Annotated in this window: 49 protein-coding genes and 1 riboswitch (1 of these 50 running past the window's edge); of the genes, 5 read left to right on the top strand and 44 right to left on the bottom strand. The window is 53.9% G+C overall.

Annotated features, from left to right (window positions below; all coding sequences use genetic code 11):
* The 31 genes from dxs to KGZ93_01540 all read right to left on the bottom strand — a co-directional run.
* Window positions 1-627 carry the 5' end (the start) of a 1-deoxy-D-xylulose-5-phosphate synthase gene (gene dxs, locus KGZ93_01390; protein MBS3908280.1) on the bottom strand. The gene continues 1,320 nt to the left of window position 1, outside the view, so the window shows 627 of its 1,947 coding nt (coding positions 1-627); its start codon is at window positions 625-627; its stop codon lies off the left edge, out of view.
* 134 nt (window positions 628-761) lie between these two features.
* The gene (locus KGZ93_01395; GenBank protein ID MBS3908281.1) at window positions 762-1,541 is read right to left on the bottom strand and encodes a polyprenyl synthetase family protein; all 780 of its coding nucleotides are present in this window, start codon (window positions 1,539-1,541) and stop codon (window positions 762-764) included.
* Window positions 1,542-1,629: 88 nt separating this feature from the next.
* Window positions 1,630-1,839, bottom strand: a complete 210-nt coding sequence (locus KGZ93_01400) for an exodeoxyribonuclease VII small subunit (protein ID MBS3908282.1) — start codon at window positions 1,837-1,839, stop codon at window positions 1,630-1,632.
* 23 nt (window positions 1,840-1,862) lie between these two features.
* Window positions 1,863-2,282: a transcription antitermination factor NusB gene (gene nusB, locus KGZ93_01405; protein ID MBS3908283.1), complete on the bottom strand. Its 420-nt coding sequence runs from the start codon at window positions 2,280-2,282 to the stop codon at window positions 1,863-1,865.
* Between the two features lie 80 nt (window positions 2,283-2,362).
* A complete protein-coding gene (gene accC / locus KGZ93_01410; GenBank protein MBS3908284.1) occupies window positions 2,363-3,712 on the bottom strand; it encodes an acetyl-CoA carboxylase biotin carboxylase subunit in 1,350 nt (449 codons plus the stop codon).
* A gap of 69 nt (window positions 3,713-3,781) precedes the next feature.
* On the bottom strand, window positions 3,782-5,626 hold the full coding sequence (accB, locus tag KGZ93_01415) for an acetyl-CoA carboxylase biotin carboxyl carrier protein (GenBank protein ID MBS3908285.1): 1,845 nt from the start codon (window positions 5,624-5,626) through the stop codon (window positions 3,782-3,784).
* Window positions 5,627-6,152: 526 nt separating this feature from the next.
* Entirely contained in the window at window positions 6,153-6,710 is a 558-nt protein-coding gene (gene efp, locus KGZ93_01420; protein MBS3908286.1) for an elongation factor P, read from the bottom strand.
* 48 nt (window positions 6,711-6,758) lie between these two features.
* Window positions 6,759-7,901 (bottom strand): aminopeptidase P family protein, encoded by a 1,143-nt coding sequence (locus tag KGZ93_01425; GenBank protein MBS3908287.1) that lies wholly within the window; start codon window positions 7,899-7,901, stop codon window positions 6,759-6,761.
* A gap of 33 nt (window positions 7,902-7,934) precedes the next feature.
* Window positions 7,935-8,372 carry a type II 3-dehydroquinate dehydratase gene (aroQ, locus tag KGZ93_01430; GenBank protein MBS3908288.1) on the bottom strand — a complete coding sequence of 146 codons (438 nt, stop codon included), beginning with the start codon at window positions 8,370-8,372 and terminating at the stop codon, window positions 7,935-7,937.
* 2 nt (window positions 8,373-8,374) lie between these two features.
* Entirely contained in the window at window positions 8,375-9,493 is a 1,119-nt protein-coding gene (gene aroB / locus KGZ93_01435) for a 3-dehydroquinate synthase (protein MBS3908289.1), read from the bottom strand.
* The gene (locus KGZ93_01440; GenBank protein ID MBS3908290.1) at window positions 9,459-9,986 is read right to left on the bottom strand and encodes a shikimate kinase; all 528 of its coding nucleotides are present in this window, start codon (window positions 9,984-9,986) and stop codon (window positions 9,459-9,461) included. The genes aroB and KGZ93_01440 overlap by 35 nt, the downstream gene beginning before the upstream one ends.
* Window positions 9,983-11,143: a chorismate synthase gene (gene aroC / locus KGZ93_01445; protein MBS3908291.1), complete on the bottom strand. Its 1,161-nt coding sequence runs from the start codon at window positions 11,141-11,143 to the stop codon at window positions 9,983-9,985. Before aroC ends, KGZ93_01440 begins: the two co-directional genes overlap by 4 nt.
* 155 nt (window positions 11,144-11,298) lie before the next feature.
* Window positions 11,299-11,874 carry a hypothetical protein gene (locus KGZ93_01450; protein ID MBS3908292.1) on the bottom strand — a complete coding sequence of 192 codons (576 nt, stop codon included), beginning with the start codon at window positions 11,872-11,874 and terminating at the stop codon, window positions 11,299-11,301.
* Window positions 11,875-11,888: 14 nt separating this feature from the next.
* Complete coding sequence (gene pilO / locus KGZ93_01455) at window positions 11,889-12,476, bottom strand: type 4a pilus biogenesis protein PilO (GenBank protein ID MBS3908293.1); 588 nt, start codon at window positions 12,474-12,476, stop codon at window positions 11,889-11,891.
* Window position 12,477: 1 nt separating this feature from the next.
* Window positions 12,478-13,071, bottom strand: a complete 594-nt coding sequence (locus KGZ93_01460) for a hypothetical protein (protein MBS3908294.1) — start codon at window positions 13,069-13,071, stop codon at window positions 12,478-12,480.
* The gene (pilM, locus tag KGZ93_01465; GenBank protein ID MBS3908295.1) at window positions 13,068-14,204 is read right to left on the bottom strand and encodes a type IV pilus assembly protein PilM; all 1,137 of its coding nucleotides are present in this window, start codon (window positions 14,202-14,204) and stop codon (window positions 13,068-13,070) included. Before pilM ends, KGZ93_01460 begins: the two co-directional genes overlap by 4 nt.
* Window positions 14,205-14,414: 210 nt before the next feature.
* Entirely contained in the window at window positions 14,415-15,845 is a 1,431-nt protein-coding gene (locus tag KGZ93_01470; GenBank protein MBS3908296.1) for a hypothetical protein, read from the bottom strand.
* Window positions 15,846-15,854: 9 nt separating this feature from the next.
* The gene (locus KGZ93_01475; GenBank protein ID MBS3908297.1) at window positions 15,855-16,415 is read right to left on the bottom strand and encodes a prepilin-type N-terminal cleavage/methylation domain-containing protein; all 561 of its coding nucleotides are present in this window, start codon (window positions 16,413-16,415) and stop codon (window positions 15,855-15,857) included.
* Between the two features lie 2 nt (window positions 16,416-16,417).
* The gene (locus KGZ93_01480) at window positions 16,418-17,845 is read right to left on the bottom strand and encodes a fibronectin type III domain-containing protein (GenBank protein MBS3908298.1); all 1,428 of its coding nucleotides are present in this window, start codon (window positions 17,843-17,845) and stop codon (window positions 16,418-16,420) included.
* 139 nt (window positions 17,846-17,984) lie between these two features.
* Entirely contained in the window at window positions 17,985-18,788 is an 804-nt protein-coding gene (locus KGZ93_01485; GenBank protein ID MBS3908299.1) for a prepilin peptidase, read from the bottom strand.
* Window positions 18,789-18,800: 12 nt separating this feature from the next.
* Window positions 18,801-19,394 (bottom strand): tetratricopeptide repeat protein, encoded by a 594-nt coding sequence (locus KGZ93_01490; GenBank protein MBS3908300.1) that lies wholly within the window; start codon window positions 19,392-19,394, stop codon window positions 18,801-18,803.
* Between the two features lie 37 nt (window positions 19,395-19,431).
* The gene (locus KGZ93_01495) at window positions 19,432-21,450 is read right to left on the bottom strand and encodes an O-antigen ligase family protein (GenBank protein MBS3908301.1); all 2,019 of its coding nucleotides are present in this window, start codon (window positions 21,448-21,450) and stop codon (window positions 19,432-19,434) included.
* Between the two features lie 105 nt (window positions 21,451-21,555).
* The gene (locus KGZ93_01500; GenBank protein ID MBS3908302.1) at window positions 21,556-21,915 is read right to left on the bottom strand and encodes a type II secretion system protein; all 360 of its coding nucleotides are present in this window, start codon (window positions 21,913-21,915) and stop codon (window positions 21,556-21,558) included.
* A 116-nt stretch (window positions 21,916-22,031) separates the two neighbouring features.
* Window positions 22,032-22,107: riboswitch (cyclic di-GMP riboswitch) on the bottom strand.
* Window positions 22,108-22,197: 90 nt separating this feature from the next.
* Window positions 22,198-23,409 carry a type II secretion system F family protein gene (locus KGZ93_01505; GenBank protein MBS3908303.1) on the bottom strand — a complete coding sequence of 404 codons (1,212 nt, stop codon included), beginning with the start codon at window positions 23,407-23,409 and terminating at the stop codon, window positions 22,198-22,200.
* A 16-nt stretch (window positions 23,410-23,425) separates the two neighbouring features.
* Window positions 23,426-24,490: a type IV pilus twitching motility protein PilT gene (locus tag KGZ93_01510; protein MBS3908304.1), complete on the bottom strand. Its 1,065-nt coding sequence runs from the start codon at window positions 24,488-24,490 to the stop codon at window positions 23,426-23,428.
* 84 nt (window positions 24,491-24,574) lie between these two features.
* The gene (locus KGZ93_01515; protein ID MBS3908305.1) at window positions 24,575-26,110 is read right to left on the bottom strand and encodes a type II/IV secretion system protein; all 1,536 of its coding nucleotides are present in this window, start codon (window positions 26,108-26,110) and stop codon (window positions 24,575-24,577) included.
* Window positions 26,111-26,133: 23 nt separating this feature from the next.
* Window positions 26,134-27,801, bottom strand: a complete 1,668-nt coding sequence (gene tadA / locus KGZ93_01520; GenBank protein ID MBS3908306.1) for a Flp pilus assembly complex ATPase component TadA — start codon at window positions 27,799-27,801, stop codon at window positions 26,134-26,136.
* The gene (locus KGZ93_01525; protein ID MBS3908307.1) at window positions 27,767-28,675 is read right to left on the bottom strand and encodes a shikimate dehydrogenase; all 909 of its coding nucleotides are present in this window, start codon (window positions 28,673-28,675) and stop codon (window positions 27,767-27,769) included. The genes tadA and KGZ93_01525 overlap by 35 nt, the downstream gene beginning before the upstream one ends.
* Window positions 28,676-28,767: 92 nt before the next feature.
* On the bottom strand, window positions 28,768-29,256 hold the full coding sequence (locus KGZ93_01530; GenBank protein MBS3908308.1) for a YqeG family HAD IIIA-type phosphatase: 489 nt from the start codon (window positions 29,254-29,256) through the stop codon (window positions 28,768-28,770).
* 310 nt (window positions 29,257-29,566) lie between these two features.
* Window positions 29,567-30,796: a U32 family peptidase gene (locus KGZ93_01535; GenBank protein ID MBS3908309.1), complete on the bottom strand. Its 1,230-nt coding sequence runs from the start codon at window positions 30,794-30,796 to the stop codon at window positions 29,567-29,569.
* Between the two features lie 309 nt (window positions 30,797-31,105).
* A complete protein-coding gene (locus tag KGZ93_01540; protein ID MBS3908310.1) occupies window positions 31,106-31,327 on the bottom strand; it encodes a NifU family protein in 222 nt (73 codons plus the stop codon).
* Window positions 31,328-31,719: 392 nt separating this feature from the next.
* Here KGZ93_01540 and KGZ93_01545 point away from each other — a divergent pair, with 392 nt between their 5' ends.
* Entirely contained in the window at window positions 31,720-34,332 is a 2,613-nt protein-coding gene (locus KGZ93_01545) for a PBP1A family penicillin-binding protein (GenBank protein ID MBS3908311.1), read from the top strand.
* Between the two features lie 286 nt (window positions 34,333-34,618).
* The gene (locus KGZ93_01550) at window positions 34,619-34,918 is read left to right on the top strand and encodes a hypothetical protein (GenBank protein ID MBS3908312.1); all 300 of its coding nucleotides are present in this window, start codon (window positions 34,619-34,621) and stop codon (window positions 34,916-34,918) included.
* 36 nt (window positions 34,919-34,954) lie between these two features.
* Here KGZ93_01550 and KGZ93_01555 read toward each other — a convergent pair whose 3' ends face one another.
* From KGZ93_01555 to uvrA, 5 genes are all read right to left on the bottom strand, one after another.
* On the bottom strand, window positions 34,955-35,776 hold the full coding sequence (locus KGZ93_01555; GenBank protein MBS3908313.1) for an aminotransferase class IV: 822 nt from the start codon (window positions 35,774-35,776) through the stop codon (window positions 34,955-34,957).
* A 96-nt stretch (window positions 35,777-35,872) separates the two neighbouring features.
* Window positions 35,873-37,312 (bottom strand): aminodeoxychorismate synthase component I, encoded by a 1,440-nt coding sequence (gene pabB, locus KGZ93_01560; GenBank protein MBS3908314.1) that lies wholly within the window; start codon window positions 37,310-37,312, stop codon window positions 35,873-35,875.
* A gap of 163 nt (window positions 37,313-37,475) precedes the next feature.
* Window positions 37,476-38,810 carry a hypothetical protein gene (locus tag KGZ93_01565; GenBank protein ID MBS3908315.1) on the bottom strand — a complete coding sequence of 445 codons (1,335 nt, stop codon included), beginning with the start codon at window positions 38,808-38,810 and terminating at the stop codon, window positions 37,476-37,478.
* A 94-nt stretch (window positions 38,811-38,904) separates the two neighbouring features.
* Complete coding sequence (locus KGZ93_01570; protein ID MBS3908316.1) at window positions 38,905-39,777, bottom strand: ATP phosphoribosyltransferase; 873 nt, start codon at window positions 39,775-39,777, stop codon at window positions 38,905-38,907.
* 92 nt (window positions 39,778-39,869) lie between these two features.
* Entirely contained in the window at window positions 39,870-42,707 is a 2,838-nt protein-coding gene (gene uvrA, locus KGZ93_01575; protein MBS3908317.1) for an excinuclease ABC subunit UvrA, read from the bottom strand.
* Window positions 42,708-43,113: 406 nt separating this feature from the next.
* On the opposite strand from uvrA, the gene KGZ93_01580 reads away from it, so the two are divergent.
* On the top strand, window positions 43,114-44,520 hold the full coding sequence (locus tag KGZ93_01580) for a replication-associated recombination protein A (protein MBS3908318.1): 1,407 nt from the start codon (window positions 43,114-43,116) through the stop codon (window positions 44,518-44,520).
* Between the two features lie 126 nt (window positions 44,521-44,646).
* Here the strand turns inward: KGZ93_01580 and KGZ93_01585 are convergent, their stop codons facing one another.
* From KGZ93_01585 to KGZ93_01595, 3 genes are all read right to left on the bottom strand, one after another.
* Complete coding sequence (locus KGZ93_01585) at window positions 44,647-45,162, bottom strand: hypothetical protein (protein MBS3908319.1); 516 nt, start codon at window positions 45,160-45,162, stop codon at window positions 44,647-44,649.
* 480 nt (window positions 45,163-45,642) lie between these two features.
* On the bottom strand, window positions 45,643-46,275 hold the full coding sequence (locus tag KGZ93_01590; GenBank protein ID MBS3908320.1) for a hypothetical protein: 633 nt from the start codon (window positions 46,273-46,275) through the stop codon (window positions 45,643-45,645).
* Between the two features lie 198 nt (window positions 46,276-46,473).
* Complete coding sequence (locus tag KGZ93_01595) at window positions 46,474-48,006, bottom strand: GGDEF domain-containing protein (GenBank protein ID MBS3908321.1); 1,533 nt, start codon at window positions 48,004-48,006, stop codon at window positions 46,474-46,476.
* 344 nt (window positions 48,007-48,350) lie between these two features.
* Here KGZ93_01595 and KGZ93_01600 point away from each other — a divergent pair, with 344 nt between their 5' ends.
* Both KGZ93_01600 and KGZ93_01605 read left to right on the top strand, forming a co-directional pair.
* A complete protein-coding gene (locus KGZ93_01600) occupies window positions 48,351-48,848 on the top strand; it encodes a rubrerythrin family protein (GenBank protein ID MBS3908322.1) in 498 nt (165 codons plus the stop codon).
* A gap of 197 nt (window positions 48,849-49,045) precedes the next feature.
* Window positions 49,046-50,230 carry a glycosyltransferase gene (locus KGZ93_01605; GenBank protein ID MBS3908323.1) on the top strand — a complete coding sequence of 395 codons (1,185 nt, stop codon included), beginning with the start codon at window positions 49,046-49,048 and terminating at the stop codon, window positions 50,228-50,230.
* A gap of 54 nt (window positions 50,231-50,284) precedes the next feature.
* Here KGZ93_01605 and KGZ93_01610 read toward each other — a convergent pair whose 3' ends face one another.
* The 5 genes from KGZ93_01610 to KGZ93_01630 all read right to left on the bottom strand — a co-directional run.
* Entirely contained in the window at window positions 50,285-51,028 is a 744-nt protein-coding gene (locus tag KGZ93_01610; GenBank protein ID MBS3908324.1) for a hypothetical protein, read from the bottom strand.
* A gap of 25 nt (window positions 51,029-51,053) precedes the next feature.
* The gene (locus KGZ93_01615; protein ID MBS3908325.1) at window positions 51,054-52,436 is read right to left on the bottom strand and encodes an SEC-C domain-containing protein; all 1,383 of its coding nucleotides are present in this window, start codon (window positions 52,434-52,436) and stop codon (window positions 51,054-51,056) included.
* A 69-nt stretch (window positions 52,437-52,505) separates the two neighbouring features.
* The gene (locus tag KGZ93_01620; protein MBS3908326.1) at window positions 52,506-53,354 is read right to left on the bottom strand and encodes an arsenite methyltransferase; all 849 of its coding nucleotides are present in this window, start codon (window positions 53,352-53,354) and stop codon (window positions 52,506-52,508) included.
* Window positions 53,355-53,837: 483 nt separating this feature from the next.
* Entirely contained in the window at window positions 53,838-55,037 is a 1,200-nt protein-coding gene (locus KGZ93_01625) for a hypothetical protein (protein ID MBS3908327.1), read from the bottom strand.
* 68 nt (window positions 55,038-55,105) lie between these two features.
* Window positions 55,106-55,804 (bottom strand): hypothetical protein (locus KGZ93_01630; protein MBS3908328.1); only part of this gene is annotated, 699 nt, incomplete at its 5' end.

Raw genomic sequence — 55,804 nt, forward strand, 5'->3', positions numbered from 1 at the left:
CGACTCTATCTCGCGGCGCAGCTTGGTGTGGCCCGGGTCGAGGCGGAGCTGTGTAAGATAGCTGCTCATCGCGCCGACATTCGGCGATATCGACATCTCATTGTCGTTGAGGACAACGATAAGGCTCGTCCCCAAATGCCCGGCCTGGTTGAGCGCTTCATAGGCCATGCCGCCGGTGAGCGACCCGTCGCCTATGACCGCTACGACATGCTCGTCTCCCCCCTTCATATCTCGCGCCTCGGCGATGCCGAGCGCCACGCTTATCGAGTTGCTCGCATGTCCCGTATCGAACACGTCGTGCGCGCTCTCCGCTCTCTTCGGAAAACCGGCCAACCCTCCGTACTGACGCAGGGTCGTAAAGGTCTCATTCCTGCCGGTTATAAGCTTGTGAACGTAGCTCTGGTGTCCCACATCCCATACGATCTTGTCTTTGGGACTATTGAGCGACCGGTGGAGAGCGAGTGTGAACTCGACCGCTCCCAGATTGGACCCGAGATGCCCGCCCGTTTCCGAGACAGCCTCGATCAGCCGCGTCCTCAACTCTTGCGCGAGCCGCGCCAGCTCGCCATGGGACATCCGCTTCAAGTCTTTTGGGCCGTCTATCGTACTTAAGATCTTGTAATCCATACTATCCTTCTTTTCCCGTAATGGACGGGCCTAACTCATTCATCCCCCATCATAGCCCAAACGACAACATCCATACAATCGCCATCGCATCGAACGCGACCTTGAAAACCGCCGCACCGGATCTTTCAGACAGACTAGAACTGTCGCTCATAAACAAAATCCGCCAAGTTTCTCAAGACCGTCGTATCGCCCGCCACTCCATCGAGCGCCTCTTTTGCGCGGCCGACAACCGACTCGGCCATCGCTTTGGCCTCCTCGAGCCCATAGACCGACGGATAGGTCGCCTTCCCTAATCTCGCGTCGCTCCCCGACATCTTACCCAAAACCTCGGTCTCCCCGACCACGTCGAGCACATCGTCGGTTATTTGAAACGCCAACCCCAGATATCCCGCATACGAACTCAATCCGGTCAGCTCGGACGGCGATGCCCCGGCTAAAATCGAGCCGGCCCTGACTGAGGCTTTTATCAACGCGCCCGTCTTGTTTTCGTGAATAAACTCGAGCGTCGACGCGTCTATATCCCGGCCCTGTGAGATAATATCCACGACCTGGCCGCCGACCATCCCGGCAACCCCGGCCGCCGAGGATAATTCGCGCATCACATCTACTATGCGGCCCCGGTCACCCGCTCTCTGCGCGCCCGCAATAAGGCTAAACGCCTCTGAAAAGAGCGCATCACCGGCGAGAATCGCCATGGCTTCTCCAAAGAGAATATGACAGGTAGGTTTGCCCCGGCGCAACTCATCGTCGTCGATCGCGGGAAGGTCGTCGTGGATCAGGGAGTAAGTGTGGATGTATTCGACGGCGCAAGCGGTGGGCATTACCTCATCGGCGGTCGCCCCGAACAACTTCGCGGCTTCGATGACGAGTATGGCCCTGAACCGCTTGCCGCCCGAGAAAAGGCTGTGGCTCATCGCCTCGTAGACAACTTCGGGGTTACGTTTCTTTGGAAAATACTCTCTCAGGCCGGCTTCGATTAAAAGCCTGGTATCATCCGGATATTTAGCGGTCAACTATATCTTCCCCCGGGGAATCTTCTTCGTTCTGAGGAATCCAGGCTGTATAGTCTATCTGCTGATTGCACAAGGTAGCAAGTTGGATACTCTCTTCGAGAAGGTCGAGTGAGGCTTCCAGGCTTATCTCTTTCTTTCTTACCTGCTCGGCAATGTCTTCGAGCCGTTCCAAAGCATGGTCGTAGTTTAATTTCTCCAATTGTCCCACCATCTTCTTCTGTTTTAGCTGCTTTGTTTTGATTGCTTCAACTCTGTCGCGATCCTGCCGAGAATGCCGTTGACGAACTTGCTCGATTCCTCCATCCCGTAGACTTTAGCCAATTCAACGACTTCGTTGATTGAAACGCTAACCGGTATATCTTCCTCGTACACCATCTCGTATAGGCCGATTCTGATGAGGTTGCGGTCGACTATCGGCATACGCTCAAGCGCCCAGTTATCGGTATGCGAAGTTATCGCTTCATCGATTGCCCGACGATTTTTATCGACACCATATATCAAGGTGATGGTAAAATCGCTTGGCGCTTCTTCCCTGGCAAGAATCCTATTTTTAATTATTTCGCCGAAAGGCTGCCCGGTAATCTCGTTCTCGTAGAGAATTTCCAATGCGTCTTTCCGCGCTTTTCGACGTTCAGACATCATATATCCAGATTTCCGCCTGTAATCTTGCCGGTCTTAGCCCGCACACGGCGTTACGGCCACATTCGCGCGGCTCGCTAACTTTATTGGTCGTTCAATATCCACTGGGCGATAAAATCCGTGTAGACCTCGCCCTTCCTGAAAATCGCGTTGTCGAGAACTTTTAAGTGAAACGGTATCGTTGTCGCTAAGCCCATGATAACACATTCTTCCAGCGCTCTTCTGCCCCTATCTATCGCCTCGTTCCTGTCGTTGCCCCAAACAACGAGCTTCGCCAGGAGCGAGTCGTAATAACTGGGCACTTCATAGCCTGTATACAGGTGGCTGTCGATGCGCACTCCGGGTCCTCCGGGTGGGTTATATAGCGATACTTTGCCGCCCGCCGGCATAAAATTCTTATCCGGGTCCTCCGCGTTAATTCTGAACTCGATGGCATGCCCGTTGGCTTTGATATCATCCTGCGTAAAACCGAGGGCTTCACCGGCCGCGACTCTGATTTGTTCTTTAATAAGATCCACGCCGGTCACCATCTCGGTAACCGGATGCTCGACCTGAATTCGCGTATTCATCTCCATGAAGTAATAGCTGCCGTCCGGTTCGACCAGAAACTCGATCGTACCGGCGTTGACGTAATCGACGGCTTTCGCGGCCCGCACCGCCACCTCGCCCATCTCGGCGCGCTGCGCGGCCGATATCGACGGCGACGGAGACTCCTCGACCAACTTCTGGTGCCGGCGCTGTATCGAGCAGTCACGCTCTCCGAGGTGGACTACGTTTCCAAAGGAATCGGCGATTATTTGAAACTCGATATGGCGCGGTTTTTCGACGAACTTCTCCATGTAGACTTCGTCGTTTCCGAATGCCGCTTTCGCTTCGGCTTGCGCCATTTGAAGAAACTTGACGACTTCTTTCTCGTTCTGGGCTACTCTCATTCCCCGGCCTCCGCCTCCGGCGGAGGCCTTTATCATTACCGGGTAACCTATCTCCTTAGCGGCGCTTACCGCTTCCTTCTCGCCCGAGACCGACCCCTGTGTTCCGGGCGTTACCGGTATTCCCGCCGCCGTCATGCGGCGTCTCGCTTCCGATTTATGCCCCATCGCCTCTATCGCCTCGGACGACGGCCCGATAAAAGTTATGTGGCACGATTTACATATATCGGCAAACTGGTGGTTCTCCGCTAGAAACCCGTAACCCGGATGAATCGCGTCCGCGCCCGTAACTTCGGCCGCGCTGATAATATTCGGGATACTAAGGTAGCTGCGGTGCGTTTGCGCCGGGCCGACACAGACCGCTTCGTCGGCCAATTTTGTATGTAACGCCTCCGCGTCCGCCTCCGAATAAATTGCTACGGTCGGGACCCCCAACTCTTTGCACGCCCTTATCACCCGTACCGCGATTTCACCCCTGTTTGCTATTAATACTTTACGAAACAATATATTCTCCCTTACGCCTTCAAACCCAACCTTGACCGCGACTTAGCCATTATCCTTATCGTCTGCTTCCTAAGCGCTAGGCTCGTACACAAACATGACTTGGCCGTACTCGACCGCATCGCCGTTTTCGACCGCTATCGCCCGGACTATACCCTTTTCTTCCGCTGCTATCTCGTTCATCAATTTCATCGCCTCGACGATGCAGAGCGTTTGGCCTTCCGATACCTCATCGCCCACATCGACGAACGGGTCCGCCCCCGGAGAGCCCGAACTGTAGAAAGTTCCGACCATCGGCGCTACTATCTTTTTCCAGTGCCCCGGGTAGTCGCCGTCTTTCTTCTCCTCTTTCGGAGCCGTCTTTTCTCCGCCGCCGATCGATACCGCGGGTGCTTCGACCGCCGCTGTCACGCCGCCCTTGCGTACCGCTATCTTTACCCCGTTTTCCTCGATGATCACTTCCGAGACGCCACTCTCGTCTACCAGCTTTATGAGTTCTTTGATCTGGTTTATATCCATAACCCCATCCTCCCCGGCGGACCCTATTTCTTCGCTCATCATGAATACCGCTTTTTCCGCACCGTCCACATGAGACTCGAGATATTTTCTCGCCTCGTTCGGGAATAATGCGTATGTCAATACGTCCTCTTCGCTCTTGGCCAAGTCTCCTATAGCCTTCGCGTAATCTTCGAATGTCTCGGTAATCAAATCGGCCGGCCTGCACGTCAAGACCTCGTCGTCACCGAGAATCCGCGAGGCTATATCCTTGTCCATAGGCCCCGGCGCACGACCGTAAAGCCCTCTGATGTACTGTTTCATCTCGTCCGGAATAATCGCCCAGCGTTTTCCGGTGAGAACATTTAGTACGGCTTGCGTACCGACGATCTGGCTCATCGGCGTCACCAGCGGCGGGTACCCCACCTCGGCGCGTACTTTAGGAATCTCCTCGAGCACCTCGTCGAGCCGGTCCGCCGATTTTTGTTGCTCAAGCTGGCTTTCGAGGTTCGATATCATGCCGCCGGGAACCTGGTGCGCAAAGACCTGCATATTCGCGAGCGACGTCACTCCTCTCTGGAAGCCCCGCTTAACTCTAATGTCCTCCCAGTATTTCGCGATATGGAAAAGCTCGTCCAGGTCAAAGCCGGTGTCATACGGCGTATCTTTGAGCGCGGCCACAATCATCTCGACCGCCGGCTGTGAGTTGCCGAATGCGAGAGGCACAGTCGCCGTATCGATTATATCCACACCGGCTTCGATTGCTTTCAGGTAATTCATCGGTGCCATACCGCCGATGTAATGGCAGTGTAAATCGATCGGCACCTCGACCTCCCTGCGCAGGCGCTCTATTAGTTTTTGCGTCCTGTAGGGGGTAAGCAGCGCCGCCATATCCTTGATACAAATCGAGTCGACACCCATCTCCACCAGCTCGATCGCGGTTTCTATGTAGTGCTCCAACGTGTGGACGGGGCTTATTGTGTAACAGACTGCGCCCTGAGCGTGGGCGCCCGCTTCTTTGACCGCTTCTATCGATACCTTCAGGTTCCTCGTATCGTTGAGCGCGTCGAAGCACCTAAAGATATCCATGCCGTTCTTGGCCGACGCATGGATGAACCGGCGCACGATATCGTCGGGATACTGACGATATCCGACGAGATTCTGCCCTCGCAACAACATCTGCAGCGGGGTGCGGGGGGCGTGCTTCTTGATGACCCTCAACCTGTCCCAGGGATTCTCATCTAGAAAACGGAGTGTCGCGTCGAACGTGGCGCCGCCCCAAACTTCCAGCGAATAATAGCCGATGCGGTCGTGATGTTCCAAAACCCTTAGCATATCGTCGGTACGCATACGAGTCGCCCAAAGTGACTGGTGCGCATCGCGTAATGTCGTATCGGTTATCTTGACCGGCCTATTCTTCATACAACACCCACTTCATCGTTGACAATTTTTACCTTCCATACTCCGCAATCAAGCACTATAGGAGGGTGCGCTCGATTGGCCGTTGCGGCGAAACGCTCGTTGAACAACCTTAAATAGCGCTTTGGTATGCTGCGGTTAGATCCAACCTCGAAACCGTTATCTCACTCGAATAACGGCCTTTAACATCATTAAATCGCTCGGTCTTCAGCATCCGAACCGTGTTGCGAAATAAGTTTTGCCGCCTCGCGCGCGTTCCGGCGCCGACACGGATTCCCCTTCGCACCCGGCTTCTCCGGAGACCGCAATCCCTTGTTCAGGTATTGTAACACACTCCGAGTTACAATATACCCCGTCCAGCTTTCAGAACGGGGTATCACCTGTATTTAATCTATGTTATTATACTCTATTTTCACCCAGCGGTGAAGATTTTGCTCAATTTATGTATACGCGTTCGCCTGATATCGAATGACGCTCCTCGTCACTCCGTTAAACCCGGCTAATAGGCACGCGTAACAGAACAGCCCGGCTAGGCTCTGGTGATGTAGTCGCCTGTTCTGGTGTCGACCTTGACTATGTCGCCTATCTTAATAAAAAGCGGTACCTGCACGAGCGCGCCCGTTTCGAGCGTGGCGGGCTTAGTGGCGCCGCTCGCGGTGTCACCCTTCAAGCCGGGATCGGTCTCCGTTACCTCAAGCTCCACGGTTATCGGCAACTCTATGGCTATCGCTTGCCCCTCATGCATTGCGATAAGAACATTCATGTTTTCTTTTAGAAAGTTCGTCTCACTACTTAGAAACGCCGCCGGCAGACCTATCTGCTCATAAGTTTCGGTGTCCATAAACATATATTCGCTGCCGTCGTTGTAGAGATATTGCATGGAGCGTCTGTTCACGACGGCTTGGTCAAATTTCTCGCCGGCCCTGAATGTTCTGTCCACCACAGCGCCGGTCTTGAAATTCTTTAGTTTCGTGCGAACGAACGCCCCGCCCTTACCCGGTTTGACATGTTGAAAATCAACAATCTGATAGAGAACACCGTCTACATAGATGGTCATCCCGTTCTTAAACTCATTCGTCGAAATCATTAAAACCTCCGTATCGCCTCCGCCCAAAATCCCTTTTTCCTAGTAATTCTACAACTCCAGCAGCTCTTTCGTCGAGTGCGTCAATATTTTATTGCCTGTCTCGGTCACGACGACAAGGTCTTCTATACGGACGCCTCCGAAGCCGCTTATATATATTCCCGGCTCCACCGTAACGACCATCTGCGGCTTCAACAAACTCTTGCTCCCCGCGCCCAGCACCGGCGACTCATGGACATTAAGTCCGACGCCATGACCTACGTTATGCGTAAAATACTCGCCGAGGCCGGCCTCGGCGATAATGCGCCTGCCCGCGGCGTCTATCTCTTCGCCGCTTTTGTCGGGGGCGACCGCCGCCAGCGCGGCGAGCTGGGCTTCTCTTACTTTTTCATATATCTCGCGTTTGCGGCTACTAGCCTCGCCCACAACGACCGTTCGCGTCATATCGGAGTGATAGCCCTCGATAACCGCGCCGAAATCGAGTTTTACGAAATCACCCGGCTCGATTCTTTTCTCTGAGGGCACGGCATGCGGTATCGCCGAATTCGCACCCGAAGCGACTATCGTCTCGAAACTCGGCTTCCGCGCACCGTTTCTCAACATAAAATAGTCTAGCTCGATCGCGATGTCTCGCTCGCTCGTGCCCGGTTTTATAAAATCGATGATATGGTCGAAGGCGCGATCCGCGAGAGCCGCGGCGGCGGCGATGTTAGCAATCTCATACTCGTCTTTTACTTCACGTAAAGGTTCGACCAGGTTAGAGAGACCGACCAATTGAACCTCTCCAAACTCCTCGACCAGCCGCTCGAATTGTCTAACAGTAACGTGCGTAGCCTCGAAGCCCGCCCTTTTCGCCCCGTTTTGTCGGGCAACCGCCACTATCTCTTCCATCGACGGTTTGGCCCAGGGCGCAATCTCATCGGCATTCGCCGACTTGAGCGCTTCGTCATAATAGCGGTGGTCTATGATGAGCGTTGATTTTTGACTGTCTACGATAAGGCGCACCCTCGCGCCGGTCATCCCGCCCGCGCAACCGCTTAGATAGAAAATATTATGCGGCTCACTGACGAGTAAGACGTCGATCTCAGCCGCTCTAATGCGTTCTCTAAGTTTGTTAAGACGTTCGCTGTAGTTTATCCCAAATCCCCCGTCATCCGCGATGCGACAGACCCTGTTCGGATAGAGTCTAACCATAAAGGGTCGCCCGCATGGGGCCGTCGCGACCTCTTACTCGACCAGCTCCGCCGCCGCCCTCACCGCCACGACATAGCTATGCGCGCCAAATCCGGAAATCTGGCCGACGACCACCGGCGCTATCACGGATTTATGCCTAAACTCTTCGCGCGTGTATATGTTGGTAATATGGACCTCTATGACCGGTATGGCGATACCCGCGATAGCATCCCTGATGGCGATGGAATAGTGCGTGAAGGCTCCCGGGTTTATGATGATACAATCGAACCCGCCGGCGTCCGCCTGCTGCACGCGGTCGATTATCGCGCCCTCATGGTTCGACTGGAAGAATTCCGCCTCCAGCCCTTCCTTGGCGGCCTCCGCCGCTATCATCCGATCTATCGCTTCAAGGGTGTTTTCCCCGTAGAGACCGGTCTCTCTGGTGCCCAACATATTAAGGTTGGGACCGTGAATCACCAGTATGCGACCCATTCTTACCCCTCCTTCAGAAATCCTTCGAGCGCCGCAATCAAATCATTATCGTCTACCCTGCGAACAACGGGATTGCCTACCCCGTCCAGCAGGATGAATACATGCCCGCCCATCGACCGCTTTTTGTCTCTCTCCATGACTTTCATAAACTCATCTATGCTCGACGCATGCATCGAGGTGGGAAGCGCGTACAGGTCGATGATCCGCCTGTGCAGCTCCACGTCTTTCTTTTCCAACAAGCCCAAGCGTTCGCTCAACTCGGCGGCGAAGACCATGCCGATAGCTACGGCCTCACCATGGTTGTACCGGTACCCACTGACCGATTCTATGGCGTGACCCAGCGTGTGACCGTAGTTCAAGACCGCCCGCATACCCAAATCCCGTTCGTCCGCTTCGACGATCTCCGCCTTAATCGAGCAGCTCATCATAACAATCTGTGATAACACATCGACTTCCCGCGCTTCAATCTCATCCTTTCGCGCCCGCAGCAAACTCAAGAGCGGTTCACCCTTTATGAACGCGTATTTGATTACTTCAGCCATTCCGCACGCGTAATCCCGCTCGGAGAGCGTGCCCAGTGTGGCAACGTCGATATAGACGAGAGAGGGCTGATAGAACGTGCCTATCATGTTCTTACCGAGCGGGTGGTTTACGGCAACCTTCCCACCCACACTACTATCTACCTGCGCTAAAAGCGTGGTCGGCACTTGAACATATGCAATCCCGCGCTCATACGTAGAAGCGACGAACCCCGCGAGGTCTCCGACGACGCCGCCGCCGAGCGCTATTATCGCGTCCTTGCGCTCGAACCCCTTCTCGATTAACTCGCCATATACCTTCTCGGCCACGCTCAAGGACTTGGCCTGTTCTCCATCGGGTACCAGAATAAGCTCATAACCGATGCCCTCGACATCGAGCGCCTCTACGACCTGTGAGCCGTAGAAATCCCAAACCTTAGCGTTGGTAACGAGCGCCGCCCTTACGGGCCCGCATCTCTCTTTTATCGTCTCGGCGATACCGTGCAATATCCGATCGCCGATATATATCTTATAACTTCTGTCGCCGAGAGTGACGTCGACCACGTTTTTAATCAATTGCCAATCCCCGCACCTCGAACTCATTTAGAATCTCGTCAACGACCGCGTCGATCTCCTTATCCGTTGTCTCAACGGTCACGTCCGCCACTTCCGTGTAGAACGGCTCCCGTCCGGCTAAGAGGCGTTCTATCTCGGTTAACGGGTCATCCGCTCTTAATAGCGGTCTCTTGTCCCCCGTATCACCGACCCGCTTCAATATCTCCGACGGTTCCGTCTTCAAATATACGACCGTCGCCGCGTTTTTCAGCCGTTTCCTATTCGCCTCGGATATGACGACGCCGCCGCCGCATGAGAGGACGACCCTGTCTTCACCCAAAAACTCCGCCAGCACCTCGGCTTCGCTTCCGCGAAATGCCGCTTCGCCTTCGGCCTCGAAGACCTCGGCGATGCTTCTACCAGCCCTGTCTTCTACAACGCTATCGATATCGACAAACCGGTAGCCGGTTCTTCTCGCTAAATTTCGCCCGATCGTGGTCTTTCCCGACCCCATAAAACCGACGAGCGCGATGGTCGTCAACTCTTCAACCTCTTCAAATAGTGTGTATAGGCCGCCTTGGTATCGATGAGCGCGTCTCCACCGAATTTCCGCAACAGCGCTTCGGCGATTTCGAACGCGACCACGGCTTCACCGATAACGGCCGCCGCCGGGACCGCGCAGACATCCGAGCGCTCCTTAACCGCGTCGACCGCCTCTTTCGAGACGATATCGACCGTCTTAAGCGGCTGCATCAGGGTTGGAATCGGCTTCATCGCCGCCCTGGCGATGACGACGCCGCCGTTGGTCATGCCGCCCTCGATACCGCCCGCGCGGTTGGTCTTCCTATAATAGCCGCGTTCAGGCTCATAAAATATTTCATCGTGGGCTTGGGAACCTCGCTTTTGCGCAAGCTCAAAACCCTCGCCAATCTCGACACCCTTTATCGCTTGGACGCCCATGAGCGCGCGCGCCAACCTCGCGTCCAGCCGCTCTTCCCAGGAGGCATATCCGCCCAATCCGGGAGGACAGCCGTATACGAGCACTTCAAAAACACCGCCAACGGTATCCTTGGTTCTCTTCGCGTCCTCGATGAGCGCGACCATCCGCGCCTCCGCGCCGGCGTCGACGCAACGCGCCGGCGATTCATCTATGCTCGCGAGATCCCCAGGCTCGGGCAGCTCGTTTATGGTCGCCGCCACCTCGCCAATCGAAACGACGTGGCTAAGAACGTCTATTCCGAATTCGCGCAAAAATATTTTGGCGATAGCCCCGGCGGCCACCCTCGCGGCCGTCTCTCGCGCGCTCGAACGCTCTAATATGTTGCGGATATCGCCCTGCCCGGTCTTAAGGACACCGCTCAAATCGGCATGCCCGGGACGAGGCTGAGTTACCCTTTCATCTTCGACATCCATATCGACCGGCCCTATCGACATCGTCGTCGTCCAGTTGGCCCGGTCGCGGTTGTCAATCTTGAGCGCTATCGGCGAGCCGAGCGACAAGCCGAACCGGACGCCGCTCAAAATCTCGGCCACGTCCTTTTCTATCGCCATCCGGCCGCCCCTGCCAAAACCTAATTGCCGGCGGGCCAACTCCGCATCGATAGATTCTTTTCTTATTTCAACACCCGCCGGAAGCCCTTCGACTATCGCGACAAGCGCCGGCCCATGTGATTCACCGGCGGTAACATATCTCAACACTTATGATTCCTCGCTCATCTTTTTAAATAAGTATAACTAATAGCCGTGAAGTAGTTAAGTGGCGGCGTTGCGATGCGGAGTAATCAATCGATAAGGCGAAGCCCCTTCCGGAGCGCCGTCAATAAAACCGCTTTACAGCTCTTTTAGTAAGACGATTACTTGACTATCTCTTGCCCGAGTTGGAGCGTAAACCTGTCATCACCGTAAAGAACCGTAATACTTCCCTCACCGATATCCTCGACCATGAAAGAAGAGCCTGCGACCCGCTCCCCGCTTCCAACAGTGTATTCCACGCCGTCAAACGTGACAATCGCAAAGCGTGCGCCGTCCTGCTCGACAACGTCGACGAGCGCAAGTGACGCAAGCGACACGCCTTCGCCGGTCCCGTCTTCGGTGCCGCTCGGCAATCCTATCGGCACCTCAATCTCCTCGACCAGCGGCTTAAAGGGGTCTTTATATTCAAATAGGTCATAGTTGGTGCTGACGGTTTCCTCTTCCGCTACCGTCTCGGTAGTCCGCTCGGACGGCGGGGGCGGGGGCGCCGGTTGCGGAACGGCGGCGTTTGGGGCCCGTACCGCGAGGTTGCCCGGTTTTGGAAGCGCAAAAGTTATGATGACCAAGACGACCATCGATAATACGACCAGCAGTAAGCCGAAGGCAATTCCCTTGCCCTTCGACGTACTAAGCGCATTCTTCATTTCAATCCCGGAAAACTTGTCTTTGATTCCCATTCAGTCCCAACCTTCTATTGCACCGGCGCATTTTGCGCCGGCGGCGGGGGCGGGGGCGCCGATATCCCTTCACCTACGGTAAATGCGCAGATCGACGCGGTCATATTTAAATCCGGATACCGCTCTGTTTTGATGTTTATATTGTCGACCCTGAAGGCACGCGGCGCTTTTTCCACGCGTCTCAAGAAATCAATCAACGCCACATAGCTGCCGTTCACAACAGCGGATATCTTCATCTCGTTATACTCACCGATAGACGATGGTTCACCGGGGCTAATCGAGACCAACTCGACGCCGGCGTCGTTCGAGATATTTTGCATCTCGACTATGAGCGAAGGCAATTCCGGGCTCGACGGCATTCGATTCGACATCTTGATGTACTCGATTTCAGCATTGGCCGCATTCCTTTTGACCTCTTCGAGCATCGAAAGAGTGTTCTTTGCGGCCTGCAACCTCTGCTCTTGCTCGGTCTTCTCCTTGCTGAGCTGGTCCAGCTTAGAAACCTGCGGGCTCCAGCCAAACATGTAGAAGAGCACGAACATAAGCGCTACGATTGCGGCCAGTATAATTATCTGCTTTTTCAACGCTAACTTATCCAACATATCACGTCCCGGAAGGATTGGGCGGGGCGGGCGCCATTGGCGCTTTCTTGAACTTCATAGTATTGCTAAAGAGTATCCTTTTCTCTTGTTTATCGGATGAACTCAACCATACGTCGGGTTGGAGTCTTAACTCACCGAGACGGATCAACCACTTCGCGACCGGCTTGTGGCCGGAATCAGGGGCGTCTAGCGGGTCTTGAATCTCTCCGGAGAAAGTCACGCCATCCTCGTTGCCCGAAAGAGTCGCCAAACTCAAATCGTTCGGCGTAAGTATCATAAGTTCTTCCAACAGTTTAGACCACAAAATCCTGTCGGCAAGCGCTTTTTCCACGATATCTTTCTTCCTCTGAACCTCGGTCAACCTCGCCTCGTACACGCGCAGATCCCGGATGGCGCTCTCCATCTTAACCACCTGGTCCGATATGAGCGCGAGGTCTTTCTCCGCGTTGCCTATTCGCCAAACGTTATACAAGAAGACACCGGCCAGGCAGGCCGCGAGAGCGACCATGCCGACCAAGCCCGCTAGAATAAACTTTTCAGCACGCCTCTTATCCCTTATCTCATCAGGTAAGAGGTTTATTCTGACAACCATCATCGATCTAAACCTCGCATTGCCAGCCCAAGGCATGTCGCCATCGAGAGTTCTTCCTCCTCGACCTTAGCGATAAGGCTGTTCTTGTTGATTTGAAAATACTGGAGCGGCCTGCCTAGCTCAACCTCGATTTGGAGGTTTTGCTTGAGGTATTCTAAAAAATTCTTGAGCTTGGCGCCGCCTCCGGTGACGATTATTTTGTCTATACTTTTGGCCCTGTTCGCTTGGACGAGATAATAATCGAGCGACCTGCGAATCTCCGCGATAAACTTGACCATCTCCTGCTCGAGGACGTTCTGGACCGCTTCCGCGTACTCCTTGATATCCGCGTCTATCGGTGCGGGAGCTTCGTCGGTATCCGCGGAGGGCAGACCTATGCGTACTCTAAGGTCCGCCGCTTCATCTAGGCTCATTCCGAGCTGTTCGACAAGCGCTTCCGTAAAGGTACTGCCGCCGATACTGCTTATCCTGGTAAAACGCGGCGCGTTATCTTCGACAACGACTATGTCGGACAAGGTGGCGCTCACATTGACCAAAGCGGTCGCGCCCGCCGGTTTATCATCTTCCAACAGTAATGGCTTGGCCGTATCACCCATCACCACCCGCGCAAACGCAAGCGACGAAACATCGACGACGACCGGCTTCAGTCCCGCTCCCTCGACCGCCGCCACTGTCGTTTCTATCATGTCTTTGCGCGCCGCGACCAGCAGCACATCCATTACCCGCTCGTGCGAGTCTTTGCTATATTCCGAGAGTATTTGAAAATCGATGATGGCCTCATCGGCCGGAATCGGTATATAATCGCTCACCTGGTACCGGATAGCGCTTCTCAACTCTGCTTCGGTCATTACCGGCATCTCTACGACGCGGACTACGACCTTTTGATTCGCAACGCCCACGACAACGCGTTTCTCGACAATTTTATGGAAACGCCAAAGTGAGGCAAGCTCCTTAGCGACACCCTCAACGTCGCTAATCTCACCCTCGGTTATCAATCCTTTTGGGGTCTTCGCATTCGCGTACTCGATGAGGATGGGTTTGTCCGCGGCCGCTTTTAATTGGGCCACACGAAAACTAGTGCTGCCAATATCCAGGCCGATAGGAGCGGCCCCATTACCAAGGCCAAAGAGTCCCAAAATATCCTCCTGCGTCTAAAGCTCATCACTTGCATATTCGGTTCAACAACCGGTGCGGGGCGAATAGACGCGAGCTATAAGCCCAACGCATCTATCTGTTATTACATCGGTTAGCGTCGATAATACTTTAGTGCTTGGAGAGTTCTTTATCGACTCTTATCAGGTGATTTGAGAGGGCGGGCGCCGACCGCTAGATTATGGGCGCAGGCGTTACTGCACTTCCCGCCAGGATGCGGTCATGGTAAGAAATCCCCCACTTCCCGGAAGTGACGGCGGCAAAAAGCTCGGCAAGGCCGCGTGGGTGTAAAGGTGGCTGTTATTGGTCCCGTCGGCGAAATCCAACATACCCGCTAACATACTCCCGACAAACGAGGTATTGTTCGAGGATATCTTAACCTTCTTGGTGGCGAAAAAGGCGCCGGTGATATCGGGAACACTCCGGGTCGGGGCTGCGTTGGAGCCTGAGATATCGATATATATGGTCTCGGCCGTTACTAAACCAAGCACATGTAAGCCGTCCATGTCATATGAGCCGTTATGGAACGGGGGCCTCAACATCCCTTTTACAAAAATCTCGCCATTGACAACTATGGTGCCCCGTCCGTAATACGATATCTCGGAGTTCGCCGAATCCCCGATCGTCAGATTGCCGTCGACAAAAATCGTGCCGTCGACATAGAGCCGTTTATTTGTTTTATCCCATGCGAATTCGCCGCCCGGCACGCCAAAGTCGTTTATCGTGCTATCGATATAGTACATCGGTCGGGAACTCAATGTCCCGCTCTCCAGATTTGTGTCGTTATCGAGCACTTTATACCCGCTGACGCTCGATTGCGTCGAGATAATCCCCGGATATGCTGTGCACGTCTCTTCAGACTCAGACGCCGCCCGCGTCCTGTAAGCGGTAAGGGACTCGAGCGGCGGTATCTTTATATCGGGGACCTGGTTCGAAAGCTGACTCACATTGACTTGCGGATGCCCGGGCTCGAGCGAATTGCCATGCCTGTCGACTATGTCCTCATTTCCGTCGGCCGGCTCGATGTATGCGGCAACCGGCTTGCTGAGCGTCCCAAGCGTGGAAGCGGCATTCATAAACCTCAGTGTACCTGTCTTGATAAATAATGGGCCGCCGGTAATCTCGGAACTGCCCGAAAGCTCAACGTTGCCGCGAACGTAAAACGGTCCGTCGATCGAGGTCGTGCCGAGAATTCCGTTGCCGCCCGAGGCCATCGAATTGGCTTCCCCTAGACCCATGTTCATGTTCCACAAAGAGAAATTAAAGACGCTGACCTTGATTTTTCGTTTCATCTGGCCGCTCGTGCCGGTGGATTCTATTGTCCAATACCACTGGTTTGTGCCGTCCTGAACTGCATTGACTTCAGCTACGCCACTTCCAACGTTAATCGCAAAAGTCCGAGGCTGCATTGTGCTTCCAAGCTGCTCGAGCTGCCACAGCGCCTTTTGTATGCCGGCTTCCGCGATATGGAGTGCTTCCGTATACTCCTCGTCGCGTTCCGACAGAACGAGGTCACTTTTAGCAATGGTAATAACCCCGAAACTCAATATGGTAACGATGAGCATAACGCCGATTACCGTAAGGAGCGCGATACCCCGTTCGTCTTCGAACAATCCCTTCGACATATGATTCCCCTACTCCTTGTTTCTTAAGGCGACCCTGGTTTGCAAGACATACGGCTCCGGCGGTCTATTCGGGTCCGCGTCGATTATCAGTCGTATCTCGACTTTGTGTGTCTTAGTAATGCGTGATGCCGTATCTGTCGACAGCGATGCCCCATTCATATCGAAATAGTTGAAGATAGGCATCGACAGCGCCTCATTCCTGAGCCCCTTCATAATCACGATCGGTGTTCCATCATTTATTCGGCGATACAAAGCATCATTGACCGCATAGTATTCGATTTTGTCCCAAAGATTATCGTCGTTGATGTCGGCTCTCAGGTTCACGGCATAATCTCCGGCCTGCTGGAAACTCTCGGTCATTCGCAGATGCTTTGCCAGCGATGTCTGCGCGATGCGACCCTTGCCCTGAGCTTCGGCCTGGCCGTTCGCGGTAATATATATATTCGCCGACGCGTCGTACATCATGTAGGCGCCGCTCAAAATGACCAACAGCAAAACCCCATAGACCATAAGCTCTATGAGGGTCAACCCGTCTTCGTTTCTTAGCGTATCCATAAACTCGAAAAACATAATCAATTACCGGTAACGACAGAGACCGAGATGCTCTGGTTGATTTCCTGGCCGCTATTATCGATAGCCCTGACCTTGTAGTCATACGGAGTCGTCCTCGCGAGTCCGGCTCCGTTATTATCGTCTTTATAGCTGGTCAAGTTACCTACCGCGTAACCTATCATCGTACCGTTTCTATAAATATCGTAACGGTGGACCGTGACGCCGGCCGGCGGCGGGTTCCAACTGATGTCCACTTTGTGTTTTCCCTGTTCCTTAACTGGATGGCCGGTAATCGAAAACCAGGTGGTCGCGGAGGCGATACTGCTCGTCGTCGTCGACTCACGACCGCCGACGCTAAGCGCGCTGATGTAATAAGAATAGGTTTTCCACTCCGACAACCCTTGGTCTTGATAACTTGGGGTTGAATTATTGTGGTTTGGAACGAGCACGGAAAAACTTCCTTCCCCGGGCGCTTTTCTATAGATTTTATAACGATTTACCTGCTCGTTGCCGTCCCAAGCCTTCCGCCAAGAGAGCTGTATGGCGCTCTGGCTGAGCGCTGTCGCCGCCAGGTTCGCGGGTTCTAGATCTTTCCAATATGGGCAAACCCGGTCTATATACCAGAATATGCTCTTCGCGTCCCTTCCACCCTGAGCATCCCAAACCTCGACAACTACCTCGTGCGCCCCCTCGGGCCAAAGGGCGGCATCCTCAATCCTGGGCCACCTGCACGTCGGGGAGTTCGTATAGCTCGCTACGGGGTCAAACCCGTAAAGGCCGCCCACGGGCGTGATACCGCTCACATAAAAGCGCATCGAGACGAGGTCCGCGTCGGGGTCGGTGCCCGTTGCTTTAAGTGGAATCGTTCCATTATTAAACCACTGCTCATACAGCGCATTGTATAAGGCATAACCCGCGTCAAGCCCAAATACCGTGCCGCTCGGCGGTGTAGCGTTGTAATCATTCTCGCCAATCACAAAGTTCACGGTCGGCGGCTGCGTCTTGTTCGGGGTACTCCTGACAAACGTTGCCGCGCTTATCGATTTAAGGCCGTCGCTCTCAAGCCAACTTACGGTTATGACTACCTGCTTATAATCATTGGGATTATTGTTGGTGTCGTTCGAGCCTGTCATGTCGGCGGCGTCATCCACCCAAGATATCTCCTTGCGCACCCCTAAATCGTAACCCAGTACCGTCCGGGTCTCCTCAGTCACACCGGGAACGACCGAATCATACGGAACCGACCTAATCTCTTCAATCGACTCGTTCAGCAACTGGTTAGCCAACGTCGATAGCTTGCTGCCGGAGACCGCCTTAACGCTAACGGTTAAAAGCCCGAGCAGCGCTACGAGCACTAATGACATGATTACTAAAGCCATCAGAGCTTCGATAATCCCAAAGGCTCGCTCTTCGCGCAGCTTATGAATCGAGCGGCTGTAAAAAAGCATACCTCTCCCCTTTTTCGATACTATGTGTATCGGTTTACCAGCGATTATTCTTAAGGTCTTTGTCCGGGGCATTTCTCCCAAGCAAAGCGAAATCTACACCCAAGCATTACCCTTGAAGAACGGCTGAGGCGAGTCGAGGCTACAGCAGTCCGGAAAATGACAGATAGGCATGCCAAATCCGCGGACCGAAAAAGAGCGTGATAACCGAGCCCCCCGCCAAGAACGGTCCAAACGGAATCATCTCCTGCGAGCGCTCCCTATTCCTTGAGATCAAAACAACACCGACGACCGCACCTAAAAAGAAACCGATAAACAGCGCGAGCATCACATACCCTCCCAGATACAAACCGATGAACGCGGCGAGCTTAATGTCTCCGCCGCCCATCGCCTCTTTCTTAAAGATAAGCGGCGCCAACATGGCCACAGCATAAAGAAAGCCGCCGCCGGCCAGAAATCCGATTGCCGCATCGGTCGCGTCCATCCCCGCGACTATCGGAGGGGTCGTTAGGCCTGTAAAATACGGCAACAGCAACAGAACGCTAAACGCCGTCGCCGGCAACAATATTTTGTTCGGTATCGTCTTCGTATCGAAATCAATAGCCGACAGCAATATGAGCGTAGTAATGAAAAAGAGCGCGTATGGCAATTCCATGCCCAAACCGAAGCGGTAATAGGAGGAAACCCACAACAAGCCTGTCAAAAGCTCAATTATAGGGTATTTCGGGCTTATTCTCTCCCGGCAGCTCCCGCAGCGCCCTCCGAGCAATATATAACTTAGCACCGGTATATTATCGATAGGCCTCACATCGCTACCACACGACGGGCAATGAGAAGGCGGGTACGCTATGGACTCGCTTTTAGGAATACGATAGGCGCATACGTTCAAGAAACTGCCGATGACAAGCCCGAATATGAAGAATACAAAGCCGTAAAGGTGTTCCATAAATCCAGCCTTTTAGTCGTTCTTGAAATAGTTCCGCGCGTCTTTATCGTCCGGGTTGATTTCCATGACATTATTCCAGCATGCCTTCGCCTGCTCCTCCATGCCTTTCGCATCATATAGAGCGGCCAGCTGTTTGTGCGCCATTGTCAGGTCCGGGTCGAGATTAATCGCTTTTTTATAAAAGTAAATCGCCTTGCTCAGGTCTCCCTCACCCTCACTGACTATCGCCAACATATAAGACGCCGAGTAATTACTCTTATCCAAAATGAACGCCCGCTCAAAATGGTTTCTCGCCTTATCTTTATCGCCGAGGTCATTGAAGTAAAGAAACCCGATTCCCAGGTGATAGTCGGGATTTTTGCCGTTCAAGGCAATGGCGCGCGACATATGCCCATGGGCGTCCTTTTTCTTATTCATCTTCTTGAATACCGTTGCCAGTTCGTAGTGGGCATCCGCGTGCCAAGGGTTGAGCCGAATAGCCTTCTCAAGACCTTCTTCAGCATCGGATAGATTCCCTTCTTCTAACTCATGTATCGCTTTAGCGTACATATCGGCAGCGCTTACATAACGGTAGCTTACATAAGATGCGACTGCGATGAGAAGCATCGACATTCCTAGAGCAACAAGCTTTCTAGCTGAAGTATTATTTTTCATCCCTAGTCAACCTTTCATGCGCGATTTTTGCCCTCTCGTGCCGGCTGTCGAGAATTAGCGCGGCTCGGTATTCGAGTATGGCCTTACCGGTACTGCCCGCTTCTTCATGATATCGTCCCATATAATAGTGGGCTTGAGGGTCGTTTGGATTGATGCTTAGGGCGATTTCCAAGCTATCCCTAGCCCGATCGTTTCTCCCCGTTTCGATATAGGCTACCGCGAGCATCGTATTGGCCGCATATGAAAAAGGTCGCAAGCCGACCGCCTTCTTTAAATATCGTTCGGCCGGATAGTAATGTCGAGCGTCGAAGGCCCGGGCCCCGTAGAGATAAGCCTGGCCCAAAAACATCTGGGCTTCGTGGTCGTTCGGCGACAGGCGTGACGCTTCGATTAAGAACGAGACTCCCTCAGACCAAGTTGCATGGTCTTTAGATAGATGGCCTGCGTCCGCCAATGCTATCCCCAGCTCACGATAGGCTTTCACGTCGTCGCTATTGTGCGTTATGGCCGATTTATATAATGCCTTTGCCTCATCGAAACCGCCCGCGCCCTCAGCCAGTCGTGCCTGCCCGAGGGCGATATCGCTCAAGAACGGCTTAACGGCGCTATTTAACCCCACAAAGAGAGAGAGTGCGATAACGGCGACGGCGGCAAAGCGTATGAGTACGGGTGGAGGCTTAATCGTGAGCCGCTCCTCCGACCACGAGGCGGAGAGCGCGCCCATGCCGAGCCATAGATAGGGCGAGGTCGCAATGCCGGTAATTCCGGTGGCGCTCTGGATGACAAATGCCGCGGTGCCGGCGAACAAGCCGGCCGGTATCGGCGAGACCTTCCCATCCGACCGTATTTTATTTAGCGTCTTAAGCGTAAATACTGTAAGTATAAGCGAGAACAATAGTAGAGCTGGAAGACCGAGTGTCACAGCGATCTGCAGGAAGGCGTTGTGAACGTTGGTTTGGATATCGATCGGCGCGATTCGAGCCAGCTCAGCTGTTTCGTAGCGAGGAAAGACCAGACCAACGGAATCCGGGCCGTAGCCGAGAAACGGTCGGTCGGCTATCATGGCAAGCGCGCTCCGCCACATCGACAACCGGCTACCTAAACTGCCGCCGGTTTCAGCCATCGACGCCACCCGAGAAGAGAAGACCGGTATGCCGACAATAAAAATCGCCGGAACCACGGTCGCCAGGGTCAAGACCGCCGGTCCTACCGCCGACCGCCATGTCACACAAGATTTCCTTAAGCCCTTCGAACGCAAGGTCGTGAATACCAAAAGTCCGACCAGTACCGCGACCCACAAGGCGCGGCCCATCGTCAGGACAACACACAGGGCCATTAACGCGGTCGCGAACGCGTACGCCGTCTTTTCAATGACTTGCTCGCTGCTATAGAGCAACCCGAGTGCGATAAAGAACGTTATGCTAAGATACGCGCCGAGCAGTACCGGATTACCGAACGTGGAAAAGCTCCTCGATGTGTCGAACGCGATGTATCCCCATGGCGTCGGGTCGATGCCGAACTGTTGGAGTATTCCGTAGAGCGACACGACGGACGCCGAAAAAACGAAGAGCGCAAGAAAAGTCTCGCGCCGCTCGTCCTCCGCCAGATACTGTACCGCTAGGAAGAATAAGGCAAAATATATGAGCTGGCTGTAAAGCCCGTCATATCGCTGGAACGCCCCCTCCAAGCTTGTAGGCAAGTGTATCGACGACCATGTAGATAACAGGATTAAAAATAAGAATAGAGCTAGCGGCCACTCAATCCCCGAAGCCCTAAGCTTAACCCCATAGAGAACTACACGGCACGCATAGAACGCGACGGCCAATAATGTGCCCGCTTTGAGGATGAGGTATTTTATGGCAAGTGATTGGTCCAGGGTCCAGGGAAATACCGCGAGCGGCACGAGAAAGACGGTTCCATATAAGAGAAACACGATTGCTCTGTCCAGAACCTCCGCCGATAGTTGCGATTTTGGCTTTTTCTCTTCGACATCTAAGTTGCCTATCAAGTCCGTCTCCTATAGCGAATGCTCTCTTTAATATCGGCGGGAACGCAAAAAAAATAAGGGCGGCTTTCGCCGCCCCACCTGCAGGCACGAGGCCTAACAGGATTTTTACGGATAAGTGTGACCATTCGGACAAGTGATAACGGGAGCTTGCGTTGACGTGGCACCTGCCGCGACACCATAAGCGCCGTTGTTTGTCGGACATGACGGCCATTTCTTCATGTAGTTAGGAACCAGAGCGGCCTGAATGGTAGCGCTATCCGTCGGATAAGCATTACCAGTGCTCGCCTTGTAGGTCTCGACGGCGCCGTCAATGGTCCTTAAGTTCGCCTGGCAAGTAGACTTGTAGGCACTCTCCCTGGCGGCGTTAAACACCGGGACGGCAATCGCTACTAGAATACCGATAATAAGGATTACGACCATCAACTCGATGAGGGTAAAACCTCTCTCATTGCGGAACATATTCATTCAATTCACCTCCCTGTTATGAGATTTAAAAGCGGCGATCTTTTTGAGCAAAGAAAAAGGCACAGCGTGTGCATGATTGCGCCACCGCCTGTACCTGATGATTAGAGTTCGATTTGTACGGCAACCCGGCCGACTCCTGAGAGCCCCGTGGCTTTGCGTCCCCGCCTCACGACGGGTTTGCCTTTTTCGTTGTAAAAGACCGTTATATAAGTTACTTATCGGTCTAAAGAGAACCTACTTTAGCTTAATTTGAAATAATCTACCAGATATTGACAACATTTTCTATTTGATAAGCGTTATGATTTGGAACATCGGCATATAGAGAGCGACGATGATGCCGCCGATGATAAGACCCATTACGATAATCATCAACGGCTCGATGATCGAAGTCAGCGCATCGACCATGTTCGATACCTCTTCGTCGTAAAAATCGGCTATCTTCGACAACATACTGTCGAGCGCGCCGGTCTCCTCGCCTATCGCGATCATCTGAACGACCATCGGTGGGAAGACTTTATCCGCGGCAAGCGGCTTGGCTATCGTCTCACCCTCTTTGATGCTCACCCGCGTCCTTTTGACCGCCGCGGATACAATCGCATTCCCGGAACTCTCAGCGACAATATCGAGCGCGACCAGAATAGGCACACCGCTCGATAGCAATGTGCCGAAGGTTCTAGTAAAGCGCGATATCGACATCTTGCGCACCAAAACACCCGCAATCGGCAGGCGAAGTTTTAAATTGTCGATATTCTCCCTCCCCTTTTCGGTCTTGCTGTAGACTCTCAAAAAATAGATCGCGGCGATTACGGCCGGGATCAATATGAACCAGGATGAGCGAATGAAATTACTCAGCGTGAGCAACACTTTCGTCGGCAAAGGCAAATTGCCCCCCATATCCTCGAACATCGCGACAAAAAGCGGGACGATGAAGGTTATCAAAACGAACGTTATCACCATCGAGAATGTAAACATCGCAGCCGGATATGCCATCGCGGATTTAATTTTCGACTTTATCGAAGCCTCTTTTTCAAAGTGGTCGGCAACCCTCAGGAGCACCTCGTCGAGGACACCGCCGGTTTCACCGGCGCGAACCAGATTGATAAATATCGGCGGAAAAGCCGAGGTGTGTTTCGCCATGGCGTCCGAGAGCGCCTTGCCTCGCTCGACATCCTCCAGCACACTCGCGATTACCTTCTTCAAGGCCTTGCTCTCGGTCTGCTCGGCCAGAATGTTGAGGCATCTCGTAAGGGATAAGCCCGCGTTTATCATCGTGGCGAACTGCCGGCTGAAGATGGTAAGGTCTTTCGGTTTGACCCGGTTTGAAAAAGGAAGGTTTATCTCTTTTTGAGCCAAGCCCTTCTCTTTGAGTTCGATTACGACATAACCCATCTGGCGCAACTTAGTCGCGACCATAGTCACGCCATCGCCGTCTATCTGGCCCTTCAGAAGATTTCCCTTACTATCTCTTACTTTGTACGCAAAAGTGTTCGCCATCTTTGCTTCCTTCTGTTTACGCGGCTTTGCCGAGAAGTTGTTTAAGCTCTGCCGGGTCGGTCGCTTTCACCATCGCCATCTCGAACGATATCTTGCCGCACCGGTAAAGGTCGGCTAGACAATAATCCATTGTCATCATGCCGTGTTGATGACCAGTCTGCATCGCATTGCAGATCTGATGCGTCTTCGCCTCCCTTATCATGTTGCGCACAGCCGGCGTCGGCACCAGGCATTCATAAGCTACGACCCTGGCTTGCCCGTCACGTGTCGGTAATAGTTGCTGGCACAGAATGCCTTGGAGCGTCCCGGCCAGCTGCACCCTGATCTGTTGCTGCTGGTGTGATGGAAAGACGTCGATGATTCGGTCGATGGTCTGCGGTGCGTCTTGCGTATGGAGTGTCGCAAAGACCAGGTGTCCGGTCTCGGCGGCGGTCAACGCGGCCGATATCGTCTCCATGTCCCGCATCTCGCCGATGAGAATAACGTCGGGGTCTTGGCGCAAGACATATTTGAGCGCGGTCGCAAACGATTTAGTGTCGGTTCCGACCTCACGCTGGTTTACCATTGATTTCTTATGTTTGTGGAGATACTCTATCGGGTCTTCGATGGTTATGATGTGAAACGAACGAGTTTCATTGACGATATTCACGAGCGCTGCCAGGGTCGTCGACTTACCGCTTCCCGTCGGACCGGTGACTAGAACCAACCCCCGAGGCTTGCGCACCAGATTCTCCAGCGACTGCGGCAGCCCCAGCTCATCCAAGGTCTTTATCTGCATCGGGATGATTCGAAACGCCGCGCCGACGCTGTTGCGCTGAAAGTAGGTGTTGACCCTAAACCGCGCATGCCCGGTCAAAGAATAAGAGAAGTCGTATTCCCAGTTTCGCTCAAGCTGCTCGCGCTGGTCCTGGGTGAGTATGCTATATATGAGTTCCTTTGCGTCTTGGGGGGTCAACTCGGGATAATCGAGCGCGACCAAATCGCCGTAAACCCTCACCATGGGCGAGGCGCCGACGGTTATGTGTAAATCGGATGCGTCCTTCTCCAGTACATGCGTCAAAAGGTCATTGATATCGAGCAATGCCGAACCTCCCGATCGAGTGTCTTCTATATCTTAGTCAATATCGGCGACGGGTCGGGTGTGCTTGAGTCGGGGAAAAACACACTAAACGATTACGCGGAGTATTTCTTCGAGAGACGTAGTGCCGAGCTTAACTTTGTCGAAACCATCATGGCGCAGGGTCTTCATCCCTTCGTCGATTGCGACGCGCCGTATGTCGTCGGCCGTTGCGCGCTCGACGCAGAGTCTCTTTAAATTGTCGCTAAGCGGCATGACCTCATAGATACCGATTCGGCCTTTGTAGCCGGTGTTATTGCATTTATGGCAGCCCTTCGGCCTATAAAGAACCGGCGAGTCGTCGCCATCGAGCGGAAACGCAACCCTTTTGAGAACGTCGACGGCGACCGTGTACTCCTCTTTACATTCGGCACACAAACGCCTCGCCAGACGTTGAGCTTGGACGCAATGTATGGCCGAAGCCGTAAGAAACGGGGCGATTCCCATCTCGTTCAGCCGGCTCACCGCACCGGGCGCGTCATTGGTGTGCAGCGTAGATAGTACCAGGTGACCGGTGAGAGCCGCCTCGATAGCTATTTGCGCTGTCTCTCTATCCCGGATCTCGCCGACCATCACGATATCCGGAGACGCCCGCAGTATCGCCCTGAGCCCTTTCGAAAATGTCATGCCGGTCTTGCCGCTGACCTGTATCTGGTTGATGCCGGGCAGGCGATATTCGACCGGGTCTTCTACCGTGATAATGTTCTTTGCGCTATCGTTGATGACGTTTAGCGCGCCATAAAGCGTCGTAGACTTGCCGCTTCCGGTCGGCCCGGTAACAAGAATGGCTCCATAGGGTTTGGAGAAAGCGGCCTTGAACTTGCCGAGGCTCTCCGGCAAGAAACCAAGGTCATCTAAGCTCAAAAGAATGCTGTCTTTTCTAAGAATCCTCAGTACAACACGCTCGCCGTAGATCGTCGGTAGCGTAGCGACACGAAAGTCGATGACCTTTCCTCCGACACTCAAATCGCAATGGCCGTCCTGCGGTACCCGATTTTCGGCGATATTGAGACCGGCCATGACCTTGACCCTTGAAATGAGTCCGGCTTGGACGTGCTTTGGCGAACGCATTACCTCGTGCAAAACACCGTCTACCCGGTAACGGATGCGCAAATCCCGCTCGTGCGGCTCGATGTGTATGTCGCTGGCCCGCTCATTGACCGCCTTATTTATTATCATGTTGACCAGCTTTATTATAGGCGCTTCTTCCGAGATCGCCCGCAGGTTGCCTATCCGGTCATCGACTTCGGCCGGCGCCCAATAGCTGGAAGCCTCGTTCTGAACCGCTTCGCTAGCCTTATATAGCCGATTGATAAGGGTTAAAATCTCTTTTTTCTCGGCGACGACCGCCTTAATCTGATAGCCTGTTATCATGTGCAAATCATCGAGGATAACGACGTTGGTCGCGTCTTCTACCGCCACGGTCAGCTCTTCGCCTTCGATATCGATAGGCACGACGTTATACCTCCGCGCGAACATCTCGGGCAAGGCCGCGGGCGCCGCTCCCTTGACCTTGTAATCGGCTAGGTCTACCCTATCCGTGTCTTCAATTGGAAACATCTCATCAGCGTGTTCAGCTAACATATAACGGCCTCCGCCGATAGTGACTATTTCATGGTAACGCGCTCGACCTCTTCGATCGAAGTCCAGCCTAATTTCACCTTGGCCAGGCCGTCCCGGTGTAAGGTGCTCATGCCCTCCATTTCGGCAACCTTCGCTATTTGCTCGGCGGTTACATCGCCTACCAGCAGGCGCTTTATCGTCTCCGACATTCGCATAACCTCATACAATCCGATGCGTCCGTGATAGCCGGTATCGCCGCACGACTTGCAGCCTTTTGCGCGAAACAGGGCTTTCGGCTCGTTCCCGTCTATAACGTAACCCGCGCCTTCCAGTTCGAGCGCGGTCGGGACAAATTGCTCCCGACACTTTGCGCAAAGCTTCCGGGCGAGCCGCTGCGCGACGATGCAGTCTACCGCGGACGAAACCAGAAACGGCTCTATCCCCATCTCCACAAGCCTGGTAAGCGCCGCCGGCGCGCTGTTTGTATGTAACGTCGATAGGACCAGGTGCCCCGTGAGAGCCGATTCCACCGCAATCATCGCCGTCTCTTCATCCCTGATCTCTCCTATCATCACGATATCCGGGTCTTGGCGCAGAATCGAACGGAGCGCGCTCGCGAAGGTCAAACCGGTCTTGGCGTTTACCTGTACCTGATTGATGCCGTGCAGCCGGTACTCGACCGGGTCTTCGACGGTGATGAGATTGCTCGCATCGCCGTTAATAAGATTAAGGACACCATAGAGAGTGGTCGTCTTTCCGCTCCCGGTCGGGCCGGTTATGAGAATCGCCCCGTAAGGCTTGGTAAACGACTCCTTGAAGCGCTCGAGGTCTTCAGGAAGAAAGCCCAGGTCGTCTAGTTTCATCGAGATGCTCTCTTTCTCAAGGACTCGCAGTATAAGCTGCTCTCCATATATAGTCGGCAATGATGCCACCCTAAAATCGATAGGCCGCTTATCGATGACCAGGCCGAAGCGACCATCTTGGGGAAGCCGGCGCTCCGCGATGTCCATGCCGGACATAATTTTGACTCGCGAGACTATACCGGCCTGAATTTGCTTCGGCGAACGCATTATCTCATGGAGGACGCCGTCGATACGGTAGCGCACCCTCACATCGTACTCCTGGGGCTCTATGAAGATATCGCTCGCCCGCTCGCGGACGGCTTCGGTGATAATAAGTTTGACGAGTTTTACGACCGGTGCTTCTTCGGCATCGATCTCCTCGCCGCTGCTTGCTGCGATATCCGCGAAATCCTCGCTTATGCTCTCGATGGCCTCTTCAACGACGTCGTCATTTGTGCAAAACTTGTTTATCGCGTTGATAAGATCGGTCTTGCCGGTAACCACCGGTGTGATATCGAAGCCGGTCATCACATGAAGGTCGTCTATCGCGAAGATATTCGTCGGGTCCGCCATAGCGACCACCAGGTAGTCGTCATCGAGGTTAATCGGAAGGACATTATAGCGGTGGATGTGTTCGTTCGAAATGAGGGCGGCCGCCCGCGGGTTGATATTATAGCCGGCCAGGTCGACATAGCTGAGGTTCAACTGTTTGGCAAAATTCTTGGCTATTTCAGCCTCGGATATGTAGCCTAAATCGACCAGCTGTCGCTCGACATCATCGCCGCTGGAGCGTTCAATGGCTTCACGGAGTTGGTCTTTTGTGATAATGCCGGTATCAACTAGAAAATCGCTTATCTTTCTTTTGAGCATTCTTCGGTCGATCTCCGCTTTCTAATCCAATCAATAGAGCGTCACGCATAATCGCTATGGGCGCGGGAGTTCCAGTCCAGATTTCGAACGCCGCGGCGGCTTGGTAGAGCAGCATCCCCAGTCCGTTTACCGCCTTGGCTCCCTTTTCTTTGGCTGCTTTTATCAGTGCCGTTTCCGACGGTGTATAGATGAGGTCATAGATAAAGTGCCTGGAATCGATATATTCTAAAGGTACGGGTAGGAGGTCCGCGCTTTCGTTCATGCCGATTGGCGTTGTGTTGACCACCAGGTCTCCTACTTCAAAGATATCGGCCAAATCATCGTCAAAACTGAGAGTTTTTATTGAAAACCGCCCAAAGCTATCGAGTAGCTGTTGTTTGAGTGCCTCGACCTTATCCGCTGTGCGCCCCAACAGCGTAATACTTGCCGCACCTTCGCTTATCAGCGCCGCCGCGACCGCTCTTGCGGCTCCACCGGCCCCGATAATTATGGCGTGCCGTCCCTCCGGGTAAACCAACGCTTCCCTGAGCGACTTGATAAAACCGGCGCCGTCGGTATTGTAGCCTTTAAGGCGGCCATCGACGTTGTGCACGGTATTTACCGCCCCGATCGTGCGGGCTTCCGGTGATATTTCATCAAGAAACTCGATGACCGTTTCTTTGTGGGGCATGGTCACGTTGACGCCCTCGATGCCGAGCGCGCGAATGCCCGCGATAGCGCTCGCCAATCGTTCGGGGGCGACCACGAAGGGCAGGTAACGGTAGTCTAACGAGGCGGCTTCAATTGCGGCGTTATGCATATTCGGGGAGAGTGTGTAGGTCAAAGGATGACCGATTATCCCCAATACTCTGGTCTGGCCGGTAATCTCGTTCATGCGCTACCTCCCCCACGGCGAAAAGTCGTCTTCTGTTAAGACGAGTATATAGAAGAATCGGCAAAGAGCATAAGGGATATTAAGCGGATTCCTTAGCGCCGACGCTTCAGTATCCGGCGCTCGAGTTTTCTTAGGATTTTTGTGTGCGGGGCTTCGTGGTCGCTCATCGGGACAACCAGAATGGTGTGAATGCCCGCCAGGTTTCCTCCGAGCACATCGGTAAATAGCTGGTCGCCGACGACTACGGTCTCGTCTTTGCCGGTCCCGAGGACTTTCATCGCCTGGACAAAAGCGCCGCGCCTCGGTTTTGCGGCTCTCGCCACCAGCGGTAATCCGACCTGAGCCGCAAAAGAGCTTACGCGCTGCTTCCAATTATTCGACAATATGCAGGCCTTCATCCCTTGTTGCGCCAGCCCGCTAAGCCATTCTTTAAGCTCGTCGGTGGCTACCGCGCTGTTTCTCGGGACAATCGTATTGTCGAGGTCTAAAATCAAGCCCCTGATGCCTCGGGCTTTTAGTTCCTCTATGTCGATTTCGAATATCGTATTTACAAAACTATCCGGATATAGTAGTTTAAGCACTCGATCCCCTCTTCTTGTGCCGGCGGCGCGTAAATATTCTCCCCGCTCCCAATCCGAGACTAACTGAGCGGGACTCTTACTCCAAGACCGACTGAGCGTGACTCTTACTCCAAGACCGACTGAGCGGGACTTCTTCCGCCGCCATGTCGAGCAAGCTAATCCATAGTAGAACAATCGTATATTGCCACAAAACGGTGGGCCGGTAAAGGCATGACCGCATCTCTAGTATAAGAATACGTCGTTGCGGACTCCGGCGGCCTATCTCGGCGCTCAGCTCCGCGATTTTTCGCCTGCATAATAATGCGTCGCTTCAGTCTCCGGCGGCTCCATGCGCGCGGCGTCTAAGAATCGCAAACTCGGGCCAGGGCTCCGGTGACGGCACGCCGACGCGATAACCCGCGTGCGACACCGTGACCGATTCATAACTCTTTAAATCGAACATCTCGGGTATCATATAATCTTTTACCAACGAGCCGGCGCTTAATATCTCGACCGGCTCATCCAAAGACAAACGATTTCTAACTGTCACCTCGACCAAGGCGCGCTCCTTATCGTAACCGGTCACGAGACCGACGAAATCATGGGTCTTCTCGTAGCGGGCATAATCCAGGACTTCCTCGCCTCGCTCACCGAGAAAAAAACCGGTTGAATATTGGCGGTGACTGACCTTTTCTATCTCCTCCAGCCACTCCGGGTCGACTTCGTATGCGCCGGGGTCCGCACAGTATCTATCGATTGCCTGACGGTATATTTTGGTGATTGCGGCTACGTAATGGGCGCTCTTCATGCGCCCCTCGATTTTGATGCCGTCGACACCCGTCTTAATGATTTCGGGAATATGCCGAATAAGCGATAAATCCTTCGAGTTGAAGAAATGCACTCCCCGATCGTCCTGCTCGACCTCGTGCGGAAGGCCGGGTCGCTCCTCCTCTACTAGGTGGTACTTCCAGCGGCACGAATGCGCGCAATCTCCCCTGTTCCCGTCCCGGTCGGCTAAGAACTTGCTCATCAGGCAACGCCCTGAATAGGCGATACACATCGCCCCATGGACGAATATCTCGGTTTCGACACCGCTGTCGCGGGCTATCTCGGCAATTTCCGTCGCGGGGAGTTCGCGGGCGAGCACGACGCGGGCGGCTCCGGTGTCGCCCCAGAATCGCGCGGCCTCCGTATTTGTGATATTAGCCTGGGTGCTAACGTGTATGCGCAGCTGGGGAGCTGTTTGTCTGATTACCGCCATGACTCCCGGATCGGCGACGATAACAGCGTCGACTCGTGCTTCGGCGAGTTCGCGGATGTACGCCGCCATCTCTTTGAAATCGGTGTTTCTCGCGAATATGTTCATGGTTACATAGAGCTTTCGGCCCACGCCGTGCGCGATGTCCGCGGCTTGCCTGATGTTCTCTACGGTGAAATTGCCGGCTTTGGCCCGCAAGCTATAGTCGCGCCCGCCGATATAGACCGCATCGGCCCCATAAGCCAGCGCGTACTCTAACCGCTCCATATTTCCCGCCGGTGATAATATCTCCGGCTTTTTCATGAAATCAGCCTCTTAACCCCAATAAAATCTCCGCCTCTGCTATGCTCTGGTTGGCGAGCGTACTCCGGTTAACGGAAGCTTTGGATTACACTCGCGATGCGCGTCTTGTTTGAGCATGCTCGTTAACGGGCATGCTCTGGTTAGCGTGAACCCGGACTCGCCATGCCGCGTACTTCGTCCGATTCGGACAATAAACGACGACAGCCGAGGTCTTAAGCCTCGGCCGCCATATTCCGAACGCAGCGCCTACGATTTAACTGCTCCCGCGATCCGATTACTTTTTCGCTTAGGTTCTTAAAGCCTAGAGACCTAGACCGCCTGAACCGCTTTTACCTCTGGAACCATCTCTTTCATGGTATGCTCGACGTAATTAGTCAGAGTCATCTGCGACATCGGACATCCCGCGCAAGAGCCCCTTAGGGCTACCTTTACGATTCCGTCATCCGTGATATCGATCAACTCAATATCTCCACCGTCCGCCTGCAACGCAGGGCGAATACGGGCTAGTGCTTCTTCGACCTTCTCTCTCAATACTTTCACCTCCTGAATTTAGCGACACCCATATATCCTACCATAGGATATTGAAATAATATAGTCGATGTCGATGAGGCCGCGCGCATAGGGGGTCGGTAAACCGGGGTCAGGTCTTTATTTTTTAACCTAAGGTAAACCGGGGTCAGGTCTTTATTCTTTAACCTAATGCCGCCCATGCGCGCATAGAGAGTGTATAATATCCTTGCCCCTCTCGCCTAAATGCCGACTCCGGATTTGCCGGTACCGCTCGCGCATGCATAGCGAGTGGTACCCGTAACAGCCGTAGCAACGTCCCCTTTATGTGGCTATGGCAAAATCACGATTTTTGTGGCAAGCTATTTCTTATAATATTAGTTACCGAAAAAATCGTGGCAACTGGGGGAACAACAGTGGGTTGCATTTTTAGTCGCAAGTTTCTAGTTGCGATAATGGTAATGTTCGTCTTGGCGGGCATCGCCGCGGGCGTCTTTGTCTACGAGGCAACAAGAAACCTGCCCGATATCGGCGATGTAAAAAGCGTTATCAAGACGCAGACGACGCATATTTATGCGGCAGACGGCACCCTGATCACACGTCTTTTCCAGGAAAACCGAACGATCGTCCCGCTCAAAGATATCTCGCCCACGCTGCAGAAGGCCGTGGTTTCCGTAGAAGACCAGCGCTATTACCGGCATCGCGGCGTCGATTACATAAGAATAGTCGGCGCTTTGATAAAGGATATCCGTCAAATGGATGCCGCGCAGGGCGGCTCGACCATAACTCAACAATACGTAAAGAACGCCTATTTCAGCCCCGAGAAGACAATCTCCAGAAAATTGCGGGAGGCTTTTCTCGCCACAAAACTCGAGCGAACCTACGAGAAGGAAGAGATTCTCGAAAAGTACTTAAACACTATCTATTTTGGGAGCGGCGCTTACGGTATCGAAGCTGCGGCGCAGTCATACTTCGGTATCCCGGCAAGCAAGTTGAATCTCGAACAAAGCGCGCTTCTTGCGGGAATGATCAAGGCTCCGGAGTCTTATAGCCCATACAAAAATCCCAAGGGGGCAGTTAATCGGCGTAACCTAGTAATCGGGCTTATGCTCGACCAAGGCTATGCCGACGAGAAAGAGGCCGATATGGCAAAGGAGCGCCCGCTCGCACTCCAACCTAGACAGCGGAGTTATCAAGGCATCGCTCCATATTTTACCGAATGGGTAAAGACCGAGCTGAAGGACTTGGGCTACGATGAAAAGGCGATATACTCTCAGGGCTTTAGAATACACACTACGCTCGACCCGAAAATACAGGAGAGTTCCGAGCTTGCCTGGAAAAAATATCTCCCCGGCTCGACAGACCCGGACGTCGCGCTCGTCTCGATAGAACCAAAGAGCGGAGCGGTCCGGGCCATGGTCGGAGGCAAGGATTTTGCGAAACAGAAATTCAATATCGCCGCACAATGGCCGGGAAGACAGCCGGGGTCGGCATTTAAGCCGTTCACGCTGGCGGCGGCCTTGATGGACGGCGTCTCTCCCGACGACGGGTATGAAGCGTCTTCGCCGAAGGTATTTAAGGTCACGGGAAGCGCGGACTGGAAAGTAAACAACTCCTCTGGTGAATCAGGAACCGGCTATATGGACCTTCGGCGGGCGACCGCATGGTCGGTAAATGTGGTCTATGCCGGTTTAATCATGAAAGTCGGCGCTGACAATGTCGTCAAGGTCGCCAAAGACCTCGGCATTACAAGCAAGCTCGAAGCGAACCCGGCCATCACGCTTGGCGGTCTAGAGCGAGGCGTGACCCCGCTCGAAATGGCCGCCGCCTATGCAACTCTGGCAAACGGCGGAAAATACAATGAAGCCTATGGTATCGCAAAAATAACGACCGCTCAAGGTGAATTGATATATAAACATAAAGCCGAACCCGAGCAGGTAATAGACAAGGCGGTGGCCTACCTCGTCACCGAAACGCTCCGAGGCGTAATCCAAAACGGCACGGGAAAACGAGCCGCAATCGGAAGGGCGTCTGCCGGAAAAACAGGGACCAGCCAGGACTACGCCGACGCCTGGTTCTGCGGCTATACGCCCGACCTGGCTACGGCGGTATGGGTCGGATACCTGCGCGAGCCGGGCGAACCGCCGAAGTCGATGAAGAACGTCCACGGGATCAGGGTTTCCGGCGGCTCGTTCCCGGCCCAAATATGGGCGGCACAGATGAAGCGGGCGCTCAAAGACGTAAAAGCGAGTGGCTTCGATAAACCGCCGAGCGGTAGTTTCAGTCAAATTCAAATGTGCGACGAGACCAATCTCTTAACCACCGAGTGGTGCCCAAAGACGAGCTACCATGTCTTTGTGCGAAAATATAAGCCAAGCAATATAAAGGCATGCAACGTCCACCAGCCCATATCGCTGCCCGACCTAATCGGCCTGACCCAAGATGAAGCTATCGCGAAACTCACCAAGTTGAAGCTCGGCCATACCTTGGTCAACAAACCGTTTGCCGGCCCTCCCGGGCAAGTCTTTGAACAGAACCCCGCGACGGAAACAAAGGTCAAGGAAGGGCACATCATAGAGCTTTCCATAAGCACCGGCGGCGACATCATAACCGAAGACGGGAAAGGAACGGTCGTGCCCAACGTCATAGGTCTCACAATCGATACGGCAGTCGATGAACTGGAGGCTCGCGGTTTCGTCGTCACAGGTGAATACCGCTTGAGCAACGAGCCGCAGAACCAAGTCATAGGCCAAAGACCGCCGGCCGGCTTTATCGCGGAGCCCGGCGCTAATATCACTATCGTTATAAGCGGCGAAAGCGGTCAAGTCATCATGCCGGACGTGCGGGGTAAAAGTGAAGCGCAAGCGCGCGACATACTCGAGTCGAAGGGATTCGAGATTACGACATACAGCGACTCCGACAAGGAGAGCTTCGAGAAGTACGGGGTCGGCAACGTCTCCAAGCAGGAGCCTAAAGCGCGAGCACGGATAGAGCGAGGCGCAAAAGTCGTTCTCTATGTGACGACGTAGCGCCGACATCGAGCAGCCTCGACCGGTAAACCAGACCGGTAAACGCGAGAATTTTCGCTTTGATCTTCGCTGAACAGCACGGTACGCCCCATCTCCCCCGAACCGCTCACGGTGCTAAATCAACCATTGAACTTGCGATTAGCGCACTAGCGGGATTATTATTCAAACTTCCCAGAAAAGATACGATAATTAAGGCAGGCGCCCTGTAGCGACTATCAACGCCTCGCCCGAATGTCAGGGCTCGGCGGCCGGGTGTCTCCGGGGTAAATATTGAGGAGGTGGGGTCATGGCAAGAACATCGATATTAGCGGGTTTTTTGGATAAAATACGCGCTCCGCAAGAGGCGCATCCGGACTGCTGGAGCATTATCAAGGTCGAGAAACTCCTTGAGGATGTCGGGGTCAAGGGGTACGAGGTATCCAACGAGCAAAAGGTTGTACGCATAAACAACCGCTCAGAGCTAATGCAAATCCTAGTCCACCTTGTCCCGGCCGAGGTCTCTAGCGATTACAACCTGGTCTTGAGCAAACTAGAAGACGAGATGAGGGTCGAGATTGGTTGCTGGCAATTCGAAACTAAGGCTTAAGCGATATCCGGCGATATCGGAGTCGTTTAAATTCATTTAAATCGCCCCACGATACCCTTCTCTCAACTCTAGGGTTAGCTTACCCGGCTTGCCGTCCCCGATGTCGGTCTGGTCGACCCTGGTCAAGGGCATTATCTCTAAAAGCGAGTTGGTCAAGAACACTTCTTGCGCCGACCGCAAACGGGACACGGATACCCTCTCCTGTAAGACCTCGATCCCCGCGCTTGCCGCTATCTCAAGGACGCACCCGCGAGTGATGCCGGGCAGTAGACCGTCTTCTATTGGCGGTGTAAACAAAGTCCCCGCCTCAATCATGAAAACATTGGTGAAAGACCCCTCGGCGACATCCCCTTTTTCGTTGACCAGAATTGCCTCGTGACACCCTTCGGCCAACGCCTGTTCTCCGGCGATGAGCGAGGGCAGGTAGCTCGTGGATTTGAGCTGATGAACAGGGCTCCCGGAGATACGGTAACCGCGCAATGTAATCGCGGACATGCCGCCCGCATAAAGCTCCGGCTCGTAACCGTGGTATCGATCCGCGGTCACGACCACAGTCGGCTCTTTCGCCGTGACGGTTCCCCTAGTGATGGTCAACCGAACTCTAGCGTCGTCTATGCCGTTCGTCGCCAGTATGCTGCGACATGCGCGCGACAGAACATCACGCGCGGGAATGTTCTTAAACCCCAAGGTCTTCATCCCGGCAACAATCCGCTCAAGATGCCTGTCGAGCATGAAGATAACGCCGCTGTAGGCGCGCATTGTCTCGAAGAGCCCTTCTCCAAGGAGCAGACCCCTATCGAGCGCGCTTACCGAGGCCTTACACTCATCCATAAACTCGCCGTTGACGTAGACTTCCATATGATTCCTGTCTATTGCTAAACTCTTTAAGGACCGAACTTGCGATTATTGGGCTAACACCCCTGGTGCCGCCCTCGTAAATATTGCCGCCGATTACTAGCCGCCGGCGCGCACGCCGAGCGCGTTAAACAAGGCGTGCCCCTTGTCGAGCGTCTCCTGATATTCGGATTCCGCGCTCGAGTCCGCGACGATACCGCCGCCTACGTGTAGGTATGCCCTATCGTCTATTGCGACTATCGTCCTGATGGCGATATTCGTGTCCATCTTGCGGTTGGTGCTTAAATACCCTATCGCTCCTGTGTAGATATTTCGCCTGCAGGGCTCGAGTTCCTCTATAATCTCCATCGCCCTGATTTTCGGTGCGCCGGTGATAGAGCCGCCGGGGAAGCCGGCGCGAATCAAATCCACGGCGCTAACGTCTGCGCGCAGCTGTCCGACGACCGTCGATACCAGGTGATGCACCGCCTTGTAGCTCTCGACGACCATCAACTCGGGGACCTGAACGCTGCCGAACTCACATACTCGTCCCAGATCATTGCGTTTGACATCGACTATCATCACATGCTCGGCGGAATCCTTCTCGCTCCGTGACAGTTCATCCGCGGCTCGTGCATCCTCTTGCTCATCGGTAAAGCGCGGCCTCGTCCCCTTGATGGGCCTGGTTTCCACATAAACGCCGTCTACCAGCATAAACCGCTCCGGCGACGAACTCAATATCGAGAATTCCCGATACCCTAAAAACGCGGCGAACGGGGCCGGGTTACACATTCTGAGCTGCTCGTAAAGGTGATAGTGCCCGACTTTTAAGTCGGCTTGAAACCGCTGGGCCAAGTTTACCTGAAAGATGTCTCCCTCGGCAATATGCGACCGCGCGTTCTCGATAATCTCGCGGTATCGTTCTTTCGTCATGTTAGAGATAAGATTTTCCGCAACCCGTCCGTTTCCGCCGCCGTAGGCCGGCCGGCCAAACCGGATATTATTTGCGGACGTCGCTTTCGCAATAAGCCCCTTCAGCCTGATCGAAGCGTCCCGCGCCGTGAAAGAGATGTTATCGGGAATATACGAAATCGCGTATGTTCGGCGGTCTTTGTGGTCGACGACTAAAGCCTCTGTGTAAAAGCCGAGATAAGCGTCGGGTATCCCTTGGTCGTCGAGGGCGATATCGGGAAGCCTCTCGATTTGCCTGTTGAGGTCATACCCGAAATAGCCGACCGCACCGCCCGTAAAAGGCAACGAGGCTGGTTCGGAAGCGTCCGCAAAGCCGAAATCCCTAATCTGTTCCTCAATAACGAGTAAGGGGTCTAAGCGGCTGACATTGACGGCGCCGCCGACCGAATACTCGGTTACGCCGTTCTTGGACTTGATGAAGCCGACCGGATTGCCGCCGAGAATCGAATAACGCCCGTATCGCTCCGACGGGAGCGCGCTTTCGAGCAAAAACGGCATATGGTCACGGAGCAGCCCGCGAAACGCGATATCGGGTCGCTCGATATGCTTGATTTCCTCAACGAGGAGGCTGCCCGCTGTGTTTATCATAGCTCCCTATCCACACAAAAAAACAAGCATCCGCTCTGGCGGGATGCCTGTTTACAGGCTGACATACCAAATTCTAAATCAACGTATTTACGATTGACACTAGATTAGCAGCACCGAGAGTGTTTTTTCAAGTGATTTGTCGAGTCACTTGAAACCAAATCACCTAAATACTGTCGGGTACCGAGCCGGAAGCGCGCTCCGGCCGGCCGGAGCGCGCGGTCGTCCCTTTCTTGCGGGCTTTGTTCTTGACGGCTTTATCTTGCGCTTGCTTGGGCTTTGCCTCTTTAGTCTTGGTAATCTTCTCTTTGGACGGCTTTTGCGGCGCGGCCTGCTTCTTGTCCGTCTTTGCCGGCGCCAATATTTTCCCGATCTGCTCGACCATGCCAAACTGCAATTTTGCTTTCTCAAAGAGGTACTCGGCCGGCATGCGCATCCGCGAAAAATCGTAGCCGACAAAGACGCCGTCTTGGTTTAATAAGATGAATTCCGCGTCTAAATCGATTATCTCTTCTCTTAGCTTCTCGACTATCTCCAGCGCTCTCTTCTCGTTCGGCGAAGCTATCTCATATTCGTCCTCTATCCGAATCCCGTCGATTTCGATTTCAAGGCGCTTCAAGTCGGGCTCCCAACTCTCGTCCTCGGCGAGCGCCGCATACCAACGCGGCAGCTCCCGGCGGAGCGCTTTAAAATAAACCTCAGGCCATGCGTTGGGCCTGTTGATTATCGTGTCATCGACTTTAAAGTCAGCGCCCGTCATAATGCCCGCGATTTTATTGTTTGAGAGACTCCCCTCCGCGCCGTATATTTGCACGACTTTCCCCTGGTATTCGCCTTCCGCAGAGGAAAAACCTAAGGGAACATTGGAGCCCTTATAGCTGATGTGCAGGTTTTGCGCGGCATAGTGAACGGCTTCATCGTAGCGGACTTTGCCCAGATTTATGAAGCGGTAAAGCAAGCGGTTAGTTGGGTGCGGCATTCCTTCCGCAAAAAGAATCGCCGGGAATATCGCTATTCCGGAGACGATAAGGCTCAGCCATGCCGGCCCGACAGCGACCGCATCCTCGTATGCGGCTGACGGGAGGCCGATGGCGACAATCGATAGCGCATATGCGGCAAATAAGGGCGCCGCCGATGCGGGAGAGTTCGGGCTGGGTCGCCAAACCGCGACAATCACCATAAGAATAAAGACGAGGGGTATGGCTAATGCGTATTGCCCTTCACCGGCGATGAGGTCATAGGCATTGTGCGAACCTGTGGCACCGTAAAGCCAAGGTAACCGGTTTATAGCTAGAACAGCCAACGCAAAGGCCGTTAACACGGCCCTCAATGCCAAGATGGTTTTTTCCGGATGACCGTCGGTTGAATTCTTTGAGATTTCCGCGTATAGCCGCTGGAAAAAGATGAGTGCGATAAGCAGGACGCCCAGCTTCACAACGAAAGCGAGTATGTCTAATATAAGATTTTGCGTACCGGTCCCGAATACAGTTTCTGTAAACATAATTCATCTTCAATTATACCACGATACCGGTGCTTTTTCATATTTATTAGAGCGTTTTTGCATAAAAAGCCGATGGTTGGAACCTGATACCCGGCTAACGCACTATCTTGGAAATTACGATTTCGATGATATCCTCGGCCCCGGCGGCCTTGAGTTCGGGAATGAGCGTGTTGACACACGCTTTTTCGACTACCGTCTCCACAGCGAAGTAATCGGAGTTGTAGAGCTGGGAAACGGTCGGGTTCTTGAGCGCGGGCAACACGGAGACGATAGTATCGAGCTGCGCCTTGGGTACGTTCATGCTGATCAGAACCTTACCGCGGGCCTCTATCACGCCCAGAAGAAGCGTCCTTATCTCCTCGATCGCCTGTCTCTTTTGCGGGTCGGCCCACGAAGCTCTGTTCACCATCAGCCGCGTGGTAGATTCCAGAACGGTGCCTATGATTTTCAGGCGATTACGACGGAGCGTCTCTCCCGTCTCGGTGAGGTCGACGACGACATCGACTAACTCGGGTATCTTGGCTTCGGTCGCCCCGTGCGAGAACGATAACTTTACCGGGACGCCGATATCCTCAAAATATTTTCGGGTCACATTCATGAGTTCGGTACTGACACGGCTGCCCGGCGGGATCTCTTCGGGCCTTTCGATCGGCGAGCCCTCGGGTACCGCAACGACGAGTTTCATTACGCCCGCTCCGGTTTTGGCATACGGCATATCGGCGATTTCGATTACATCGGCTCCCGTTTCGATTATCCAGTCATGACCGCCGATTCCCAGGTCGAAATAGCCTTCGGCGACATAATTAGGGATTTCTTGCGGTCTTAAAACTTTGACCTTGCTGATTCGGGGGTCGCTGGTGGTCGGATTGTAGCCCCTGGAACTCTTCTTTATCTCGAGATCCGCTTGCGCGAAGAGCTTAAGGGTTTGCTCTTCGAGACTTCCTTTTGGTAACGCGATGCTTAACATTATAGCTCCCGTACTGATATCGGTTTAATCAATATATTTTAACACATTAAAGTGTTAGAGTGCTAGGGTTTGCTGAGATTGGGTGCTGAAAGCTAGCCGACGAGCACGCCGCTATCGAGCAGGGCCTTCTTCAAGAACTGTCCGGTGTATGAGGATTTGGTCTGCGCGATAGCCTCGGGCGAGCCGACGGCGACAACGAATCCGCCCGCCTCCCCGCCGTCGGGACCGAGGTCGATGATCCAATCGGCCGTCTTTATGACATCTAGGTTGTGCTCGATAACAAGGACGCTATTGCCCTGGGCGACGAGCCGGCCCAAAACCTCGAGGAGCTTCTCGATATCGGCGAAGTGCAGGCCGGTTGTGGGTTCGTCGAGAATATAGAAGGTCCTGCCGGTCGCTATCTTGCACAGCTCAGCCGCGAGCTTCACCCGCTGCGCTTCGCCGCCGGAGAGCGTCGGGGCGGGCTGGCCGAGCTTGATATAGCCGAGGCCGACGTCGAAGAGCGTCCGCAGCTTGCGGCGAATCTTCGGTATGTTCTCGAAAAAACCGAGTGCTTCCTCGATCGACATGTTTAAAACATGCGCTATGTTCTTGCCTTTATACTTGACCTCCAGCGTCTCTTTATTAAAACGCGAGCCCTTGCAGACCTCGCACGGTATATAGATATCCGGCAAGAAGTGCATCTCTATCTTTATGGTGCCGTCTCCGCCGCAGGCCTCGCAGCGCCCGCCCTTGACATTAAAACTGAAACGCCCCGGCTTATATCCCCTCACCTGCGCCTCGGGCACTTGGCTGAAGAGATTCCTGATGTCGTCGAAGACCTTTACGTAGGTCGCCGCGTTCGAGCGCGGCGTGCGCCCGATGGGCGACTGGTCGATTTCGATTGCCTTGTCGATATGCTCGAGCCCTTCGACCGTGTCGTGTTTTCCGGGGAGATCACGGGAGCGATATAGCTTGCGCGCCAATACCTTCGAGAGAATGTCGGTGACGAGCGTGCTTTTTCCGCTCCCCGAGACGCCGGTCACACAAGTAAGCAGACCGAGCGGGAAGTCGACGTCGATGTTTTTCAAATTGTGCTCGGCGGCACCCCTGATACTGAGCCGTGCGTCACCGGGCACCCTGCGTTCCTTGGGCGTCTCGATTTTACGCCGGCCGCTTAAGAACCGGCCGGTGATGGAATCGGGCGCCGCCAGGATATCATCATACGTCCCGCTTGCCACGATGTGTCCGCCGTGCTCGCCCGCGAAAGGGCCGATATCGACGATATGGTCGGCCTCGCGCATCGTCTCCTCGTCGTGCTCGACGACGATGAGGGTATTGCCGAGGTCGCGCAAGCGCTTAAGAGTCTGGATGAGGCGCTTGTTGTCCCGCTGGTGGAGGCCGATGCTCGGCTCATCGAGCACATATAAGACTCCGACCAGGCCCGAGCCTATCTGGGTAGCCAGGCGGATACGCTGCGCCTCCCCGCCGGAGAGCGTCCCCGCAGTGCGGTTTATCGTCAGGTAGTCGAGCCCGACGTCGATTAGAAACCGCAGGCGCTCGCGGACTTCTTTTAATATCCGGTGGCCTATCATCTGCTCGCGCTCGGTCAGTGTGAGATTGGTTATGAACTCGTGCGAGGCCTTAGACGACATCTCGCTGAACTGGTGGATGTTTTTACCGCCGACCGTCACCGCGAGGCTCTCCGGTTTTAGCCTCGCCCCGTCACAGACCGGACAAGCCCGCATCGTCATATATTGCGCGATCTGCTCGCGCACGTAATCACTCTCGGTGTCGCGATAGCGGCGCGCCAGGTTTTGAATAGCGCCGTCGAACTTCGAGTTGTAGCCGCGGCTTCGCCCGGTAAGAGTACGATACTTTACATGGACAGGCCTGTCGGTACCGAGCAGCAGGCTTCGGCGAGCGTCCTCGGGGAGGTCTATCCACGGCGTCTCCATATCGATGCCGTACTCCTCGCAGACCGCCCTGATTATCTTGGGGTAAAAATCGATTCGCGTATAGAAATAGGGGTGAATCGCCCCTTCGTTTATGCTTAAGCTCGCGTCCGGGACGACGAGTTCCGGGTCGACTACCATCCTGGTGCCGAGCCCCGAGCACTCACGGCACGCGCCGTAAGGGTTGTTGAACGAAAACATCCTCGGCTCGAGGTCCTCGAAGCTCACCCCGCAATCGATACAAGCAAAAAACGTGCTGAAGTCTTGCCTTTCGCCGTCGGTTATATCGATAGATATGATGCCGTCGGCGAGGCTTAAGGCGGTCTCGACCGAATCGGCGAGCCGGCGCTCAATACCCTCTTTCATCACCAGCCGGTCGACGACGACATCGATATCGTGCCGTTCCTTCTTATCGATTTTAATATCCTCGTCGAGGCCGAAGACTTTGCCGTCTATCTGAACACGGGCGAACCCGTCTTTTCTCAAACGCTCCAAAAGTTCGCGGTACTCGCCCTTGCGGCCTCGAACGACCGGCGCGAGCACCTGAAACTTCGTTCCCGGCTCCAACCTTAAGACTTGCTCGACGATTTGTTGCGAGGTCTGCTGGGCTATCTCCTTGCCGCAATCGGGACAGTGCGGCACGCCGATTCGCGCATAGAGCAGGCGCAAGTAATCGTAGACTTCGGTGATGGTCCCGACCGTCGAGCGCGGGTTTTTCGAGGTCGATTTCTGATCGATGCAAATAGCGGGCGAGAGGCCGTCGATGTGGTCGACATCGGGTTTGTCCATCTGCCCTAGAAACTGGCGCGCATAGGACGAGAGCGACTCGACGTAACGTCGCTGTCCTTCGGCGTAGATGGTATCGATTGCCAGCGACGACTTGCCCGACCCGCTCAGGCCGGTCATGACGATCAGTTTGTTTCGGGGTAGTTCCAGACTTATGTTCTTTAAGTTGTGTTCACGCGCACCGCGTATTATCAGCTTGTCGTCTTGCATAATCCTCGCAGTCCCTGACTGTCTACATCCTTATAGGCATAAAACGATTAAAGCTGCCCGTGGACAGCCATCGATAATCTCTTCGGTCTATCGCTTTCCGTCCTAATTATACCAGAAAGGGGGACGTTGTTACGGCTGTTACGGATACCCAGCCACTGCGCGCGCACGGACTTTAATATTTCAGGGCTAAAGCCCTGAGCTACGAGTAGCCGGCCGGGCCGACCCGTGCCTAGCGCCATCCCAACCTCGCCTCAGAGGCACTCGATAATACGCGTCTCTTTCCGATACCCGAAGATCGCAACGCTCAACCGTCGAAATACAAATCACTCGATTCCATCCGCCCGACGCGGACGATGAAGTCTCCCGCTGGTTGTTACTTTTGCGCAATCTCACTACAATGCAAGATATGGACACATTATTCTCCCATTCCATGCGGAACAGCAAAAAGACTCCGCTTGCCGAGCGGATGAGGCCGCGTTCGCTCGAAGAGTTTGTCGGGCAGGAACACCTCCTCGGCCCGAAAGGGTTGCTCAGAGCCCTTATCGAGAATGACCGGCTCAGCTCCATCATCCTCTGGGGACCGCCCGGCACCGGCAAGACGACAATCGCACGGATAATCGCGCATATGACCAAAGCATACTTTAGCGAATTCTCCGCGGTAACCAGCGGAGTCGCCGATATACGAAGCGTCGTCAAAGAGGCGTCGGAGAGGAGAGACTTCGAGGGCAGACAGACAATCCTCTTCGTCGATGAGATACACCGTTTCAACAAGGCCCAGCAGGACGCCTTTTTGCCTCACATCGAAGCCGGCACGATTGTGTTGATTGGCGCGACGACCGAGAACCCCGGTTTCGAGGTGAACGCGCCGATACTCTCGCGCTCGCGTCTTTTCAGATTGGAACAGCTCTCGGATGACGGCATAATCGCGATTATTAAGCGGGCGTTGGCCGATACTCAGCGCGGCCTGGGCTACCTGGGACTCGCGATCGAAGCCGGCGCGATCGAGCATATTGCTAAAAACTCCAACGGCGACGCTCGCGTCGCTCTCACCGCGCTCGAACTTGTGGCTAATAGCCTGGTAGGGGATTCAGTCGGGAGCGATGTCGTACCTACGCCTGCCGGCCGCGAGACTGTCGATAAGAACAGGACGGGGAAGGAGTCGGCGAGTTCGCGGCAACGTCCCATAGTAATAACGATAGCAATGGCCGAGGAGGCTATCAACAAGAAGCAGCTCCAATATGATCGGGCGGGGGACGCGCACTACGACATCATCAGCGCGTTCATCAAGAGCCTGCGCGGTACCGACCCCGATGCGGCCGTCTACTACCTGGCGCGAATGCTCGAGAGCGGAGAAGACGCGAAATTCATCGCGCGCCGGATGGTCGTCTTCGCGTCCGAAGACATCGGCAATGCCGACCCTCAGGCGCTCGTGCTCGCCGCGGCGACCGTTGACGCGCTCAACTTCATCGGAATGCCCGAGGCGAAATTCGCGCTCACGCAATGCGCGACCTACCTCGCGAGCGCCCCGAAGTCGAACTCGGCAAAGACCGCGATTTTCGCCGCTTTTGCCGACCTGCGGGATAAACGGGTAGAGCCCATCCCCAACCACCTGCGAAACGCGCCGACCGCTCTCGCCAAGAAGCTCGGCCACGGTAAGGGCTATAAATACCCGCACGATTTTGACGAGAACTACATCGAGGAGACCTACCTCCCCGAGAATCTTAAAGACAAGGTCTACTACCAACCCTCAGATAACGGGTTTGAGAGGACGATAAAAGAGCGCCTCAATAAATTACGCAAAAAGCAGGTGTAAGATTGAAAGACCCGCAACGGCGGGCCTTTCAATTAATGAGCTATGCGTTTTCTTGAGCTATGCTTTCCATAGCCACAGCCATTCGAGCCTACAACAAAAATCCTACACGATGATGATTTCCAGCAACTACTCTGCTACCAGCGTTATAACGATTGAAGTATCGTTATCGTTCTTCCCTATCATGACCGAGCCGGCGTCCGTTTCACCTTTCTTAAGGCCTAGCGTGAAAGCTTCGTTAAAGTCGAGCGTGCTCGCCACATCATAGCCGCCTAATTGTTCTTTGTCTTTGTAAAACTCGACGACCTTAGCGAAATCATCCTTGCTCGTAAATGTGACGATCATCGATGTTTGACCACCCTGTTTCGTCGACATCGCGCCTTCGAGTTCGGCCCCTTTGTAGACCGGGAAGTCTTTCGGGAACCCATCAGGGAGTTTCTTGGAGCCGATGCTGACTTCGGCGTCACCCTCTTTCGTTTTGATAGTAACATTGTCTCCCTTAATATCGACTTTGCCGCCGGTTCCCTCCTCAATCAACTTCTCTGCGGCTTTCTGCCCGACCTTTTCGGAAACGCCTCCACAGCCGGCCGCCACAGCCGCCAACATCAAGGCAACTAACGCTACCACGACTTTCTTCAAGTCCATACACTCCTCCGTTCTTTGCCAACCCTATGGTCATAAACCTTCGATTCCCGCTCGCACCACAAATATAAGAGCCGAAAGAACTCCCTCTTGGAGACGCTATTATTCTATTCGCTAAGCGACGCATTATTCCTGCTGCCCAATTAAGATATGTCCGCCGATTAAGTGCAATTACGTGGGTTATAAACAGAAACGACCGAGCATTAAGTCGGTCATTTCTTAGGCGTTGACAAAAACAGAGGCATGTTTTTGCTGCAAGACAACTCTTGAAATTTTTTTAGAAACACTCGCACTCATAAACAAGGGCTTGACTTTTAAGTTAGCATAGAACATAAAACACGGCAATACACAGAGAGTAATTTGAAGAATATCAGTTGGAGGTAGGTAGCCTTATCCGCCGCACTCAACCCCGGTCCTTACCGGAAATCGACCTCACCGAGAAGCATGCGAAGCGCCTCTAAGAAGCAACGGTGCTCATTAAGACTAGTCTCTGCTATATACATCCTTCAGGCTTTTAACCGCGTCATTCATGCGCGCCCTGCCCTTGTTCAGCCTCTGAATACATCTTTTCTGAAGCGCTTTATCATTCTCCGCCGACGCCGCGATCAGGTTGTCCGCGGCCCACTTGAAATCGACAAAGGCTTCGAGGTAGATTTCATGAATCGCCTGGTAGCCGGGCGAGGCCGGCGGTACTGCCTCTTGCGCATTATTGGCAAGTGTTTTTAAGAGTGTTATGTCTACGGATAGCTCCTTGTGCCAATCACCGGCCCGCTCTACTTCCAAATTTGACAGCTGGAGCAAACGCCCGCTTAAGAGCATCGACTTCTCGTAGTAGTCGATGAAATGCTTTTCGTAATCGAGTTCTTTCATCGGCTCACGCGAATCGGCGGGCCGCCCATCGACCGAAGCCTCGTTTTCACCGCCGGAATCGACACTGACGTTTGTCGTCACGGAGCTGACGTAGGCGATTATTAGTACATTGCTTAAGATAATAATAAAGCTTGCGACGCCTAAAATTCTGATGACGGGAGAGATCGTTTTGACCCAACCAAGCAGCGTCTTTGGCCTTTCTTCATCGGCTCCCTGCCCATTTAAGAGGCCGCTTTCGTTGTCCAAGTCCTAACCTCCAGATAACTAACGGCGAAACGAGCTATGAGAAAAGTCTTTAGCGTCGCCGGCGCATCCGTTAAACCGTTCTGGTGCTATTGTAAGACATTGACGCGCAAAATGCGAAATCTAGCATCTAAAGGTGTTCAGACGGAGCTGATAGCACGCGTGTGGAAGAGCAATGTGCGACAATCACAGAAAGGGGCTTTAGACGCACTGGTTCGAATACGAGGTTTTCTGCTCGGTCGGAGCCGATTCGCCGCTTGATTCGCCGCTTGAATATACCTCCAACCGATTCCTGCCGGTACTCTTGGATTCGTAAAGGGCGACATCGGAGCACTTGATTAGGCCGTCTTTACATATAGAATGCGAGGGATACGCGGCGACGCCAATCGATATTGTGAGGTTGCCCAACGGCTGCTTTTCTTGACCTATAAATTTGGCCGTTTCCACCTCGTGGCGAACGCGCTCCATTACCGATGCGGCGCCCTTAGCGTCCGTACCCGGCAGCAGCACGCAGAGTTCTTCGCCGCCACAACGATAGACGGTATCGGTGTCACGAACGGTTGTGTTCAAAATACCCGCTATGCGCCTGAGCGCCTCATCGCCTTCCTGGTGCCCATTGTTGTCGTTATAGTGTTTGAAGTGGTCGATATCGACCATCGCAAAGGCTAATTCGCCTTTGCTCCGGCTCGACCGCTTAAGCTCGAAATCGAGATCATTATTTAGCTTGCGGCAGTTGTACAATCCGGTAAGCGGGTCGACGAGCGTTAGATACTCGGTCTGGGCGTGAAGTTTATTGACGTCCCGGCCAATCCATATCCAGCCGAACAGGGCTATAAGCAATAACGGTATGAATACCATAAAATGATAAGCGAGTTCTTTTCTTAGCTGCGAATAAACGTAATCGCGATCGACGCCGACGCTCACGCGCCACGGCACGCGCGTCGTCGAAGCATACCCGAATAAGCGCACGGTTCCGTCCAAGCCCGCCGCCTTAATATCGCCCTCCGACTTGCCGCTCATAAGTTTAAAGAACGGCTTGTCGCGAACATCCGCGCCCACCCATTTATCGGGGTTACCACTCCGCGCGATAACGACGCCCTTGTCGTCGAAGACCGTCGCCACGCTGTGTTTCGGCACGTTAGACACCATAAGTTTGTGCTGTATTTTAGTAAGGTCGAACGACGCGGCGACCAAGCCTACCCTTTCACCTTCCATATTAAAGACAGGATGCGTTACATGGACGACCGGTAGACCCGTCAGCCTGCTGTACATGAAATCGCCGATGGACAGCGAGGGCGCCGTGGTCGCCCGCTTATAGTAGACGGCATCGCTGACGTTGACCTGGCCCCGCTTCGCGCCCTTGGTCTGCTTTACAAAAGCTTTAATATCACCCCTCATGTCGACGAAGATGATGTTTACGTAATACGGGTAGTCGGGCCCTATCCTCTTAAACCACTCATTGATAGCGGCGTAGTCCTGAGTTCGCACGTCGTTGTGGTTCGAGATGGATATGAGTAAATCACCGGTCGCGCCGATGTAGTCATCGATACTCTGTGAGATGCTTCGCGCCAAATTCAAGCTCTCGACTTGCGCGTCTCTTTCAAGCTTACTGTTAATATCGTATGCCTTGTAGGCGGAGAATATTATGAAGGGAAGTATCATCCAAGTCAGAAGCATAATCAGCCTCGCCTTGAGCGACTTCCGTTTTCGACCATCGAATTTATCTATCCGCAAAATGCTTACCTCTGGAAAAAGTTTTCACTCGACAATGAGCATGACTTTATATCGGCACGATTAACCACCGGCTTTATGCTTAATATCACGCATGTCATATTTTATTTCGCCCAGCGTAAGATGGGGCGACTTGAGGTGGGGCGGTCGATGAATGAACGCTTTATATAAAGGTTTCAAAAACAGTTTCGTAGTTAGGCATATTCTCACGCCTACCGGGCAATAAAGAGTATACGATATAAATTCGAACACGGCGCGCTGAAAAAGATGTTCAAAAAGGCTATGTCAACGACATCGCGCATCACATATAATTTGTATGGAAAGCAAGCGTATGACAAGGAGGACACATGAACGAGGAGACACTAAAAAACCTTAAGGAAGCCTTTGCCGGTGAGTCGCAGGCCAACCGGACATATCTGGCCTTCGCGGCGCAAGCCGATAAAGAGGGCTTTAGCCAGGCGGCAAAGCTTCTGCGGGCGGCCGCCGATAGCGAGACCGTCCATGCCTTAAAACACATCGCGGCCATAGGCAAGGTCGGTACCACCGAAGAGAACCTCAAGGAAGCGATCGACGGCGAGAACTACGAGTTCCAGAGTATGTATCCGAGGATGATCGAGGCCGCAGCTGGCGAGGAAGAAAAAGATGCTAAGATGAGCTTTGAAAACGCCAATGCCGTTGAGAAAGAGCATGCTAAGCTCTTCGGCGAAATGCTGTCAGACCTCGCGGGTGCCCCCGCCGTAGAGTACTGGGTCTGTCAGAACTGCGGGCACGTCCACATCGACGAAGCACCTGCGAAGTGCCCGGTATGCGGCTGGACGCGGAAGTTCTTTAAAAAAATAGACTAGATTAGATAGACGAGAGAAGTACATCCACAAAGAGCGCGGAGGCCGGTTAGAGCGGGTTCCGCGTTTTTTGTTACTTTTTTGTTTCGCGACCGATATAATCACGTTGTGGTAGAATAGCTATGTTAGAATATATGTTGTCGGGTCCTGATTTTTGCGCAAAGACCACAAGCCGAAATATCCTAGACCTTCAGGGAGCTATGAAAATAGGAATCGTTACGGAGTGTTACCGCCCCGTCATCAACGGGGTCGTGTTTTCAATCCTTAACTTCAAAGACGCCCTTGAAAGCAGGGGCCATGAAGTTTTTGTTTTTACCCCGGCCACCGGAAACGAAAACGGTGAAAGGGGCCTTATCGCTTGCCGTTCGATAGGTCATCCCGCTTACCCGGGGTATGGACTTACTTTACCCTTGACCAGAAGCCAGCGTGCCGTCGCCGCGACGCTGGATGTAATACATGTCCATCACCCCTTTGTCATGGGTCGTCATGCGCTGACCATGGCGCGCGGCCATAATAAGCCGTTGGTCTTTACCAACCACACGCAGTACACCCGGTATTCCCACTATATCCCGCTTGTCGGCGGCATGTTGCGGGGAGCGCTCGAGAGCTACGTTACCGGCTTTATTCACCAATGCGACCTCATCGTGGCGCCCTCGGAGGGTATCAGCCGCTATCTTAGGGCACAGCAAGTAACACGACCTATCAGTGTGGTGCCGAATGGCATAGCTACCGCCAAATTCACCGACCTTAAACTCGACCGCCGCGGTGCGAAAAAATGGCTCGGCCTCGAGCCGGATACAACGGTTGTCCTCTATTCGGGGCGCATCGCGCTCGAAAAGAACCTCGATTTCTTGCTCGATAGCTTCAAAGGCCTGCTCGGTAAAACGGCTGGATCTAAGATAAATCTGGTCGTCGCGGGGAGCGGCCCGCAAGAGGAAAACTTCCGCAAGATGGTGACGGCGCGGGGGCTGGATGAAGATGTCGTGATGCTCGGCGCCATAGCCTACGACGAGATGCCGAAGGTATACCGGGCGGCAGACCTCTTCGCTACGGCTTCGACGACCGAGGTCCACCCGCTCACCATCATGGAGGCTCTCGCGTCGGGCTTGCCGGTCGTGGCGGTCACGGCGATGGGCACCGGCGATATCGTCACAGACGGTGAGGACGGCCTCTTAACCGAAGAGACTCTCGAAGATTTCACGTCGGCACTCGCCCGCCTGCTCGGCGATACGGCGCTCCGGGAAAGAATGGCGCGGAACGCCCGGGCCGGGGCGGCTCGATTCGGCGTAGAGCGCTCGACGACAACGCTCTTGGCGGCGTATGAGCTGGCGATAGCGGAGCACGCGAGGCGCTCGAATTCGGTCAGTGCCGCCGCGGCGCGTTAACAAGAATATGTCGCTTAAAACCGCTCATTTAAGCTGCCATAAAGCCGGCTAAGATTACTTAAGCACCACGGGAGACGCGCTCTGGTCGAATGGATTTGCCCTCATAGCGAGCGAAAACAGATAGGGGTAATCGCTTTTCAAGTGGCTCATATAATCGAGCCATTCATAGACGATGAGCGCATATATCCGCTCTATGTCTATGGCTAAGTGCCCGCGGTCGCTCTCCGGCAATATGTTCAGATTATCCCTGGCTTGAAGCTCTTGGTTTAAATGGAAGATAGCCTGGAGAAGTTCGGTGAAGGATTCATGTTCCAATAAGTTCGGGTTTTCCAGCAATCTCAATAGAAAATCGCTCTTTTCGGAGAAAAATTCGCGCAGGTAATCCAAGTCAATGCTATCGGCATCGACCTTGTAATCATACTTCTTGAGAAGGTTTCCGGTCTCCTTGAAATCTTGTTCGGCCCAGTCATTCGTAACAATGAGGTCGTTCTTGATGGCATCGAGGTCGGGGTCGAGGTCTGAAAAGTAAGCCATCAGTTTTGTCCCGATTTCGCTAAAGAATACTCCGATGAGCATATTGAGCTTCCGCAACATAACCGACTTAGCCCTTGCTTCCATCAGTTGGTGTAATACCATGCTGACCAGCAATACCTCAGTAAAGACAAATGCGATATCCCCCACCATATATATAAAGATGTGGTGCGCGTCTCGAAAAATAAAGTAATGAATAGTATAGGCGGCGGCGGACAAACAAATCAACGACAAGCCCATGCGTATCTGCCAGCTGGAAAGTTTCATATATTATGTCTCCTTGGATTCTCGGTTAAGCCTCCGGACGCTCCAGGCCGAGGCGCTCCCACAGCCACGCGATATCGACATGCGGCTGCCCCTGCTTTTTGTTGCGAAGCTCGGCATTTTCGATGGATTTTAGCGTCTCGACAACACCTTCCTTGCCGTCCGCGGTCTTTACCGCCTCAAGCGGCGTCTTGCCGTCCAGCATCGGGATGCGCTCGTCGAGCCAATTCTCATAATATCCCCGCATAAACTGCTCGTATATCTGCTGCCGCATCTCCGGCGGGATATCGTCGGCATCAGCGGCAGCATCGTCTCTGGCCGCATGAATGCCGGATTTCCGGTCCTCGAGCGCTTGCAGAATATCTTGAAACTCGTCGGCCTTATGCATAACCAGACCAGCGGCATGCTCGCTAATGAGCGCTTTTCCCTTCTCTAAGCGCTCTCTGGAGTTGGTCTCGAGAACGAGCCGGTCTCCTTCGAAGACAACCTGCCCCAGGAGGCACAAGCCATCCATATGCTCGGTCTCACCCACCCACGCGAAGGCGTCTTCCTGCCGCTCGAAACCGTCGATTGCGGCGAGGGCGGTGATTAGCGCATCCTTGTCCGCCACATCGAAGCGTGCTTTTGAGATTATGACCTGTTCGCCGCTGGAGGTCTCTATCCGCGGCAGTTCGGGATACAGAAGCGGCTCGTACCAGAAGTAGTTGAAGAGGTCGCCGTTTTCCTTAAGGAACTCACGCATGGTTAGGTCGGGGTGCTCGCAAGCGATGAGTTCGAAATCGCCTTTAAGTTCATCGAGGATATACTCCTTGCGGTGCCGGTGGTAAGAGTAGATACTCCCCGACATAGCCCACTCACCGTCTATCTCAAGCAGGCGCACGGCGATTATATCCCATTTATTCAGATAGCGGGTGGCTGTGCGCTCGCGGACTCTGCACGACCCGCCAAGGAGCAGATCTTCAAATAGTAACCCCTCCTCGGGATAGACCCCGGCGACTTCGTAGAGACTCAAGTATGAATTTCTTAGCTTATCGAGAACGCGCAAATCATCTTCGGCAAGGTCTTTACGGTTCTCGTCGATATAGAAGTCGAGCAGCGTTGTTCCGCTTTCCGGGTCGTCGTAGTCGGCCGGCGCGTCGCTGACGACCCAGTCCCAGAAATTTATCATCGCCATATTCCGCAAGCCGTCGTCGAGATATTCTTCGGGGTCGAACTCGTCGAAGAATACCTCGTAGGCGTCTTCTACGGCCTCGCGATGACGCTTGCTCAGGTACGTGAGTATCGCATCGACCTGACGCTGCTTCGTCGAGGCCTCCGGTTTTATCTCAGCGAAAGGTCGCGCCCCGCAACACTTTTTGAGTTTCTTGCCGCTTCCGCACGGGCAAGACTCGTTTCTACCTACTCCTGACATCTAGTTTGTCCTTTAGAAATCCTCGCCCGGTAAGGGAATGCAAGGCGATACAAGGCCATGCTCATTGTACTATTTCTTATACGCGCAGACCTTGGCGCTAAGCACCGTCGCCGCGATCGACGATAGGCGCTCATCGGTTATCTCGAGGTCTTCGATGATAGCCTGAATCGCCGGCCCGCTTATCAGTTTCTCCACCGGATAGGCGGTCTCCTCTAATATCTCGACACCGGTAAAACCGGCCTTCTCCATCAAGGCGAGATACTCGTCGCGCATGACAGCGCCGCAGAGGCAGCTCACGTAGCCGGTTATGCTGTCTTTGATAAAATCGGGCAGTTCGGCGAGTAAAACAATGTCGGATACGATCAGCCTGCCTTCGGGTTTGAGAACCCGGAAAGCCTCGTCGAAGACCCGCTGTTTGTCGGGGGATAGGTTAATGACGCAGTTCGAGATGATGACATCGACCGCGTTGTCGGCGACCGGCAGGTGTTCTATCTCGCCCAGCCTGAACTCGACGTTGGCAAAACCGCCCTTGCGCGCATTGGCGCGTGCTTTTTCGAGCATCTCCGGGGTCATATCGACACCGATGACGCGACCGCTCTCCCCCACTCTCGGCGCGGCGAGGAAACAGTCGAAGCCCCCGCCCGCGCCGAGGTCGAGCACGACCTCGCCCTCTTTGAGCGAAGCGAGCGCTATCGGGTTGCCGCAGCCCAGCCCCAGGTTGGCTCCATCGGGAACCGCGTTTATATCCTCATCGGTGTAGCCCACCTGTCTGCTAATCGATTCCTGTGGGCTACCGCAACCACAGCCGCATGAGCTTTGTTGCGCCGAGGCCGGCGCCGGCCCGCGGCACGACTCCTCGAGCTGTGCTATCTTCGCGTAACCTTCACGCACTATCTTCCTTACGTCGTCCTTCTCCAACACGAACACCTCTCTCGGGCTAAATAACCAGTCACCCCATTTGGAGCCGAGCGTCCTGCGGCTAATAACCAGTCGCCCCATTTGGAGCCGAGCGTCCCCCGGCTTTCCCCGGCTAACTCATTGACGCGATGTGTCCATTATATAACAAAGCAGTATCCCGGGCGCTATTCGCGCGCACTTTAGATGATATTAAAATAATAGTGCGTGACTTGCGGTTCAAAACACGCTCAATCGCGACATACAAGCCGACCATAGCGGTCGGGCGCTTAGCGGTTTAGGTTTAGCGGTTTAGGTTTAGCGGTTTAGGTTTAGCGGTTTAGGTTTAGCGGTTTAGTCGCCTGCCCGATTCAGGAGCCAATTATCTTGGCGCCGACATCGCTGACATCGTAAAAGAAAGACCCGCTGCTTAGCAGTGGGTCTTTTGTGTTTGCTCTTGTATTTGAGTGCGCTCTTTGCCGCTATGTTGCAAGCGCATGCTTTGCCTTACGGCAAACCTCTTGTCAGCAGCTCGTCATTGTGGTCGTCTGCCGTGTTAGCCGCGCCTGGCTTATCGGTGTAGTTAGAAGCGCTCGTCGCCCTCCAAACCGTCGGGTTGTGGCAGTCCAAACAGACACTGTCGAGGTCGTGGGCGACATAGTTGGTGCCGCCATAGCTCCTGGTTTGACCGACCGCGACCGGCGTACCGTCTAAGTTAAGCCCGAAGAGGTCGTCCTTGAGCATCTTCCAGCCGAGCGTACGGTGCAGCCAGCTAAAGCCGTCGTCCGAGCAGTCAACACCGGAGCCTACCTCGACGCCGGTCTTCATCACCTCGCCCATCTTCACGTAACCTGTCGACGTTCTCCAGTCTTTATACCAGTTCGCCGTTCGCGACTTCTTGTACATGAAGCTGAGATGAGGCAAACCCGCATTTACCGGCGTTCCGTGCATGGCGAAGCCACTGGAGTCGAAAACGATGTTTTTCTCTTTTGTGAGCGTTTCTTTGACATGATACATCGATTGCCCCTGTGCTCCGGGATACGAATCAACCCATACCCATTCACCTGTAATCAGGTCCTGTTTCAATATAGGACCCGCTCTGTCACGGTTATTGTTCGCGCTAACTGCCAGCGCTTGTTCCAATGTGTAATAAGGCGAGGGTGGATCTTGTTTTGGATAGATGGCCCCAAGTACGCTGCCCCCCGCTCCGCTGCTTTCGCTGTGACACCTTCCGCAACCGCTCGAACCCTTATGGCAGTTTCTACAATGTGGTCCAAATACGGTTGCGTCTTCCGGATTAAACCGCATCTGTCGACCGCAGTGACGCGGATTCGCATCGTGGCCGTATGCTATATCATAGCTGTTTCTCCAGTTGTCCGGCGCGGTGCTGTTATTGGCGACCGCTCTCAACGCGCGGTCTTCACTAAAGATAGGCGCGGCCACCGTATGCAAGCCCGTGTTACCATCGTGGCAATCGGAACAAAACTCGTTGATGTTCCAGATTAACGAATGGCTCGGCTCACCTGGAATCGCGCTTCGCATGTCAAAGCCGGAATTACCATCCGCGGCTTTCGCGATACCGATCGGGGTGTTCCAATCGATCGGCACCTTGTTTACCGGGTACGCCCGACCGGCGTCATACTGATGGAGTTGACCCGCCGTAACCGTTGGTTCCCCATTGATTATTTGGCTGTACGCAAAAATCATATCACTTATTTCTTGGCCGGCGATAATTTGCGTAGTCTCAATAGTGCCGGGTGTTTCCAGGGCGTCGCTCAGCTTGTATTGCTCCGGCGATTAATTATCTGAATTGCTAATAAGCGTGTCACAAGCTCATGCAAGTGAGATACGAGATAAAAATTTAAAATTAAGTCACTGGCGTAATAGTAACTGACGACCTCGCTGGTTTCAGCTATTTTACAATCGGCGTTTTTAATCAACAGCCAGCTACCTGCCTGATATATCGGCACCGCTGAAGGGGTGCCGGACACGAAGTTGCCAGAGCCGTCTACAACTTTCTTGTGGCAGTCAATACAAGATATGCTGTCCCCCGGAGGGTCGGTAGCACTACCGTGCCCCGGATTGACAATACTATAGTATCTTGTCTGCCCGCCGTAATACCCAGCCTCAGCCCACGCCAGCCCTTTAACCTGCCCCTGGTTATCATACCCGAGCATCCTTCGCGGGTTGGCGTGCGGGCTGTGGCAGTCGAAGCAGGAGAAACCGCCCTGCCAGTAGTTAGGCGTAAATGCGGGGTAGGTGTCGTCCGGCGCTTTCCACTTGCCGGTGCTTATGCCGAAGCCCATGGTGTGGCCGACGTTGTACTCGGTGGTAAAGGCGTCGTCGTTGTCCATCTGGATGTTGTATCCGCTTCCCGCGCCGGTGCCGTGGCACCAATCGCACGCCTCGAACCTGGTGTCCGAGCGGAGCAACTTGAACTTGCCCGCCGCGCGGTGGACCGCGTGGCACTCACG

This window comes from Actinomycetota bacterium, assembly GCA_018333515.1.
Taxonomy (GTDB): domain Bacteria; phylum Actinomycetota; class Aquicultoria; order Aquicultorales; family Aquicultoraceae; genus Aquicultor.

Coding starts and splice junctions, on each gene's coding strand:
- KGZ93_01490 (MBS3908300.1), bottom strand. CDS start 19,394: ATGCTTCTCATCGCAGTCGCATCTTATGTAAGCTACCGTTATGTAAGC.
- KGZ93_01525 (MBS3908307.1), bottom strand. CDS start 28,675: ATGAACGAGATTACCGGCCAGACCAGAGTATTGGGGATAATCGGTCAT.
- KGZ93_01625 (MBS3908327.1), bottom strand. CDS start 55,037: ATGATTTTTGCGTACAGCCAAATAATCAATGGGGAACCAACGGTTACG.
- uvrA (MBS3908317.1), bottom strand. CDS start 42,707: ATGCAAGACGACAAGCTGATAATACGCGGTGCGCGTGAACACAACTTA.
- KGZ93_01485 (MBS3908299.1), bottom strand. CDS start 18,788: ATGGAACACCTTTACGGCTTTGTATTCTTCATATTCGGGCTTGTCATC.
- KGZ93_01555 (MBS3908313.1), bottom strand. CDS start 35,776: ATGGAAGTCTACGTCAACGGCGAGTTTATGGATGAGTGTAAGGCCTCG.
- KGZ93_01475 (MBS3908297.1), bottom strand. CDS start 16,415: ATGTTTTTCGAGTTTATGGATACGCTAAGAAACGAAGACGGGTTGACC.
- KGZ93_01535 (MBS3908309.1), bottom strand. CDS start 30,796: ATGAAAAAGCCGGAGATATTATCACCGGCGGGAAATATGGAGCGGTTA.
- aroQ (MBS3908288.1), bottom strand. CDS start 8,372: ATGGGTCGCATACTGGTGATTCACGGTCCCAACCTTAATATGTTGGGC.
- KGZ93_01605 (MBS3908323.1), top strand. CDS start 49,046: ATGAAAATAGGAATCGTTACGGAGTGTTACCGCCCCGTCATCAACGGG.
- efp (MBS3908286.1), bottom strand. CDS start 6,710: ATGATTTCGACGAATGAGTTTAAGAACGGGATGACCATCTATGTAGAC.
- KGZ93_01550 (MBS3908312.1), top strand. CDS start 34,619: ATGGCAAGAACATCGATATTAGCGGGTTTTTTGGATAAAATACGCGCT.
- KGZ93_01515 (MBS3908305.1), bottom strand. CDS start 26,110: ATGTTAGCTGAACACGCTGATGAGATGTTTCCAATTGAAGACACGGAT.
- KGZ93_01565 (MBS3908315.1), bottom strand. CDS start 38,810: ATGTTTACAGAAACTGTATTCGGGACCGGTACGCAAAATCTTATATTA.
- pilO (MBS3908293.1), bottom strand. CDS start 12,476: ATGTTGGATAAGTTAGCGTTGAAAAAGCAGATAATTATACTGGCCGCA.
- KGZ93_01615 (MBS3908325.1), bottom strand. CDS start 52,436: ATGTCAGGAGTAGGTAGAAACGAGTCTTGCCCGTGCGGAAGCGGCAAG.
- KGZ93_01450 (MBS3908292.1), bottom strand. CDS start 11,874: ATGGGAATCAAAGACAAGTTTTCCGGGATTGAAATGAAGAATGCGCTT.
- KGZ93_01460 (MBS3908294.1), bottom strand. CDS start 13,071: ATGATGGTTGTCAGAATAAACCTCTTACCTGATGAGATAAGGGATAAG.
- KGZ93_01585 (MBS3908319.1), bottom strand. CDS start 45,162: ATGGACTTGAAGAAAGTCGTGGTAGCGTTAGTTGCCTTGATGTTGGCG.
- KGZ93_01580 (MBS3908318.1), top strand. CDS start 43,114: ATGGACACATTATTCTCCCATTCCATGCGGAACAGCAAAAAGACTCCG.
- KGZ93_01470 (MBS3908296.1), bottom strand. CDS start 15,845: ATGTCGAAGGGATTGTTCGAAGACGAACGGGGTATCGCGCTCCTTACG.
- KGZ93_01505 (MBS3908303.1), bottom strand. CDS start 23,409: ATGGCGAACACTTTTGCGTACAAAGTAAGAGATAGTAAGGGAAATCTT.
- aroB (MBS3908289.1), bottom strand. CDS start 9,493: ATGAGTTCGAGGTGCGGGGATTGGCAATTGATTAAAAACGTGGTCGAC.
- KGZ93_01425 (MBS3908287.1), bottom strand. CDS start 7,901: ATGGTTAGACTCTATCCGAACAGGGTCTGTCGCATCGCGGATGACGGG.
- nusB (MBS3908283.1), bottom strand. CDS start 2,282: ATGATGTCTGAACGTCGAAAAGCGCGGAAAGACGCATTGGAAATTCTC.
- KGZ93_01610 (MBS3908324.1), bottom strand. CDS start 51,028: ATGAAACTTTCCAGCTGGCAGATACGCATGGGCTTGTCGTTGATTTGT.
- tadA (MBS3908306.1), bottom strand. CDS start 27,801: ATGCTCAAAAGAAAGATAAGCGATTTTCTAGTTGATACCGGCATTATC.
- KGZ93_01395 (MBS3908281.1), bottom strand. CDS start 1,541: ATGAGCCACAGCCTTTTCTCGGGCGGCAAGCGGTTCAGGGCCATACTC.
- KGZ93_01570 (MBS3908316.1), bottom strand. CDS start 39,777: ATGTTAAGCATCGCGTTACCAAAAGGAAGTCTCGAAGAGCAAACCCTT.
- KGZ93_01500 (MBS3908302.1), bottom strand. CDS start 21,915: ATGAATATGTTCCGCAATGAGAGAGGTTTTACCCTCATCGAGTTGATG.
- pabB (MBS3908314.1), bottom strand. CDS start 37,312: ATGATAAACACAGCGGGCAGCCTCCTCGTTGAGGAAATCAAGCATATC.
- KGZ93_01480 (MBS3908298.1), bottom strand. CDS start 17,845: ATGCTTTTTTACAGCCGCTCGATTCATAAGCTGCGCGAAGAGCGAGCC.
- KGZ93_01600 (MBS3908322.1), top strand. CDS start 48,351: ATGAACGAGGAGACACTAAAAAACCTTAAGGAAGCCTTTGCCGGTGAG.
- accB (MBS3908285.1), bottom strand. CDS start 5,626: ATGAAGAATAGGCCGGTCAAGATAACCGATACGACATTACGCGATGCG.